Below are 56,908 nucleotides of genomic sequence, written 5' to 3' on the forward strand. Positions count from 1 at the left end.
CAGCCGGACGGGCGTAGGCCAACCGGCCCACGCCCACCCACAAGATCAACACATAGGCCAACCGGGTGCCGTACACCTAGATCGTGATAGTCCCGAATCGATCCCCTTGAGCGGTTCCTTCCGGGCCGCGTGGTCGATGGCAGCGGCACCGATGGGGGTCTCCGGTAGGACGGCGGGCAGTTTGGACAGGTTCTCCGTGGTGAGGCCCGCGAAGACGAGGGCTTCCAGAGCCCTGCACGCGGCGACGTCGGTGAGCTCGAACGCCTGCTTGACGCGCTTGGTCCACTCCTGCTGCCTGGCGTGGGTCTGGGCGAGCGCGAACAACTGCTTGATGGTGGCATCGGTGACCGGGGTGCCCCTGGGGTGCCCCCCGACCTTCTGGCCGACGCGGTCCATGTCGGTGGCGATCGCGTACTTCGGGTCGAAGTCTCCCTTCACCCCGTCGTACCGGTTGTTGTGCAGTGAGTCCATCAGCTGCTGGCCTTCCTGGGCTCCGCTGCCGAAGGTGACGCCGTCTTCCAGCTCGTCGTAGTGCTCGTGCACCTTCACGAAGGTGTTGGGTTCGGGGTAGTAGACCAGGGCGGGCTCCACCTGGGCCATGGCCCTGCGGACGGCGAGGTCCACCTGGCTCGCGTGCCAGATCAGCACGTCGTCGTCGGCGGTCCTTCGGTCCGCAGGGGAGGTGTAGCCGCCGCTGAACACGTCCAGCCTCCCGGTGTCCAGCTGCTCGGCGGCCGCGGAGAACAGCGGTCCCGCTTCGGTGGCGAACGATGCGGTGTCGGCGTCGCTGGTGTGCAGGTAGACGTGCTCCCGCCCGGCGGCCCGCAGCCCGGCGATCATGGCGGTCGTCTCGGGGGAGCGCATGATCCTGTCCCGGATCTCGCCGTAGGGGATGGTCCGCTGGTTGGTCTCCTGGGCCTTGGCCCCGTGGTTGGCCCAGGTGAATCCGATGACCGCGACCCGGAACCGGTCATTGCCCCAGGCGGTGCGGAAGGCGTTGACCTTCTGGGTGAACAGGGTCTGCGCGGTCGCAGCGTCCTGCGGGTTGCGGGTCCGGATGTTCACGCCGATGACCAGGGCGAAGCGGTCCGCCGGTGCGGTGCCTTCCTCGAAGCCGCTCTCGTACTGCTCGGCGATGTTCATGAGGTCGAGGGTTCGGCTGAGCACGGCGGGCACGATCGCGACGGTGCCCGCCCCCTGGGGTTCGGCGTCGGCGACGGCCTGCCCGAAGGCGCCGGCGTTCCCGCCCCCGGCGAGGTCGGCGAGCTCGGCCGCCCGCTGCACGGCCGGGGCCCGTCCCGCGGACGCGATCCGCGGTGCACCACGCCCCTCGGCCCGCTGGACCGGTGCGGCGCGGGTGGTGTCGTCCAGGGGACGGCGGGGCCCGCGCAGCACCGCTTGGACGGTGGAGCGCTGCACCTCGGGCGCCGCCTGCCCGGCCTGCGGGTGGCCGCAGTCGGCGGAGTGCCGGTGCTGCTCGCGGGCCCCGGGGTGGCCGGCCCGGCGCAGCATCTGGACCACGGCCGCGTTCCCGGCACCGGCCTGCAAGGCCATGAGGCCGACGCGCGACGCCCCGCCCGCCGCTGCGGGGGCGCGGGGCGTGGTGCGGGCACGTTCGTCCCGTGTGGACCGGTCGTTGTCTTGGGCACGCATGAGAAGGGGCCCTACCTAGGGAGAAGGGGCAACCCTTCCTGCATACGCGACGAACGATCACGAGGCCAGGGGCCGGAGGGCAGAAATCGGGCAGAGAAGGGTGGCCGACCGGACAGTGCGGATGCGCGACCTCAGCGGACGTACGCCCGTGCACGGGCAGTATGGGCCGACCGGAGCGACGTTTCGCCCGGAGCGGTGCACACCGGCCATCAGGATGTCCGGAACGACCCCGTGTCGCGGTATTCCTGGCCGGAATCGAGCGGACGGCGGCGCGAATTCGGTTCGTGCCCCAATGACACCGGTCGTACGTTCACATCCCTTCGGCTCCGTGCGCACACTTTCCTCACTTACCGTCAGGACGACACTCGGGTTGAATCAATTCCGTTGAACCGGACTTCGTGCGCGACCCGTTGGGCTTTGATGGGGATGCACGCCACCCGTCCGACGGCCATTCGAAGCCGGTCCGTCCGTTGCGGCGCCGCCGCACGGAAGTCACCAAAAATCACCTGGAGTTCGTCGCCATGACGCTTCATTCCTGCCTCCGTCACACCAACTGCCAGGTCAGACCGGAACTCGCCCCGTGCACTGACCACTTCTTAACCCTGGGGTTACTGTGACTTCAAAGCACGTCTCCATTGCCATCGTGGGCGGCGGCCCGCGCGGACTCAGCATTCTTGAGCGGATCTGCGGAATACCACAGATCTCCTGGGAAAGCCTGTCGATCCATCTGATCGACCCGAATCAGCCGGGTTCAGGGACTCATTACCCGAGCCAGGCCAACCATCTGCTGATGAACACCGTCGCCGGCCAGGTCACGGTCTTCCGCACCGGCGACTCGAACGCCTCCGGGCAACCGGCCTCCGGGCCCAGCCTCGCCGAATGGGCCGGCGTCCCCGGGAACACCTATCTGCCGCGCAGCGTCCTCGGCCGCTACCTGGCCCACTGCTACCGGCTCCTGCGCCGGCAGGCCCCCGACACGATCAGAGTCCACGAGCACCGGGCGACCGCGCACACGCTGCGGGCCCTGCGGGACCGGTCCTGGGTCCTCAACCTGTCGGACGGCGCGATCGTCGCCGCGGACTTCGTCTTCCTCACCACCGGCCACGGGACGAACCACCCGACGACCGACGACCAGGCGATCCAGCAGTTCGTCGCCGACCACCGCCGGGCCAACCCCCGGCTGCGCTACGTCCGCAACTGCTACCCGCTGCAGAAGCTCGACGCCATCGAGCCCGGCGCCCGGGTCGCGGTGCGCGGCATGGGGCTGTCCGCGATCGACGCGGTCGCCAGCCTGACCGTCGGCCGCGGCGGACGGTTCGTCACGGGCGCCGACGGGGAGCCGGTCTACCGCCCCAGCGGGGACGAGCCCCGGATCCACGTCTACTCGCGCAGCGGCCGGGTGTTCTCGCCCCGGGCCGTCAACCAGAAGACACCGGCGGACACCCACCGGCCCTCGGTCCTGACGCAGGAGGAGCTGGTGAGGCTCCGCCTGACGCACGGTCAGCTCGACTTCGAGAGCCAGGTGCTCCCCCTGCTGCGCGCCGAACTGCGCACGGCCGCCCAGGCGGCGGGCGGAGCGACCGGCGGAGCGGCGGACCTTCCGGATGTCGAATCGCTTCTGCGCCGCCCGGTGCCGGGCCCGCTCCGGACCCTCGACGAACAGCAGGCGGAACTCGTCGACTTCCTCGCGACGGACGAACGCCGCGCCGCCGAGGGGAACCTGGGGAACCCGGTCAAGGCCGCCGCCGACGCCCTGCGCGACCTGCGCGACGGGCTCCGGCTGGCCGTCGAGCACCGCGGCCTGACCCCGGCCTCGCACCAGCAGTTCTGCCAGGTGTACGCCCCGATGCTGAACGCCGTCGCGGCCGGGCCGCCCGCATCGCGGTCGCGCGAGTGGCGCGCCCTGTTCGCCGCCGGGACCCTGCACCTCGGCGCGGGCCCGGGGGCGACCGCCCGTCCCGACCCGGACGGCGCCGGGTTCGTCCTCGACGGCGCCCGGCAGTCCTCGCCGCCGACCCGCTTCGACGTGCTCGTCGGGGCGAGCATCGACCCGTTCCTGCCGGAGCACGACGCCTCGCCGCTGACCCGGTCGCTGCTGTCCGCCGGGCACGCCCGCCCGTTCGCCAACGGCTGGTTCCGGCCGGGCGGCTTCGACGTCGACACCGCCGGACGGCTGATCGACGCGGACGGCTCGGTCGTGCCGAACCTGTGCGCGCTCGGCCATCTCACCGAAGGCGCGCACTACTTCACCAACATGCTGCCGGCCCCCGGCGTCGACTCCCGGATCACCGCGGACGCGGCCGCGGCCGTCCAGGCCATGGTCGACCACCTGCGCGCACCGCAGCGCTCCCCGCAGCAGGCCTGACGGCCGGGACCCTCCCCGACTTCTTCCTTTTCTTCCTCGGAGACCGCCATGACCACCATGACCACCACGAGCACCACGAGCACCACGAGCACCACGAGCACCACCGGCCAACGCGCGCCCTGGATCGAGCCGTTCACGGCGAAGGGCGAGCACGTGACGCTGGTCCCGCTGGAACCCGGCCACGAGGCCGAACTCGTCGACGCCGTCGAGGACGGCAAGGTGTGGGACACCTGGTTCGCCGCGGTGCCCTCCCCCGACGGCATGCGGCAGGAGATCGAGTGGCGCCTCGGACTCGCCGACGAGGGGCGGATGGTGCCCTTCACCGTGCTCGACGGTCAGGGCCGGATCGCCGGCATGACCAGCTACATGAACGTCGACGCCGCCAACCGCCGCCTGGAGATCGGGCACACCTGGTACCGCCGCAGCGTGCAGCGCACCCCGCTCAACACCGAGGCCAAACTGCTGCTGCTCCAGCACGCGTTCGAGCAGCAGGACTGCATCGCGGTGAGCTTCCGGACCGCCTTCTTCAACCAGCCGAGCCGGCGCGCGATCGAACGGCTCGGGGCGAAGCTGGAGGGCGTCTGGCGCAACCACGTCATCCTGCCGGACGGAACCCTGCGCGACACCTGCTACTACAGCATCATCGCCGGCGAATGGCCCGCGGTGAAGCGGCACTTGGGCTGGCTGCTCAACCGCGCCGAGCAGGCCTCCGGGCCGACCTCCGGGCAGGCCGCCGAGCAGACCTCCGAGTCGCCGTCCAAGTCGGCGTAGTGCCCAACGGTCCCGACGCCGCCGGGCCGCTGTCACCGAGGGCCCGGACGGCCGTCTTCCTGCTCGGCCTGTGCGCACTGCTCAACATCTACTCCACCCAGCCGCTGCTGTCCGACCTCGCCCGGGACCTGCACGTGCCGGTCGAACGGGCCACCTGGACGATCACCGCGACGACGCTGGGCGTCGCCCTGCTGGCCCCCTTCGCCGGCTCGGTCTCGGACTTCCTGGGCCGCAAACGGGTGATGGTGGCGGCGATCGGTGCGTCGCTGGCCGCCACCCTCGCCTGCGCGCTCGCCCGGGACTTCACCACCATGCTGGTGTGCCGGTTCGCCCAGGGGCTGTTCATCCCGTTCGTCTTCGCGGTCGCCGTCGCATACGTCGCGGAGGAGTGCACCGGCCCGGCGGCACAGGGGGCGAACGCCCTCTACGTCTCCGGTACGGCGTTCGGCGGGTTCTGCGGACGGTTCCTCTCCGGCGCGGTGACCACGCAGTTCGGCTGGCGGTCGTCGTTCCTCGCCATGGCCCTCGTGCTGCTGGTGACGCTGGCGGTGACGGCGGCCTGGCTGCCCCGGGAACGGCGGTTCCGGCGCTCGGAGTCGCTGCTGGCCAGCCTCCGGGGCATCGGGCGGCACTTCGGCAACGCGCGGCTGCTCGGCACCTGCTTCATCGGGGCGGCGATCCTGTTCCTCCAGGTCGGCTCGTTCACCTACGCCGGGATGCTGCTCGAAGCCGCGCCGTTCGGGCTGAGCACCTTCGAGATCGGCGCGGTGTTCGCCGTCTTCCTGGTCGCCGTGGTCGTCACACCGCTCACCGGCCGCCTGATCGGCCGCATCGGCAGACGCAGGACGTTCGTCCTGGTCAGCGTCGTCTCGCTGGCCGGCCTCGCCCTCACCCTGGTCCCGTCCACCCCGGCCGTGATCCTCGGCCTGGCGGCCTCCTCCACTGGGGTGTTCTCCGGCCAGGCGTGCGCCATCGGTTACGCCGCCGAGGCCGGCGGACCCGCCCGATCCAGCGCGGTCGGACTGTACCTGACCTCCTACTACGCCGGCGGCAGCATCGGCGCCGTCGCACCCTCCCCGCTCTACACCGCCGCCGGCTGGGGCGCGACCGTCGGCCTGCTGGCCGCCGTGGTCGGCCTCAGCGTCCTGGTGGCGCTCGCCGCCTGGCCGGCCCCGGCCGCCCGATCCCTTCGAATCAAGGAACCCGCGCTGTGACCATCACAACCGACCTGACCGACCGGGACACCTTCTTCTGGCTCTGCCGGCTCGACAAGGCCTCGACGGTGATGACCGTCGAGGAGGGCATCGCCCCGCGCGAGGTCGGCGCCCGGACGGCGGCCGCGATCGCCAAGGTCGTCTCCGACGCCGAGGCGCCCGGAGCCGACCGGCCGACCGACTACCTGCAAGTCGAGCCCCTGGTAAGGGAGTTGGTGGGTCCGGACAGCTCCCGCATCCACTCCGGGCGCAGCCGCCAGGACATGCTGCCCACCGTCTACCGGCTGCTCCTGCGCGACCGTCTCGTCCTCGTCCACCGCGCGCTCGGCGAGCTGCGCACCGCCCTGCTCACCCTCGCCGAGCGGTACGGGTCGGCGATCGTGCCCGCCTACACCAACGGCGTCCAGGCCCAGCCGACCACCTTCGGCCACCTCCTGCTCGGCTACGAGGCGACCCTCCGGCGCTCGGCGCTCCGCCTGGCCGAGGCCTACCCGCGCGTCAACCGGTGCCCGCTCGGGGCGGCGGCGCTCGCGACGTCGAGCTTCCCGGTCAACCGGGTGCGGCTCGCCGAGCTGCTCGGCTTCGACGAGCCCGTGGAGAACTCCTTCGACGCGGCCCAACTCTCGCCGATCGACGTCGGGTTCGAGGTGGCGGCGGGCGCGATGGCGCTGGCCCTGTCCCTCGGGACCTTCGTCCAGGACGTGCACGCGCAGTACCACCACGCGCGGCCGTGGATCACCCTGGACAACACCGACCTGCTGAGCCCGAGCACCCTGATGCCCCAGAAGCGCAACCCGGTCGCGCTCAACCGGGCCCGGCTGCTGGCCAGCGAGGTGATCGGCGACGGCGTCTCGACGGCGCTCGCCGCGCACAACGTGTGCTCGGGCCTCACCGACTACAAGCGAGCCGAGGCGCAGCGGACCCTGGACCGCACCCTCGCCCTGCTCGGGGAGGTGACGGCGATCGTGGGCGGCATGCGGCTGGACGAGGGGGCCGCGCTCGACGAGGTGCGGTCCGACTACTCGACGACCTCGGAGCTCGCGAACGTCCTGCAGCGCGACTGCGACGTGCCGTTCCACGTCGGCCACAGCTTCGCCTCCGCCCTGGTCACGTACGGGCGCGGCGAGGGGCTGACGGTGGAGCGGCTGGACTTCGCCGAGGCCCGGCGGCTGTACCGCGGGATCGCGGGCGGATTCGACGGCGTGGACGTGGAACTCCCGTTGACCGAGCAGCAGTTCCGGGCCGCACTGGACCCGGTGGACATGGTCGCCTCCTACCGCGGCCTCGGCGGACCGCAGCCGGCCGAGTTCCGGCGGATGCTCGCGGCGGCGCGGGACGCGGTACGGGCCGACACGTCGTGGCTCGACACGACGGCGGCGCGGCTGACGGCGGCGGAGGCCGCGCTGGAGGCGAGCTTCGGCGAACTGGCCGGATAACCGGCCCCCGACCCGACGGGCCCGCCCGTCCGGGCCCGGCAGGAGTGGACGGTCACCGCTCCTGCCGGGCCCCGGCGTCATTCGCCGCCCCCTGCCCGTCACACGGCTACACGGCTACACGGCTACACGGCTACGCGGCTACGCGGCTACGCGGCTACGCGTACAGCGTTCCGCGGGCGACGACGACGGCGGACCCGGCGACCTGGACCGACTCGATCCGTCCCGGCGTGCCGAAGGCCCGGGCCCGCATCGTCGAGGGGCGGCCGATCTCGACGCCCTGGCGGATCTCGATCCACTCCCCGAAGGGGATCACGCCGTGCCGGGCCAGGTGCACCGCCAGCGCGCCGGCGGCCGAGCCGGTGGCCGCGTCCTCCACGACGCCGTAGGCGGGCGAGAACATCCGCAGCCGCCACTGCGAACCCGAGCCCGCGAAGCAGTTGGCGGCCATGTCGGGCAGCCGGGCGAGGACCCGCTGGTCCGGTTCGAGGGCGGAGAGCGAGGCCACGCCGTCCAGGCCGACGAACACGTGCCGAGGTCCGTTGCGGTAGACCTCGACCGGCAGCGTCCGGGCGGCCGGGGCCAGGCCGAGACCGGCGAGCAACTCGTCGGCGCGCTTGTACAGCTCCCAGGTCGGGACGGGCTGCCACATGCAGGCGGAGTCGGCCCGGCCGTCATCGGCCCGTTCGAGCTCGAACACCACGGTGCCCATGGCGGTCTCCATCCGGATCGTGTCCGCCCTGTCTGCCTTGTCCGTCTTGTCCGCCCGGCCGAGCACGATGGCCGTCCCCAGGGTCGGATGGCCCGCGAACGCCAGCTCGTTCACCGGGGTGAAGATCCGCACCCGCACGTCGCCGTCGCCCTCCGGGGGGAGGACGAAGACGGTCTCCGACAGGTGCATCTCCTGCGCGATCCGCTGCATGCGTTCGGGAGGGATCCCGGCGGCGTCCACGAAGACCGCGGTCGGGTTGCCCTCCAGCGGGACGTCGGTGAAGACGTCGGCCACCACGTACTCGTACGTACCCATGGGTTTCCGTTCTCGAAGTCCCCCGCACACCGCGCGGGCCGGGGGACGGATGCCGGGTCGGTGGGCGTCGAACAGGGCCTGGTACCGGGCGACGGCCCGCTCGGTGGCTGGGCGGGGGCTCCGTTACGGCTGCGACGAGGGGCGGGCCGCGGCGACCAACGCGGTGTTCTCCATGGGCAGTTCGGCGCTCCGGACGATGTCCAGGCCGGCCCGGTCGAGCAGCGAGGTGATCCGGTCGAGGCTGCGGTGCGCGCCGCCGGTCGTCATCAGGAGGTGCAGGTCCCACAGGGCGGGCAGCACGGTGGAGTCCTTGTCCGCGACGAAGCGGTCGAGGAGCAGCAGCCGTGCGGAGGGGTCCGTCATGGCGCGGCGGCAGTTCTCGAAGACGCCGACGACCGCGTCGTCGTCCCAGCCGGCCAGCACCCGACAGAGGATGTAGACGTCCCCGCCCTCCGGGACGCCCTCGAACATGTCTCCCCCGACCAGCCGGACGCGCTCCGGTCCGACCGCGGCGACCAGGTGCTCGCGGGCCTTGGGCATCATGTGCTCGCGGTCGAAGAGCACGCCCTCGGCGTCCGGCGTCGCGGCGAGGATCGCGGCGAGCAGCTGCCCGCCCCCTCCGCCCACGTCCACGACCGTCCGGCCGGAGAAGTCGAACACCTCCGGCACCTGGTGGAAGAACATGCTTCCGGCGTTCATGGTGTGCTGGAAGCGCCGGGTGAGCGCGGGGTCGTGGCCGAGGTGCTCGTAGAGCGGCCGGCCGTAGGCGGCCTCGAAGCCCGAGCTCACCGTGGAGACGGCGTGGTGGGCGTGGCCCCAGGCGGTGTAGAACTCCTCGCCGTAGAGCAGGCACAGGTCGTGCATGGACTGGGGCCCGGGGAGCAGGGCCGTGCTCAGCAGGGTGTTCCGGTAGCCGGTCGTCCCGTCGCCCTCGAACACGCCCATGGCCACCAGGAGGCGCATCAGCCGGTGCACGCCCCGTTCGTCCGCGCCGGTCGCCCGGGCGAGTTCGGGGTCGGTGTCCCGGCCGGCCTCGATGTGGTCCGGCAGGTCCAGTTTGACCGCGGTGTAGAGGGCCTGGGCCCGCCAGCCACCGGTGATGACCTCGATCACGTCCCGGGTGGCCTGTATGTCGACTGTCATGTGCGACTCCCCATTCCGGCCTCCCGGTCCGGTACCGGGAGGCCCACTGTTCGTACGGACGACATCGGACTAGGTGGGGATTCCCCCGCGCTTGATCTCCGGGACCTCCACGCCCAGCGCCCGCAGCTGCTGGAACGGGTTCATGAACTCGCGGTTCTGCTTGATCTTCCCGTCGGCCAGCACGAACGAGTGGATGAAGTGGTTCCGGTAGTGGCCCGGCGGGTAGTCCGGATAGAGGATCTGGCCCTCTCCGTCGCATTCCACCCAGAAGTGATTGGGGTCCTGGGTGTCGAAGATCCGGACGTTCTTCCATTCCCAGTCGGGGAACATCCGCAGGGACCACTCACCGTGCTGCCGGAGCTTCTCGTGGCCCTGCGAGACGACGGGTTCCCCGGTGTCGGTGGTGTAGAGGCCGGCGCTGCCGTCCTCGGCGAAGAGCAGGTACCGCGTCAGGCGGTTCTCGCCCTTCCGGCTCATGTAGTCCGCGACCACCTCACGGTGCCGGCGGCGGAGTTCGACGTCGTTTCCGACGTGCTCGGGCTGCGCATGGGTGTCTGTCATCTGGTGTCCCCTCGGCTTTCCTCGGTACCGGCGCCGTCAGTGCAGCCGGAGTTCGGGGCGGTAGACGTCCAGCCACGTGCTCAGATCGAGGACCCGATCCATGCCGTTGCGGACATCGAGGCTCATCGTGCCCGGGTCCTGCCGCGTGATCCGTTCGAGCCGGCCACGGTCGACCAGTTCGAACACCGGATCGTCGGTCGCGAGCAGTTCCCTGCTCTGTTCCAGCAGGGATGCGGCGTACTGCGGGGAGAGCGTGGCGGGATAGGGCGATTTGGTCCGCTCCAGTACCGACCGGGGCAGGAGATCGGCGGTCGCGGCGCGCAGCAGGCTCTTCTCCCGGCCGTCGAAGGTCTTCATGGACCACGGGGTGTTGTAGACGTACTCCACCAGCCGGTGGTCGCAGAAGGGAACCCGGACCTCCAGCCCGACGGCCATGCTGATCCGGTCCTTGCGCTCCAGCAGCATGCGGACGAACCGGGTCAGGTGCAGGTGGCACATCACCCGCATCCGCAGCTCGTGGTCGCTCTCGCCGTCGGCCCGCTCGACCTCGGCGACCCCCTCGGCGTAGCGCTCGCGGATGTAGGCCGGCAGGTCGAGGGCGGCGGTGATGTCGCGGTTGAACCGGTCGGACGCCTGGGCCTTCGCGCCGCTGACGAACACGGCCATCCACGGGAAGGTGTCCGCGGCCTGGACCTCCGGCTGGTGGAACCAGCGGTACCCGCCGAACACCTCGTCGGCGGACTCCCCGGACAGGGCGACCGTGGAGTGCTCGCGGATCGCCCGGAACAGCAGGTACAGCGAGGCGTCGATGTTGCCGAAGCTGAACGGGCTGTCCCGCGCGGTGATGACCCTGCGGCGGATCTCCGGATCGGCCATCGCCGCGTGGTCGAGCACGACGGTCCGGTGCTGCGTGCCGACGTGCGCCGCCACGTCGAGCGCGTACGGGCCGTCCGCGGTGGCGCGCAGCTCGTCGGGGACGAAGTCCTCCTCCCGTCCGACGAAGTCCACCGCGAAGCTGCGCACCTCCTTGCCGAGCCGGGCGGCGGCCAGGGCGGTGATCGCGCTGGAGTCGAGCCCGCCGGAGAGCAGCGTGCAGCGCGGCACGTCGGAGACCAGCTGACGGTCCACGATGTCCTCAAGCAACGTGCGCACGGTGTCGACGGTGGTCTGCCGGTCGTCGGTGTGGACCCGGGTCGGCAGGGTCCAGTAGCGGTGCTCGCGCAGGCCGCCGCGGTCGACGGTGGCCACGCCGCCCGGGAGCAGCTCGCGCATCCCGCACCAGACCGAGGCCCCCGGCGTGTGGGTGAAGCTGACCAGCTCCCGCAGGCCGGCGAGGTCGACCGCGCGCTCCGCCAGCGGGTGGGCGAGGATCGCCTTCGGCTCGGAGCCGAACAGCACCCCGTCCTCGGTGGCGTAGAAGTAGAGCGGCTTGACACCCATCCGGTCGCGGATCAGCACGAGCCGCTCGACCCGGGCGTCCCAGATCGCGAAGGCGTACATGCCGTTCAGCCGCTCGGCGACCGCCTCGCCCCACTCCAGGTAGCCGTGGAGCACCACCTCGGTGTCGCTGCGGGTCCGGAACCGGTGGCCCCGGCGGACCAGTTCACCCCTGAGCTCGGTGAAGTTGTAGACCTCGCCGCTGTAGGTGAGCGTCACCTCGCCGTCGTCGGTGCGCACCGACATCGGCTGGGTGCCGCCTTCGAGGTCGATGATCGACAGGCGCCGGTGGCCGAGCGCCGCGTGCCGGTCGAGCCAGGCGCCCTCGGCGTCCGGTCCCCGACAGGCCATGGTCAGGGTCATCGCGTCCAGGTCCGCGCGGTGCTGAGTCAGGTCCCGGTCGAAGGAGACCCAGCCCGATATTCCACACATCGACTTACCTTCTCCTGTTGGAGGACTTGGCGGGCACGGTCAGGGTTGGAGCCGGTCGGCGCGCCAGCCGGAGCCGTGGCGCTCGTAGCGGAGCCTTCGGTGCAGCCGGTCCGGGGCGGCCTGCCAGAACTCGACGGCCGCGGGCTCCAGCAGGTAGCCGAGCCAGCCGGCCGGGCGGGGCAGCGCCGTGCCGTCGCGGCCCAGCCGTTCGGCCTCCGCCCGCAGGGCGTGCTCGTCCGGCAGCGGTGCGCTCTGGTGCGAGGCCACCGACATCGGGTGCGCGGCGGCCGGCCGGGCGACCCACAGGGCGTCGCACTCCCCGTCGGGCAGCGGACGGGTCGGGCCGCTCACGATCGCCTGGCGGCCGGCCTCGCGCCAGTAGAGCACCCCGGACGCCCACGGCGTCCCGGCCAGGTCCCGGCCCTTGCGGCTGTCGGCGTGGCTGGCGAACACCAGGCCCGTGTCGCGGACCGCGAGCACCTGCACGATCCGGTTCGAGGCGTGGCCGCGGGCATCGGCGGAGGCCAGCGCCAGCGCGCCCGGCTCGCGGACGGCGTTCGCGACGGCGCTGTCGAACCAGGCCTGGAGCAGGCCCATCGGTTCGGCGGGCGGGGCGGCGAACTCGTCGGACGCCGGGGGCGGGGTCGACGCGCTCACGACGGCTCCTCGACGGGCTCGAAGGCGACGGGCTCGGACTCGACGGGCTCGGACTCGACAGGTTCGGACTCGACAGGTTCGAAGGCGACGGATTCGAAGGCGAGGCCCCGGTCGGGCGTCCCGCCGGAGCGGACGCCCTCCACGAGCGCCTCGACCTCGGTCGCCATCCGGAGGGTCGGCGGGTAGCCGATCAGTTCGGTGGCCCGGTTCGGCGGCATCGGCGCGGTCAGGTCGGCCGTGGACTCCCACAGCATCACCGCGCCCCAGCGGTTGGTCCGCCGGTCGGATATCCAGATCTTCAGACGGAGTCCGTCGATCCCGGCCCACGGCTCCACGCCCTCGTCCCGCAGGTAGACCCGCAGGGAGTCGATGGTCTGGTCGGACCCGGAGAGGTCCCACCAGGAGATGGTGGCTATCACGCGTTCAGCACCTCCTTGATTTCCGTCAACGGGGCCAGCAATGCGCCCAGGATCCGTACTCCGTCCCGGGTGAGCACCGATTCGAGGTGGAACTGCACCGAGCTGAAGTGCGGCCCGCGCAGGGCGTGCACCTCCCCGGTCTCGGCGTCCAGGCCGACCCGCACCTCGCCCACGCCGGGGCACTCCAGCTGCTCGGCCCGCGCGTAGGCCGCGTAGGAGTTGTAGAAGCCGACGTGCTCCCGCGAGCCGAACAGGTCAATCTCGCGCTGGGTCCCCTGGTTGGGGACCTGGCGGCGTCTCAGCGGCAGGCCGAGGTGCCGGCACAGCAGCTGATGGCTCAGGCACACGGCCAGGAAGGGGGTGCGCCGGGACAGCAGCTCCTCGATCGCCGAGGTGAGCCGGGCCATCCGGGGGTGGCCGGCCTCGCGCGGGTCGCCGGGGCCGGGGCCCAGGACGACGAGGTCGTGGTCGTCGAAGCGGTGCGGCGCGTCGAAGCCGGCCAGGTGCACCGTCAGCCCGACGGCGCGCAGCTGGTGGGCCAGCATCGCGCTGAAGGTGTCCTCGGCGTCGACGACCAGGGCCCGGCGGCCGGCCAGTACCGGGTGCGGCCGGGTCCGCGCCGCGGTGTCGCTGAGCCAGAACCGCGCGATCGTCCTGTTGCGCCGGCCCAGGGCCTCCCGGACCAGCGGGTGCGCGTCGAGCCGCTCGTCGGCGCCCAGTGCCGAGAGCAGGCCCGCGGCCTTGGTCCGGGTCTCGGCGACCTCGGCGGCGGGATCGGAGTGCCGGACCAGGGTCGCGCCCACCCCGACCTCGACCCGCCCCGCGCCGTCGGGGCCCGGGCCGCTGATGTCGGCGGTGCGGATCAGGATCGCGGAGTCCAGGGTGGGTGCGCCGTCGGCGCCGCGGCCGATGAGCGCGGCGACGCCTCCGTAGTAGCCGCGGCCGCGCGGTTCGTGCCGGGTGATCACCCGGCAGGCGTTCTCCAGCGGGCTGCCGGTCACCGTGGGGGCGAACAGGGTCTCCCGCAGGATGTCCCGGGGGTCGAGGTCGCTGCGCCCCTCGATGACGTACTCGGTGTGCGCGAGCCGGGCCATCTGCCGCAGGAACGGGCCCACCACCCGGCCGCCGCCGCGGCAGACGCGGGCCATCATCTTCAACTCCTCGTCCAGGACCATGTACAGCTCGTCGGTCTCCTTGCCGTCGGTCAGGAAGTCCATGACCTCGGACAGCACCGGTCCGCTCGCGGGGTAGCGGTAGGTCCCGCTGATCGGGGTCATCGCCGCGACGCCGTCCCGCAGGCTGACGTGGCGTTCCGGGGTGGCGCCGACGAAGGTGCGGGTGCCGGTGTGCACGAGGAACGTCCAGTAGGCGCCGGTCTCCCGGGTGAGCAGCCGGCGGAACAGGCTCAGCGCGCTGCGCGTGGAGTAGCCGGTGACGGTGGCGACGAACGAGCGCTTGATGACGAAGTTCGACCCCTCCCCGGTGCCGATCTCGCGGTCGAGCACCGCGCGCACCGTGTCGGCGTAGGCCTCGTCGTCGGTGTCGAAGCGTCCCCCGGCCAGGGCGATCGGCTCGTCCGGCAGGCGCCTGAGCACCTCGGAGGTGGCGATCCGGCCCTGGTCGGTCACCGTCATCGCGAGCAGCGGCGAGCCGTCCGGGACGGCGGCGAAGCCGCGCTCGGCGATCTGCTGGTGCGGTACCAGGACCAGCACGTCGTGCCGGTCCTCGCCGGGGGTCCGGGGCCCTTCGCCCAGCGGGACGTCGGCGAGCCGGGCCGGGGTGCCGATCCGGCCCAGCAGGACGTCCATCCGGTCCGGGCCCAGGCTCTCGGGGCGGTGCAGGAGGGCGAAGGCGCCCGGATCGGGGCCCAGGACGCGCCCGAGCAACTGCGACGGGTTCATCGGAAGACCTCCTCGGTGGTGGTGACCACCGAGCAGCGGGCGGCCGCGTAGTCGAGGGCCAGCCGGTGGTACTCGGCGGAGAAGTCCCCGACGGCGTCGGCGACCAGGAACGGCTGGATGTCGTTGGTGAACGCCTCAAGGGCCGTGGCCAGGACGCCGACGTGCGCGTACACCCCGCAGAGGATCAGCTGGTCGCGGCCCTGGTCCCGCATGCGGGTCAACAGGGCGGAGTTGAAGAACGCGCTGTAGCGCCACTTGGTGAACACGTCGTCCGTCGGCCGGGGCGTCAACTCCGGGACGACCAGGCGGTCCTCGGGGGCCACGCTCATTCCGGGGCCCCAGAAGTCCTTGAGCAGGCCGCGTTGCCGCTCCGTCATGCCGCCGGGCTGCGCGGTGTAGCACACCGGGACGTCGAGGGCGACACAACGCTCCCGCAGCGACGCGCAGTTGCGCACCAGCGGGTCGCGCACCGCCGGCGGGAACGGCGCGAGGAAGTAGCGCTGCATGTCGTGCACGAGCAGCACCGCCCGGCACGGATCGGGGGTCCAGCGCGCGGTGTTGACGGGCAGGTCGTCCGCCGCCGTCGGAAGCGGGTAGGCCGCGATCGGCGTCAGGCCCGACACGATCCCTCCCCGGCCCGGTGCGACTCCACGTCAGCCGCGGTGCGTACCGCCAGGCCTCCCCGGCGGGGCCGCCGCCGGGCGACCGGGTCTGTCGGAGCTACGAGCGAGGTGGCGTTCAAGGTTTCTCCAGAGCTCGAACATGTCGGCACTCGCTGTTCGTGGAATTCCCGATTTCGGGGAATACGGAAAGGGATTTGCTGTGCACCCGGCCGAGAAACCGGGCATTCCGCCACCGTGCGGCGGATATGGCGTGAGTAACTTTTGTTTGCCATCCCGACCCCGTGACGCCAGTCATACAACAGTCGGAAATAGGCTGCTGTCAAGGCGTGAATAAAGTGCTGTACGGAGTATTTCTTCGATCTTCCGGCCATGACTCCATGCGTCGCCACGGCGGCTGGAGTTCTTGATCGATTCCCCGTTCGCACTGGTCAGCGGAGCGGATTTCGCCGTCGGCGACCAACCTCGATCGTGCCGCAGCACTGCGGCACGTCCAGCCGGGACGTGCCGCCAGCTCATGACGACGCGCCCTGAACCACATTGATTCATCAGTACTTGAGCGGCCCTGAAGGCGACCCCTAGGAAGCATTCCGGCGTAGGTACCGGGGCAGCACGATCACCGCCCGCCGATGCCGCCCGCCAGGACCCGCTGGAACCCGACTCCGTCTCCGGTTGCCGAAGCGATCCCCGCATCAGGCTGCCCGTCACGCCTTGGGCGACTCGTAGACGGTGGCGGCCATCGCTCCCAGTTGCCTGTTGGCCTTGAGAGCGAGGTCGATGGCATCGCTCACCGAGCCACCGGGCACCGGAATGTTGTTCACGTACATCGCGAAGGCGTAGCGGTGGCCGTCCTTCGCGTCGATGTAGCCCGCGAGCGCCTTGGTGCCGAGAGCCAACTTGCCCTGGTAGGAGCTGACCAGGGTGCCGGTCTTCGCACGGATGTGTCCGGCGGCGGGATCGGTGCGGTCGATGACGTCGGCGAGCGAACCGTCGACGCCCATGCTCGGCATGGAGTCGTAGAAGACGTCGAAGTCGTCCTGTCGTGCCAGCTGCCGCAGCAGCGCCACCTGGGCGGTCGGCGTCGCCTTGTCGCCGGGGAGGCCCTGGGCGTCGACGAGGCTCACCGACTGCGGGTCCACACCCGAGCGGGCGAGGAAGTCCTTCTCGATCTTCATGCCGTCCGCGTAGGTCCGCTGCCCGTTGTGCACTGCCATCAGCGGCGGCAGAAGGTTCGCCCCGAGGTTGTGGCTGACCTTGTTGATCAGCTTGGCGTACTCCTTGAAGGGCGGCGAGGTGTAACTCGCCGACACGGGCAGCGAGTTCACCTCCGCCGACGGAGGGAGCCGGCTGTCCGGGTTCGCTCCCAGCGAGGGGGCGGATACGCTCACACCGTTCCTGGCGAGTGCCTCGATGAGGACGGTGCGGGCGAACGCCGCCGGGTCGGGAACCTGGTAGGTCGTCACGAAGGGGGCCTTCGCGTCCGCGGGTACGGAACCTCGCACGCGGATGTGACCGGGGCTCACGCTCTCGGTCGTCACCGTCGGCTTGCTGCCGGCGGGCGTGGTGGTCACCTGCGCGTCCACGCCGAAGGCGGCGGTCTTGGGGCGCCAGTCGACCTTGGCCGGCCCGCCGGGTGCGCCCGGCGTGATGAGCACATCGATCAGGTTGTCGTTGACGACGGTCGGAGTGACCGGCACCCCGCCGATCGACACCGGATCCCAGAGCCGGTTGTCGATCACCACGTCGCCGTCGACATGGCGGACGCCACTGGCCGCGACCTGTCGGGCCAGCTCGTCGACGCCCGCCAGCGGATCCTCGGCGGTGACGGTCGCCAGGCCGGGGACGGCGTTGGCGTCGTAGTGGTCGAAGTCGGGGACGTCCAGTCCGCCCGACGCGGTGGTCCGCCCGCCGAGTGCCAGGTCGCCGCTCCCGACCAGGATGAGGTCGCCGGAGAGCCGCCCGTCCGCGGAGACCGTACCGGAGTGCACCACGGGCGTACGGAAGCGATGGTCGCCGCCCAGGACGTCGAGCGCGGCACCGACCGCGAAGGTCTTGGCCGTCGAACCGGTCATGAACTGCGTATCGGCGCCCTTGGACTGGACGACCTTCCCGGTCTTCAGATCGGCGACCTGAAGGCCCCACTGGCCCGACGACCACGGTGCGGTACTCATGAGTTTCTGCAGGTCGGCGCTGACTCGCGTGGCACCCGGGGCCGGAGAGGCCGAGGTGTCCGCGGAGTCGTGGGAGCACGCCGTCATCGCCACGGCGGCCGCGATCGAAGCGGCGAGTGCCAGGGCTGCGCGCCGCCGCACCCGAGGTGCCCTGATTCCGGAGGGGGAATTGCTTGTCATTCGTTCTTTCCTGTTCGACATTCGGGCTCGATCGTCGACGAGCACGGTGATGTTGGTTGCCGCGTCCCGGTTCACGAGCGCAGGGCCCGGACCGCGACCGTGCGGGAGACCCGGGCGGCCTGTAGGACCAGCGCGAGGCAGGTGGTGGCCAGCGTCCCGGCGGCGAGCGCCCCGAGCGTGGCCCAGGGGAGGTCCGCCAGGACCCGGACGACGTCGGTCCGGGCGCCCAGGGCGATGGTGAGGCTCGACACGGCGAGGAAGAGCGCGCCGAAGACGATCGCCGTCCCCGCGTAGATCGCCCCCTCGTAGACCAGCGACCGGGTGACCACGCCCGGCCGCGCACCGGCCACCGTCACGACGGCGGAGTCACGGACGCGTTCCCGCCCGACGAGGGCGATCACGGCGAGGCCCCCGACCCAGGACACGACGAAGACCCAGCCCAGCACGACGAGGATGTTGTCCAGCCCGGTACTGCCGCCGGGCATGACGTTCCCCATCACCATGAAGAGGCCGACGAACGACAGGGAGAGCGCGAAGGGCAGCACCGTGGTGACGCTCCTCGCCGCGCGGGCCCGGCACGACCGCACGGCGAGGTGCCAGGCGACGCCGCGCGAGGGCACCAGCGCCGTCCAGAGCCTCATCAGCGGGGTGAGCACCCACGGCCCCATCAGCAGCAGCAGGCAGACGAGGAAGAGGTTCCCGGCGAACGCGAAGGCCGTCCGCTGGGCGAGCCCGCCCTTGAGTTCGAAGCCCAGGCCGGGGATCCACATCCCGACCACACCGGCGAGCAGGCACAGGGCGAGCACACCGCGGACGACGCCCGGCCGGGCCGGGGGATCGGAGTGGTCCCGGAAGGCGTGCATCTCCGGCGTCCTGGCGGCCCGCCGGGTGACGCCCCAGCCCCCGAGCAGGCACGGAACCAGTCCGAACAGCGCGCTCACGCCGACGTACCAGAACCGGAACCCGACCGAGGCCCCGTGCAGGTCGAGCCCCGCCCCCCTCCACTGCGCGAGGGCGACGCCCGCGACCAGCAGGGCGAGCGGTGCGGCCAGCACGCCGGCCACCGTGCCCAGCACCACCAGTTCCGTCCGCAGGATGCGCCTGACCCGGTGGCGCGGAATCCCGAGGATCACCCACAGGGCGTGCTCGCGCCGCTGGGTCGTCAACGTCAGACCGACCGCGGAGGCGACGATGCCCACGGCGGCGAGCACGGTGAAGAAGACGATGTTGCCGCCGAGGGCGGTCGACGCGGAGACCATCCGCGCGTCACCCGCCGCCCGCGCCGCCGAGAGGGCGGTGAACATCGCGATGGCCGAGCCCGCCGAGCACGCCGCGCCGACCGTGGCGCACAGGAGCGTCCACCACCACATCGAGGCCTGGAAGCGGATGTCCGACAGCACGAGGCGGATCACGACTCCTCCCCGCCGGCCTCGTCCGCCGACTGCGCCGAGAGGACGGCGTCGCCCACCGCGCGGGAGTCGCCACCGGGAATGACGGCGTGCAACCGCCCGGACCCCATCACCACGACCTGATCGGCCCGGGCGGCCGCGTGGGGGTCGTGGGTGACCATGAGCACCGTGCTCCCCTGCGCGGGCAGCGCCTGCAGCCAGTCGAGCACCACATGACCCGACTTGAGGTCGAGCGCACCCGTCGGCTCGTCGGCGAAGACGATCCGCGGCCGGTTCGCCACCACCCGGGCCACCGCGACGCGCTGGCGCTCGCCACCGGAGAGGCGGTCGGGGCGTCGCCGCGCGTGCTTGGCGATGCCGAGCCGCGCCATGGCGTCCTCGACCCTCGCCCTGGGCACCCGGCGACCGGCCAGCCGCGCCGGCAGGGCGATGTTGTCCTCGACCGTCAGCGAGCTGACGAGGTTGTACTCCTGGAAGACGAAGCCGATGTTCTCGCTGCGGAACGCGGCCTGCCTGCGGGGGCCGAGCGAGCGGAGGTCCGTCCCGAGGATCTCGACGGACCCCGCCGTCGCCTGCTCCAGGCCGGCCGTGCAGAGCAGGAGCGTCGACTTGCCCGAACCGGAGGGGCCGACGACGGCGGTCAGCCGGCCTTCGGGAATGTCCAGGTCGATGTCGTGCAGGACGCGCGTCGTCTCGCCCCGGCGGCCGGGAAGGGGGAATTCCGTCCGAAGGCCGCGCAAACGAATGCACGGCACGGGAGCGGCAGTGGAAAATGACATGACCCAAGGAAAGCCGCGACGGGCGGTGGAGCGCACGGGTGCCCGCACTGCTATTGGAAGTAGACCTGGGTCTACCGCTCGCCCGATCCGAACTGTGCGAAGATATTGATCATGGCGCAGATTCGTGTTGCCCGGAGGCTCCTGACCGAATTCGTCGCAGCGGCCGCCTTTCCGATCCTCCTGGTTTCCGTTCTCGCCGCACCGGTCTCGGTCCCGGTGGTGGCCGAGCTGGACCGCTCCAGGGCGCAGTGGTGCGGCGTCCAAACGGTGCCGCTGCGACCCGTCGACCGCAGCTGGGCGCGGTGGGTGGCCGGTCGGCTGCGGACCCGGTCGGTGTGGCGGACCGACCTCCCCGTGTTCGCCACCGCCACGCTCCTGTCCGCGCTCTCGCTGCTGGTGGGATTCCTCGGATTCTTCGGCGCCCTCGCGCTGGTCCTCTCCCCCGTCCTCTGGGGTTTCGGCATCGCCGCGAAAGTCGGCCCGTTCACCCCGGCCGCCCTGTGGGAGACCCTCGTGGCGGTGCCCTCGGGCATCGTCCTCGGCGCGCTCACCGGGGGTGTGCTGGCCAGCGTCTCCCTGCTCCGCGACCTGCTCCTGCGGGCCTTCTCGGGGCGCCGGAACCCCGACCTGCTCGCGAAACTGGAGGAACTCCGCGCCAGCCGGGCCTCGTTGACGGTGGCCTTCGAGAACGAGCGCCGACGCATCGAGCGTGACCTGCACGACGGCGCCCAGCAGGAACTCGTCGCCCTCGTCATGCGCCTGGGAATCCTGGAGGCCGCGGCCTCGGCCATCGACGAGGAGCGGATCGTCCAGCTGGCCCGCCAGGCCCAGGGCCAGGCGGAGCGCGCGCTCGAACGGCTGAGGGACACGGTGCGCGACATCCACCCCGGCGAACTGAGCGATCTCGGTCTCATCGCCGCCGTCCGGGAGCTGGTGGCCAGATCACCGTTGCGGGTCGAACTGACCAGCACCGGTACGGACGCCCGGCTCTCCTCGCCGATCGCCGCGGCCGTGTACTTCACGGTCTCCGAGGCCCTGACGAACATCGCCAAGCACGCAGGCGTCGACAGCGCCCGGATCGAGCTGCGGTGCTCCGACAGCGGGGTGCGCGTCCTGGTGCGGGACGACGGCGCCGGCGGCGCGCGGATCAGCACCGGTTCCGGGCTCTCCGGGCTGCGTGAGCGGATGCGAAGCGTCGGTGGGAACCTCGAAATCATCAGCCCGCCGGGCGGCGGGACGGAGGTCGTGGCATCCGCCCCGGCCGAACCCCCGTGGTGACGGAATTCGACCGGGAAAAGCGGGACGGGAAAAACGGGACAGGGAAAGCGATGGGACATCGATTGTGAGAATCATCCTGGCGGACGACAGTCTGCTGATTCGCGCCGGAATCCGGGAGATCCTGGTCTCCAGTGCCCACGACGTGATCCGCGAATGCGAGGACGCCGACGAACTGGTCGCGGCGGTCGACGAGCTCACCGCCGCCGGCGCCGCCCCCGATCTGGTGATCACGGATGTCCGCATGCCGCCCGGTAACACCGACGACGGACTCCGGGCCGCGATCGACATCCGGTCCCGGCACCAGGACCTGCCGGTACTGGTCCTCTCCGCCTACGTCACGGGCCCGTACGTGCGTGAACTCCTGAACGGCCCGGGCGCCGACGGGGCCGTCGGCTACCTGCTCAAGGAGAAGGTGGGCAGGGTGGCGGACTTCCTGCGGGCCGTCGAGACGGTCGCCGGCGGCGGAGTGGTGATCGACCCCGAGGTGGTCCGCCACGTCACCCGCGCCGACCCGCCCCGGGGCCCGCTCGCCCGGCTCACGGCCCGCGAACAGGAGGTGCTCGCCCTCATGGCCGAAGGCCGCTCCAACGCGGAGATCGCGGCGGAGCTGTTCCTCTCGGGCGCCGCCGTGGCCAAACACGTGGGGAACGTCTTCCTGAAACTCGGCATGCCTTCCGGCGAGGACAACCGCCGGGTGAAGGCCATCCTGACCTGGTTCGAATACAACTAGACGTGGGGCCCCTGGCCGTCGTCACACCCCGTCGGCGGTCGCCATCGGATCCGATGGGATGCGAGCCGCCGCGAACCCGGCGCGGGCGGTGAGGCGGTCCCAGTTGCGGTGGCCGATGTCGGCCTTCTGCCCGTCGGTGAAGGGCGAGTTCTCCAGGAAGCAGCGGGCCGCACCGTTGCTGGTGTGGGTCACGGCGTGGCCGAGGCCGCTCGGGACGTGTGCTGCCGGGCGTTGGTGACGATGAGTGAGACGTTCTGCCCACCGAAGCCGAAGGAGTTGCTCAGCACGGCCTCCTGGGGGGCGTCCCGTCGGTCCGCGACGACGTCGAGGTCGAGGTCGGGATCGACGCCGGCCGTGGTGAGGTTGCGGGTCGGCGGGATGACACCGTGCTCGACGCTGAGGACGGCGATGAGCGCCTCGATCGCGCCGGCGGCTCCGAAGAGGTGGCCGAGCGCCGCCTTGGGGGCCGTCACGGTGGCGCGGCCGAAGACCTCCCTGATGGCGTGTGCCTCGGCGGCGTCGCCGACCGGGGTTCCGGTGGCGTGGGCGTTGATGTGGCTGATCCGCTCGGGGGCCAGTCCGGCTTGCGCGAGGGCCTTGCGCATGGCCGAGATCTGGCCGGAGCCGTCGGCGGCGGGCGCCGTGATGTGATGGGCGTCGGCGGCGATGCCGGCGCCCGCGAGGACGGCGTGGACGCGCGCACCCCGGGCGGCGGCGTGTTCGGCGCTTTCGAGGACCACGACGGCCGCGCCCTCGCTGAGGACGAATCCGGTGCGGTCCGCGGCGAACGGCCGGGACGCCGAGGCGGGTTCGGCGGTGCACCGCGCCAGTGCCTGGGCCTGGACGAAGCCGGCGACGGTGATCGGGGTGATCGCGGCCTCGGTCCCGCCCGCGATGACCACGTCCGCCTCGCCGGCCCGGATGAGCCTGGCCCCGAGGGCGATCGCCTCGGCACCGGAGGAGCACGCCGAGACGGGCGTGTAGACCCCGGCCCGCGCGCCGTACTCGATGCTGATCAGCGCCGCCGCCGCGTTGGGCATGAGCATCGGGACGGTGCGGGGCGAGACCCGCCGCGCCCCGGCCGCCTCCAGGGCGTCGTCCTCCTTCAGCAGCGTCCGGACGCCGCCGATGCCCGTGCCGATCGCCGAGGCGAGCCGGTCCGGGTCCACCTCCGGGGTGCCGGCGTCGGCCCAGGCCTCGGCGGCCGCGACCAGGGCCGCCTGCTGCGAGCGGTCGAGCCGCCTGGCCTGGACCCGCGGCAGCAGTCCGGCGGGGTCGACCGCCATGGTGCCCGCGACGGTGTCGGGGAGGCCGGCGCCCTCGTGGCCGGGCAGGGCGCCGCCGCGGATGCCGGACTCGCCGGCCAGCAGGGCCTCCCAGGTGGAGGCCACGTCTCCGCCGAGTGGGGTGATCGCGCCGAGTCCGGTCACGACGACGTCAACTTCAGTCCGGTGCATGCCCCTGGGCCTTTCTTGTATGCGATACAAGTGAATGAGCCCTGTTGTATCACATACAATTAGCGGGTGGAGAAGAAGCGAACCGAAGCCCGACCGACACCCGCCCGGCCACGGGACCGCGGTCGCGCGACCAGGCGCCGGCTGATCGAGGAGACCGCGCGGCTGTGCAAGGAGCGACCCGGCGCCGAGGTGAGCGTCGCGGAGATCGCCAACGCCGCAGGCGTCTTCCCCAACCAGGTCACCTACCACTTCGGCTCGAAGGACTCCCTGCTCGTGCACGCCGCCTTCCTCGGCCTGCTGCACGACGCCCGCCGGATCGAACGCATCGGCCGCCAAGCCCCCGACGCGGCGGCCTTCCGACGCAACATCGCCCGCGCCGTCCTGGCCATGCCCTCGCTCCCGTCCGTCGCCCGGGCACTCGCCGCCGGCATCTCCAAGCCCGAACTCGCCCCCGTCGTCGACCAGCACCTCCAACTGCTGTTCCGGCAATCCGAGCGCTTCGTGGGCCAACTCCTCGACAGCCGCGGCTGGAAGACCCACCGCCCGCTCAGCACGGAGACCAGGACCTTCTGGAGCACCGCCCTCGGCGCCGTCCTGCTCGTCCGCGCCGGGGCGAACGGCACCGTCGCCGACCTCGACCTCGCCGGAGCACTGACCGTCCACGACTCACCCGAGCCCGGCCGGCCCACGGGCTGACCAGTCGCGGAGGTCCGTACGGTCGGTCCCACCAGCGCGTGAGTGGCACCTCCTCTACCGTGTCGCACCATGACCATCCTGATCATCGGCGGCAGCGGATTCCTGGGCACCGAGCTGGTCCGTCAGGCGGCAGCGGCGGGCCGTGCGACGGCTGCGACCTTCGCCACCCGGGCCGGCAGCGCTCCGGAGGTGTCGTGGCACGCCCTCGACCTGCGCGACCCTGACCGCATCGAGGCGGTCATGGCCGAGGTGAAGCCTCGCGTGGTCGTCAACGCGACGAGCGGCGGACCGGATTGGACGGTCACGGCCGAGGGACCGGTCCGCCTGGCGATGACCGCGGCGAAGCACGGCAGCCGCCTGGTCCACGTCTCCAGCGACGCCGTGTTCTCCGGCGCCCGCGTCCACTACGACGAATCCTGCCTCCCCGACCCGCTCACCCCCTACGGGGCCGCGAAGGCCGCGGCGGAGACCGGCGTCCGCCTCGTGGACCCGGGCGCCGTCGTCGCCCGAACCTCCCTGATCATCGGCGACCGGCGGTCGGAACACGTACGCGCGGTGCACGACCTCGCGGCCGGCACCCGTGCCGGTGTCCTGTTCACCGACGACGTCCGCTGCCCCGTACACGTCGCCGACCTGGCCGCCGCCCTGCTGGAACTCGCCTCCGGCGACCGGTCCGGCGTCCACCACCTGGCGGGAACCGATGCCGTGAGCCGCCACGAACTCGGCGCCCTCATCGCCCTGCGTGACGGGCTCGACGCCTCCCGGCTCCCCGCCGGCCTGCGGGCCGACAGCGCACTTCCCGGAGCACTCGACGTCCGCCTCGACAGCCGCGCCACCCAGGGCGGGCTCCGGACCAGGCTCCGCGGCGCCCGCCGGTTCCTCGCCCCGGGGGCGTGAACTCCTCTTCCGTCGCGATGCGATCGCGGATGCCGGGGCCCGCCGGTCAGACGGCGACGCGCAGCGTGACGTCGACGTTGCCGCGGATCGCCCGCGAGTACGGGCAGCGCCCGTGGGCGTCCCCGGCCAGCGACTCGGCGTCCGCCTGCGACAGCCCGGGCAGCAGCACGGAGAGTTCGACGTCGAGCAGGTACCCGGCGTCGTCCCGGGCGAGAGCCACCCGCGCGACGACCGTGTCGCCGGACAGGGTGACCTTGCGTTCCCGGGCGACCAGCCGTAGCGCGCTGTGGAGGCAGGCCGAGTAGCCCGCGCCGAACAACTGCTCGGGGTTGGTCGCCGTGCCGGAGCCGCCGGCTTCCCTGGGGAGCGCGAGCGCGGTGTCCAGCAGGCCGTCGCTGGAGCGGACCCTGCCGTTGCGGCCGTCGCCGCTGGAGGTCACCTCGGTGGTGTAGAGGGTCTGCATGGTCACTGTCCTTCCTGGACGGAGTGGGCGAACCAGTCGAGGGTCGTGGCGAGCGCTTCGCGCATCGGGGTGGCGCGGGCACCGAACGTGCTGGTGTAGAGCGAGTCGTCCATGACGAACGGCTCGGTGTGCCAGTAGAAGAGTTCGCGGTACTCGGCCATGAACTCCTCGTCGTACGGGCCGAACGGCTCCGCCTCGCGCTGCACCGTGAGCTGCGTCGGCTCGCCGGTCAGGTCGCCGATGATGCCGTGGATCTGCCGGGTCGTGTACGGGCCGTCGACGGGCAGGTGCCACAGCCTGCCGAGTGCGCGCTCGTCGGAGCCGAGCAGGGCGAGCCCGGCGGCGAGGTCGGGCACGTAGGTGTAGCTCCTCGGCAGGTCGATGTCGCCCAGCCCGAGCCTGGCGGTGCCGGCCAGCGCGGCCGGGAACACCGACACGCCCAGCGAGGACAGCAGCACGCGCGGGCCGAAGAAGTCGGCCGCCATGCCGAGCGCGACGCGGACGTCCCCACGCTGGTGCGCGGCCAGGTACCGCTCGGTGATCGCGGCGCGCGTCTTCCCCTTGGGGCCCGGCGCGGCGAGCGGCGTCCGCTCGGTCATCGGCACCCCGCCGGTCGGGCCGTACTGGTTGAGCGTCTCGACGGTGACCAGCTTCGCTCCGCTGCGGCCGACCACGTCGAGCAGCGCGTCCTGGATCACGGGCAGCACCTGCGGCTGCAGCTGGTACGGCACGTGCGTGCAGTTGTAGACGACGTCGGCGCCCTCGACGATCTCGGCGAGCGCGGCCCGGTCGGTCACGTCGGCGGCGACCCGCACCGAACCGGCGATCTGCTCCCCACCGCCGGACCGGTTCACCGTGCGCACCCGGTTGCCCTGGGCGACGAGCCGCTCGGCGAGGGTCAGGCCGACGGGTCCGGTGCCGAGGACGACGTGCAGTTCCTGGCTCATGACTTCTCCTTCAGAGATTGAGTGGTTAACCACTCACACTTTGGGTCAAAAGAAAGGCCGCATGACGCGGCCGTTCTCGCAGCGAAAACTCGGTCGGTGACGGAACTCAGTAGTGGCGCAGGCCCGCCGAGAGCGTGTTCGCCCACGGCGCGTCGACCTCGGTGGCGCCGATCGCCACCACCAGGTGGCACAACGCCCCCCTGGCCATGAAGTACTGGACCGCGTCGGCGTCCGCGCCGGAAACGCTGCGCACGTACTCGACGGTCCTGGCGTAGCCGCGCCGCACCACCTCGCGCACCGCGGGCTCGGACGCCGCGGCCGCCTGGGCGTGCACCTGGACCAGCAGCAGGTCCTGGTCGGCGATGAGCCGGGCGTACTCGTCGCCCATCGCCATCAGCACCTCGTGCGGCTCGCTGCCGCGCGCCTTGGCCGCCCCCCTGGCGAAGCTGTCCCGCACGAGGTCGAAACAGTGCTCGACGACCGCGAGGAACAACGCCTCCTTATTGGGGAACAGGCGGTAGACATAGGCCTGCGAGATGCCCGCCCGCTTCGCCACCTCGGTGGTGTTGGTGCCGTAGTAGCCACGGGCCGCGAAGCTGCTGACCGCGGTGCTGAGCACCACTTCCCTGCGTTCCTCCGCGGTGCTGAGCACCCGTCCCGTCGTCGCCATATGAGTAATAAACCACTCACACTTTCCCGCGTCAACCCCTTCCCCCGCTTCCCGCCGGGCCGGCCCGTCAGGTGGCCTCGACGATGAGGGCGATGCCGTCGAGGAGCGGCTTGAGGCCGAACTCGAACAGCGTGTCCAGGTCGAGGTCGTAGCCGTCCTTGCAGCTGTTGGCGATCCTGGTGAACACGGGATACCGGGCCGCCACGGTGATCGCCGCGAAGGCGGGGGCCTGCCGGTCCATCCACTGGTCCCCGGACAGGCCGGTGGCGGCCTCGGCCTGCGCTTCCCGTTCCAGGTGTACGGCGATCCCGTGGATGTAGCCGTAGAGCAGGACGTGCAGGTCGAGCATGGCCTCCGGTTCGAGGCCGTGGCCGTCGAGGGCGGCGAGCGCCCATTCCGCATGGGCCATCAGGGCCGGAAGCATCAGGGGGCGGGTGAGGGAGCCCACCTGGGAGAGCCAGGGATGCCTGCGGTGGATCCCCCACAGGGTCCGCGCCCCGAGCTCCAGGCGGGCCCGCCACCCTTCCGGCGGCTCGACCGGGTAGGTCTCCTCGCCGAACGCCGCGTCCGCCATCAGCAGGACCAGGTCGTCCTTGCTGTTGACGTACCGGTAGGGGGACATGGCGGCGACGCCGAGCCTGGCGGCGACGCTGCGCATCGACACCGCGCCCAGCCCCTCGCCGTCCGCGAGGTCCATCGCGGCGCGGACGATCCGCTCACGGCTCAGTTCGTGATCGGGCAGGAGCGCGGACGGGGACCTGCGCCTGGACGGGACGCGATCCTCCGCCGGCGCCGGGGCCGCCACCACGGTACCGACCCGGGGACGGGCCTCGACCAGGCCTTCCAGGCGGAGCGCGGTGAGGGCCTTCGTGGCCGTGGCGAGCGCGACTCCCCACTCACGGGCGATCTGACGTGTCGACGGCACGCGCTCGCCCGGGGCGAGCGCGCCCTCGGCGATGCGCCGGGCGATCTCGTCGGCGATGCGCCGGAACGGCGGGGCGGACTGCGAGGCCATGCTGTCGGCTCCTGGAGGGATTTCTTTCGGGACTCACCGGACCTGTACTAGTTCAGACCCTAGCAGCGGGGGTGGCCGGAATCGGCCTGCTGTCCTAGGACAGAAGGAGGAAAGGAGCAGTTGGCAGCGCTGTGCATACGCCGTACATTCAGAGCGCGTACAGCGTATGGAAGTGCTCGTACGGAAGTGCTCGTATGACGGAAGTGCTCGTATGAAGGAGCTTGCATGAAGACCGTGCTGATCTCCGGCGCCGGTGTCGCCGGGTCCGCGCTCGCCCACTGGCTGCACCGTCACGGCATCGCCGTGACGGTCGTGGAACGCGCACCGGGCCTGCGCCCCGGCGGCCAGGCAGTCGACATCCGTGGCGTCGCACTCGATGTCATCGAGCGGATGGGGCTGCTGGACCACGTCCGGGCCCACCGCACCAGGATGCGCGGCATGTCCGTACTGGACGGCGACGGCAAGGAGATCCACCGCTCCACCGAGACGACCTTCAGCAGCGGCCGGCTCGCCAACGACGACATCGAGCTACTGCGTGACGACCTGCTCCGCATCCTGCACCAACAGGCCTGCGCCGACGTCGAGTTCGTCTTCGGGGACCGGATCACCGCGCTCGACCAGGACGAGGACGCGGTCCGGGTCGCCTTCGAGCACGGCCGCCCCCGGACCTTCGACCTGGTCGTGGGAGCCGACGGCCTGCACTCGGCCGTACGACGGCTGGCCTTCGGGCCCGAGGAGCAGTTCACCCGCCACCTGGGCATGCATCTGGCGATCTTCAGCGCGGACAACTTCCTCGCCCTGGACGACTGGCAGCTGTGGCTCAGGGACGGCGAGGCCGGCTACGGCATCTACCCGGTGCGGGACAACAGGGAGTTGAGGATCACGTTCGGCTTCGCGGGCGAACCGCTGCCCGCCGGCCACCGTGACGCCGACCGGCACAAGCAGTTCGTCGCCGAGCGGATGGCGACACTGCGCTGGGAGACCCCGAAGCTGCTGAAGGCCCTGTGGGAGGCACCCGACTTCTACTTCGACGCGATGACGCAGGTCCACATGGACCGCTGGTCGAACGGCCGCACCGTCCTCCTCGGCGACGCGGGCTACTGCGCCTCCCCGCTGTCCGGCCAGGGAACCAGCCTCGCTCTCGTGGGAGCCCACGTACTGGCCGACGCCCTGCGCCGCGCGGACGGCGACCACCGCGCGGCGTTCGCCCGCTACGACGAGCGCATGCGCCCCTTCGTCGAGCTCAACCAGGCACTCGCCACCGAGAACCCCGGCGGACCGGCTGCCGAAGCCTCCGTCGAACACGCCAAGAACGCGATCGCACTCGACGGCTGACAGCGCGCGAGGAGCAGTCCCCGGCGCAGCCCGACCGCGAGGTGGCCAGCCCGTGCGGCCGCCGTCAGGTGGCTCAGTGCCTGCGGTCCTCGACCGCCCAGTCCTCCCCCAGGTCGCGGCGCAGCGCCTCCAGCGCTGCGTCGGCCTCGCGTCGGAACGATTCCTGCTGGTCCCGGGTCCAGGGCGAGGGACCGGCCGGGTGGTCCCAGTCGAGGGAGGACTGGTACAGGTCGGAGAGCCTCGTGAGCTCGTTCCGGGTGGCCGGGGTGATGGGCAGGGCCTCCAGGACGCATGGGTATCCGTAGGGGCTGTCGAGGTCGGGGGCGCCGGGAGGGCCTGGCCACAGCGGGGTGTCGACCCCGTACTCGAAGAAGAAGCGCAGGTGAGAGGGCATGCTCCAGCCTTTCACAGCACCGGGCACACGCCGAGCCCGGTCACCGGCCGGCAGGCGCCGGGCCGAGTGCGTCGTGCAGCAGTTGCACCACGTCGTCGGTGAGTTCGGTGCGGTGCCGCTCCGCCAGGGCGAGCAGTTCGGCGGCCTGGGCGGGGTCGGCGTCGAGGGGCGTGACCGGGCGGGTGCGCCAGCGGTGCGGGGCCAGGGCGCGGATCCGGGTGGTGGCGTCGGTCCTGCCGCGGGCCGCGAGTCGGGGGTGGGGGTCGCCGCTCACGAGGAGGGCGGCGCGCAGGGCGGTGGGGCGGTCGCGCCGGTTCAGCAGCCGGTAGCCGGCCCGGCGCACCGCGGGCCGCTGCGGGTCGGCGAGCATGTCCCACAGCAGGTCGGCGGGCAGCTGGGTGGCGCTGGGGGCGAGGGCGGCGGCGGCCTCCCTGACCACGGCGCCGGAGCCGTCCCCGAGCAGTGCCGTGACGCGGGGGACGGGCACCGCGTCCAGGCTCCGCAGGGCGCGCAGCGCCTGGACCCGGACCTGAGCGGACGGGTGGTCCAGGAGGGCGGTGAGCTGGGGGCCGTCGGCCCGGCCGCCGGTCTCGGCGAGCCCGGCGACGGCCCCGACCGGCGGCTCGGCGCTCTGGACCGCCGCGCGGTAGTACGCCCGCGCGTCGGTGCCGGTGCGGCGTGCCGCCTCCCGTGCCAGGGCCCGCACCAGTGCGGACGAGTCGTCGAGGAACGGCACCACCTCCTGGGGCGAGCCGGTGCGCATCAGCCCGGTGAGGGCGGTGATCCGCACCTCGGCGTGCCGGCTGCGGGCGAGGCGGCGCAGCAGCTCGGCCTGGTCGCTCCACACCGCCTGGCGGGCGGCGGCCTCGGCGGCCCGGGCCCTGACCTGCCGGTCGGGGTCGCTCTCGGCGAGGGCGGCGAGGTCACGCAGCCCGAGGCGGTGGGCGACGGTGTCGAGGACGAAGCGGCGCACCGCCGGCTCGGGGGCCGTCAGCAGCGCTCCGCGCAGGGCCGTGTCCGACGCGTCCAGCAGCGGCGAGATCAACTGGCCGTGGGCGAAGGCGCCGTGGCGGCGCCGGTTGACCAGCAGGGCCGTCCGCACGGTCGTGGGGGTGGTCAGCCGGGGGTTCTCGTGGAGCAGGACGGCCAGGCCCGCGCACGCCGCTCCCCGTACCTGCCGGACCCAGTCGCTGGTCCGCAGGACGAGGAACGGCATCAGCTCGGGGTGCGGCTCGTGCAGGATCCGCTGTACCGCGCGCTCCCGTGCGCGGCCGTTGCCGTGCGAGGCGGCCAGGGCGAGCGCGACCGGGTCGTCCTCGGTGGGCGAGGGGTCCGGGCGCCTCGCGTACCACGACTCCCGTCGTATGGAGGCGTCCAGGCGCAGCAGCAGCTCCGGATGCCGCGTCAGCGCACGCAGCGCTTCGAGCGAGTCCGCGAGCTGCCCGGCCGAGCCGACCTCCATCAGCGCGGCGGTCAGCTCTTCGAGCGCACCGCCGTCCCGGGCCCGTGCCCCGGCGACCGCCAGCCGGACGCGCTCCAGGGCGTCCGTGCTCGGGGAGGGCTGCGGGAGGGACGGGACGGCCGAGAGGGACGGGACGGCCGGGACGGGCTGGACGGGCTGGACGGGCTGGACGGGCTGCTGACGACGGGAGAAGAAGCTCACCGCGCCATCCTGCCTGATCAGACCGTCCTGCCGCCCCCCATATACGACGCCGACGGCCGACCACAGGTGGGCTGCTACAGGTGGGCCGTCACAGCCGGAGAAGCCGGCGGGCGTTGCCGGAGGCGATCCTGTCCTTGTCGGCGTCGGTCAGGCGGGTGCGTTCGAGTGCGGTGGCGGCCGCGGCCGTCTTCTGCCCTCGTCCAGCACGTACTGCGCCAGCGCTACGACGAACTCGCGGCCTGGTGGCCCGCCGGCCCGCCGCTGACGGCAGGCCGTCAGCGGCGGGTACGGCCGACCGTCAGCCGCGGGTCTCGATCCGCAGGCCGCCCGTGGTCACCTGGCGGATGGGCTCGCTGGTCAGCAGCTCGTGCGGCTGGCCGAGGGCGATCGCCCCCGCCGCGTCGAGCCGGGCCAGCTGGGCGTCCGTCAGCTCGACCGTCAGGGCGCCCAGGTTGTCCTCCAACTGGGCGGGGGTGCGGGCGCCGAGCAGCGTGCTCGTCACGCCCGGCTTCCGCAGCGTCCAGGCCAGCGCCACCTGGGCCGGCGTGTGCCCCAGCTCGGCGGCCACCTCCCGGACCACCCCGGCCACGCCGAGGCTGCGTTCGGTGAGGGTGCCCAGGGCGAGGTTGTGGCTCCGGCGGGTGCTGCCGTCGGGGCCGGCGCCCGTCGCGCCCACGTCCTCCCGGCCGTACTTGCCGCTGAGCACCCCGCCGCCGAGCGGCGAGTACGGGACCACGCCCAGGCCCATCTCCCGGGCCATCGGGATCAGGTCTCGCTCCGCGGTGCGTTCGATCAGGCTGTACTCGAGCTGCAGCGCGACCAGCGGGGCCCAGCCGCGCAGGTCGGCGATCGCCTGCATCCGGGACACCTGCCAGGCCGGGGTGTTGGAGATCGCCACGTACAGCACCTTGCCCTGCCGGACCAGGTCGTCCAGGCCGCGCAGCACCTCCTCCGCCGAGGTCCGGACGTCCCAGACGTGCAGGTACAGCAGGTCGAGGTAGTCGGTGCCGAGCCGCCGCAGGCTGCCCTCCACCGAGCCGAACAGCGCCTTGCGGTGCCCGCCCCCGGAGTTGGGGTCGCCGGGGCGGCGCAGCGTCGAGTACTTGGTCGCCAGCACCAGGCGTTCGCGCTCCTCCTGGGCGAACTCGCCCAGCAGGCGCTCGGAGCTGCCGTCGGTGTAGGTGTCGGCGGTGTCGAGGAAGTTGCCGCCGAGCCCGACGTAGCGGTCGAACAGCTTGCGGGCCTCGGCCCGTTCCGCGCCCCACCCCCATTCGGTGCCGAAGGTCGCGGTGCCCAGGGCCAGCGGTGAGACCCGCAGTCCCGAGCGGCCCAGCAGCCGGTAGTCGTCGAGGGCCAGTGCCATCAGGTACTCCTGTGCTCGTTTGTACTCGTATGTGCTCGTGTTCCGTTGCCGGAACCGAGTCTGCGGCGGCGCCGGTCCGGGGGTAAGGGACGGCTCTTCCTGGGAAGATCGCTCCCACCCTGGCGGTTGGACCGGTCATGACGACCCGAACCATGGACACCGCCCAGGAGCTGGCCGCCTTCCTGCGGAGCAGGCGCGAACGCCTCGACCCCGACCGGCTGGGCCTGCCGGTGACCCGGCGGCCCCGGCGGACGCCGGGGCTGCGCCGGGAGGAGGTCGCCGAACTGGCCGGGGTCAGCACCGACTACGTGGTCCGGCTGGAGCAGGGCCGCGGGCTGCGCCCGTCGGTGGAGGTGCTGGCGGCACTGGCCCGGGCCCTGCGCCTGGAACCGGGCGAACGCGACTACCTGTTCGATCTGGCCGGACACCGCCGCCCCGGCACCACCGGTGGGCCGGCCGCCGGTGCGGCACCGTCGCTGGCCCGCCTGGTCGGTGACCTCTCGCCGCTGCCGGCGATGCTGCTGGACCACCGCTACGACATCCTCGCCTGGAACCCCGAAATGGCCCGGCTGCTACCGGACTTCGAGGCCGTACCACCGGCCCGGCGCAACGCGATGTGGCTGTGCCTGCTGCACCCGGCGATGCGCGGCTTCTACGCCGACCGGGAGCAGGTGCTGCGGGACGGGATCGCCCACCTGCGCGCGGCCTGGGCCGCGCACCCGGAGGACCGGGAACTGTCCGGTCTCATCGCCGAATTCGCCACCCAGGACGAGGACTTCGCCCGCCTGTGGTCGGAGCGGGAGGTCGGCGTCAACGGACGCGGCCGCAAGGTGCTGCGGCACCCGGTCGCCGGTGCGATCACCGTCGACTTCGACATCCTGCTGCCGCTCCAGGACCCGGAGCTGCGCCTGCTGGTCTACCGCCCCGCGGACGACGGGAGCCGAGCGGCCCTGGACCGGCTGTGCGCGCGGTGACCGGGGCCGGCCGTGCGCGCGGCGACCGGGGCCGCAGAGGGTGACCGGGGCCGAGGAGGCTGACAGCCCACCGGGAGCCCGGTCGGATCAGTCCGTGACGGGCAGGCACTCGGCGAGCAGGGCGACGACGTCACGCCAGGCCCGCCGGGCGTGCCGTGGGTGGTAGCCGACGCCGGGAGGTGTGGCGTGGTCGACCGTCGGGTGGTGGAAGGCGTGCAGGGCGCCGCCGTAGACCGTGAGGCGCCAGTCGACGCCCGCGGCCTGCAGCTCGGCGGTGAACGCCTCCCGTTGCGCGGGCGGCATGATCGGGTCCTCCGACCCGACCCCGGCCCAGACCGGGCAGCGGATGCGTGCCGCCTCGCCCGGTCGGCCCGTGGTCAGTGCGTTGACCGTCCCGATCGCGCGCAGGTCGACGCCGTCGCGCCCGAGTTCCAGTGCGACCGCGCCGCCGGTGCCGTAGCCGACGGCGGCGGTCCGGTCGGGGTCCGCGCGTGGTTCGGCGCGCAGTACGTCGAGCGCGGCGTGGCCGATGCCCCGCATGCGGTCGGGGTCGGCGAGCAGCGGCAGGCAGCGGGCCAGCATCTCCTCCGGGTCCTCCAGATAGCGTCCGCCGTGGAGGTCGAAGGCCAGCGCCACGTACCCCAGTTCGGCGAGCGCATCGGCCCGGTGGCGCTCGACGTCGCTGAGCCCCATCCCCTCGGGTCCGATCAGGACCGCCGGCCGGCGCCCGGCACCGGCCGGGAGCGCGAGGTGTCCGATCATCGTCAGGTTGTCGGCCGGGTAGGCGACCGTACGGGTGGTGATCGTCGTCATGTGACCGGACGGTACCGACCGTTGCGCCCGCCCGGGGAGGTATTCGCCGATGGCAGACAGCAGCGTCGCGCAGCGGGCGGACCTGCGGGTCCGAGGGCTGCCGTCGGTTCGTGGACGGGTCCCCACTAAGCTGGGCCGGTCGGCCGGGTGGCCGCTCATACCGGGGGAGGGGTCGGAACGTGACCTTGCTGGAGAACGATCCGCGAGCGATCGGCGGGTACCTCCTCGAGGGCAGGCTCGGCGCGGGCGGGATGGGCGTGGTGTACCGCGCCCAGTCGGTGTCCGGGCGCCAGGTGGCGGTGAAGGTGATCCGGCCCGAACTGGCCGCGGACGCCGAGTTCCGGGCCCGGTTCCGGCAGGAGGTCACGGCCGCGCGCAAGGTCAGCGGGGCGTTCACCGCACCCGTGCTCGACGCGGACGCCGACGCGCCGGCGCCCTGGCTGGCGACGCTCTTCATCGCCGGTCCCTCGCTGGGCGAACGGGTCTCTGGCCAGGGCCCGTTGACCCCGCCCGAGGTGCACAGGCTGGCCGCCGGGCTGGCCGAGGCGCTGCGGGAGATCCACCGCGTCGGGCTGGTGCACCGCGACCTCAAGCCCGGCAACGTACTGCTCGCCGAGGACGGCCCGCGCGTCATCGACTTCGGCATCGCCAAGTCGGCCGGCGAGACCCAGCTGACCAGCACCGGAGTGGCCGTCGGCACCCCGCCGTTCATGGCGCCCGAGCAGTTCCGCAGCGGTACGGCGACGGCGGCCACGGACGTGTTCGCGCTGGGTTCGGTGCTCGCCTTCGCGGCCACCGGACGCGGGCCGTTCGGCGTGGACTCCTCGCACGCGGTGGGGTTCCGGGTGGTGTACGAGGAGCCGGACCTGACCGGACTCGCGGCGGAGCTGCGTCCGCTGGTCGTCGCCTGCCTGGCGAAGGAGCCGGAGCAACGGCCCACGGTGGAGCAGCTGTTGGGGCTTGCCGCGCGTGGCGAGCGGGACCGGACGGTTCAGTTCCGAACGGGGCCGGTGACGCCGACGGCCCCGGCGGCCTCAGGCCCGGCGACGGCAACGCCGACGCCGACGACCCCGGCAGCCTCAGGCCCGGCGACACCGACGCCGACGGCCCCGGCGGCTCCGCTTGCACCCGCGGCTCCGCTCGCACCCGTGACTCCCCCGGCCCGTGTGACCGCGACGCCGCCGACTCCGCCCGCTCCCCCCGCCGGGGCCGCGGCGCCCACGGACCCGACCCCGGTCCCGGTCCTCCCCTCGTACCTGGCGGCCCCCTCCGGCCCCCCGTCCCTCGCCGACGCCGCCCTGCGCCCGCGCCCGCGCAAGGGCCCGCGCAAGGGCCCGCGCAAGGGCCCGCGCAAGGGCGTGCTGATCGGCTCGGCACTGTCCGCGGTGGTCGTCGCCACGGCGGGCACCCTGGGCTTCATCGCCTGGCGGGACAACGTCCCCAACGAGCCGGTGTCCCACGGTCCGAAGTCCGGCCCGTCCTCCTCGGTGCCGGCGACGACCGTCGACTCCGCCTGCGGTCCCGACGGCAAGCAGGCGGTCGGCGCGGACGGGCTGCAGGTGGCCCTGGTCAAGCAGTGGCAGGCGGATTACGCCAAGGACTGCCCGGGTGCCGCGATCACCTTCAACGGCGCGTCGAGCGGCACCGTGATGGACCAGTACGCGACCTTCAAGTCCGACGGCGTCGCCCTGGACTCCCCGATGACGGACGATCAGCGGGCCGTCGTCGGCCACAGCTGCCCCACCGGCTACGCCTCCCAGATCCCGGCCATCGTGCTGCCGATCGCCGTGGTCTACAACGTGCCCGGGCTGAAGGGGCTGACGTTCGACGCCCCGACGCTCGCCAAGATCTTCACCGGCAAGATCACCAAGTGGAACGACCCGGCGATCAAGGCCCTCAACCCGGTCTGGAACCTGCCGGACTCGCCGATCGACGCGCGGGTCCCGAGCAACGAGTCGGCGTCCACCGCCATCTTCACCCAGTACCTCGCCAAGGCGGCGCCCGCCGACTTCCCGTACAAGCCGGGCCGGGCGTGGCCCGACAAGTCACGGTCCGCGTCCGGCACGAACGCGTCCGACCTCCCCGCCTACGTCGCCGGGGGCCAGTGGTCCATCTCCTTCGTGCCGCTCCCGGAGGCCGGCACCCTCCAGAAGGCCAAGGTGAGCTCCGGCGGCGACCAGGCGGTGGAGCTCACCCCCCAGTCCGCCAGCCTGATGGCCGCCGGAGGCTCGGTGCAGGGCACGGGCACCAACCTGACGGTCACGATCGACTACGCGAAGCCCCACTCGCTCAGCTACCCCATCGTCGACGTCGGCTACATCGACTTCTGCGACCACGGCGGGGCCGACCGCGCCTTCGCCGGCACCGCCGTCCTGACGAACTTCCTGGCCCACGGGCTGAGCCGGGAGGGCCAGGCCGCCGGCCAGAACCTCATGTACGCCCCGCTGCCGGACGCCTTGGCGCAGCGCGTGCTGACCTCCCTGGCCCCGCTGCGGGTGAAGCCCCAGTAGTCGATCGAGGAGGCGGTCCCCTGGCAGGCGGATGGGCACACAGCGGCCGAACCGAACGTCGGGCCGCACTGTCCACCAGGACCTTGTCGACCGCCCGGGTCGCGCCCCGCCCGTCGAGCGAGGCCCCCCGGGGCCACCGACGGGGGTCCGACGACGGCCGATAGGCTGCTGCACGCCCGGTTCCTCACTGCTTTTCCGTCTTCTGACGACCCGCGACGATTGCCGAGGTCATCGCCTTGCCCCCCGCCCCGAACGGCTCCCCCGCCACCCCGGCAACAGCGCCCCCGCGGCGCCGTGACGCCGCCCGCAACCGGCAGTTGCTGGTGGACACCGCCCGCGACCTCTTCGCGCGGGAGGGCCTGGGCGTGCCGCTGGACCGCATCGCCAAGGCCGCGGGCATCGGCAACGCGACCCTCTACCGGCACTTCCCCACCCGCGAGGCCCTGATCGAGGAGATCTTCGCCGACACCCGCACGGTGTTCGCCGAGGCCGCCGCCGGCGCGCTGGCGGATCCGGACGGCTGGCGGGCGCTGTGCGGCTACTTCGAGCGGATCTTCACCCTGGTCGCCGGCGACCGCGGCCTCAACGACCTGGTCACCGCCACCGCCCGCGACTCCCGGTTCCTCGCCGAGCTCTCCGAGCGCAACGCCGCGACGGTCGCCGCCCTGGTCGTCCGCGCCCAGGAGCAGCACTCCCTGCGCACCGATGTGACCACGATGGACCTGCTCATCCTGATGGGCCCGCTGGTGCGCGCGATGCCCGCCCTGACGGAGCAGCAGCCGAACGGCTGGCGCCGGCCCCTCGCCCTCCTGCTCGACGCGTTCCGCCCCACCGACGGGACGCACCCGCTGCCCGGTGCGCCGCTCGGTCCCGAGCGCCTGGAGGAGGCCTTCCTCAACCTGTGGGAGGCGTGAGGGCGGCTCGACCGTCGACCGTCGACCGTCGACCGCTGTGAACGGGATCACCACGGACTAGAAACAGGGACCACTCCCCGGTTAACCTGACCCCGACATGGGGCGGGGAGCTGTCCCCGTTTCACTTTGGACTGGGGTGTGGGGATATGACCCGGAATCAGGACCGAGGGCGCGGGCGACGGGCGGCCGACTGGGCGGACGGGCGGCTGGGGATCTACACCCTGGCCAGGGCGAACCTGCGGAAGATCTTCCCGGACCACTGGTCCTTCATGCTGGGCGAGATCTGCCTCTACACGTTCGTCGTCATCATCCTGACCGGCGTCTGGCTCACCCTCTTCTTCAAGCCCTCGATGGCCGAGGTCGTCTACAACGGCTCGTACGTCCCGCTCAAGGGCGTGCCCATGTCCCAGGCGTACGCCTCGACGGTGGACATCGGCTTCGAGGTCCGCGGCGGCCTGCTGATCCGCCAGATCCACCACTGGGCGGCCGTGGTCTTCATCGCGGCCATGTTCGTGCACATGATGCGGGTGTTCTTCACCGGCGCGTTCCGCAAGCCGCGCGAGATCAACTGGCTCTTCGGCTTCCTGCTGCTCTTCCTCGGCATGCTGGACGGCTTCTTCGGCTACTCCCTCCCCGACGACCTGCTGTCCGGCACCGGCATCCGGTTCATCGAGGGCGTGCTCCTGGCCGTGCCGCTGGTGGGCACGTACCTCCAGATGTTCCTGTTCGGCGGGGAGTTCCCCGGCCACGACATCGTGCCGCGGTTCTTCACCATCCACGTGCTGCTGATCCCCGGGATCATGCTCGGCCTGCTGGTGGCGCACCTGATCCTGGTCTTCCACCACAAGCACACCCAGTGGGCCGGCCCCGGCAGGACCGAGAAGAACGTCGTCGGCATGCCGCTGATGCCGGTCTACGCGGCCAAGGCCGGCGGGTTCTTCTTCCTGGTCTTCGGCATCATCGCGCTGATGTCGGCGGTCGCCACCATCAACCCGATCTGGGCGTACGGCCCGTACCGCCCGGACCAGGTGTCCACCGACGCCCAGCCCGACTGGTACATGGGCTTCGCCGAGGGCCTGATCCGCGTCATGCCGGGCTGGGAGATCGGGCTCTGGGGCCACACCCTCAACCTCGGCGTGCTCATCCCCTTCACCCTGTTCCCGGTCGTCCTCGGCGCGATCGCCGGCTACCCGTTCATCGAGGGCTGGGTGACCAACGACCGGCGCGAACACCACCTGCTCAACCGGCCGCGCAACGCGCCCGTCCGCACCGCCCTCGGCGCCGCCTGGATCAGCGTCTACCTGGTGATGCTCGCCGGCGGCGGCAACGACCTGTTCGCCACCCACCTGCACCTGTCCCTCAACACCATCACCTACGCGGTGCGGGCCGGCTTCTTCGTCCTCCCGGTCGTCACCTTCGTCGTCACCAAGCGCTGGTGCCTCGGCCTCCAGCGCCGCGACCGGGAGAAGGTGCTGCACGGCCGCGAGACCGGCGTCATCAAGCGCCTGCCGCACGGCGAGTTCGTCGAGGTGCACGCCGGGCTCGACCCCGCCGAACTGCACCGGCTCACCGCCCACGAGCAGCACCGGCCCATCCCGCTACCGGCCCGGACGGACGGGAACGGCGTGACCCGCAAGGCCGGCGCCCTCGCCCGCACCCGGGCCAGGCTCTCCCGCGGCTTCTACGGCGAGGGCAGCCAGCTCCCCAAGCCCACCTGTCCCGTCTCATTTGATCTTGCCGGTAGCCGAAGCTGTGACCAGCGGTGATGCAAGGTCGGGTGAGACGGATCTTCGGCGGAGTCTCAGTTGACGTTGCCTCTCGGCAGCACTTTGGTGAGGTTGTCTCAGTTAATGTTGCCGGTCAGCGGTCGTAGAGCGCTGACCGGCGGCGGTGATCGGCCTGCTTGCAGCGCCCCGAGCAGAAGATGGCGTCGGAACGACGCTCCAACCCCGCCAGCCAAGTGACCCCACAGACTGGGCACTCCCTCGTTTGCATCCGGGAGGCGGTGTCACGGAGCGCGCGGTCATTCTGCTGCCGGCGCCAGTTGCGCGATCGGCATACGTCTGAGCAGAACAGCTTGTTCGACCTGGGAACCTTCAACTTGGTTCCGCAGCTGGCGCAACTACCTCGGTCATCGGCGTCAGGGGCGAGGAGATCGTTGAGTCGGCGGGTGAGCTGGTCCAGCGGCTCCGGGTTGTGGGTTCGGGGCTCGTTCGGCATCGGGAATGGGTGGTTGGGCAGGGTGCGGTAGTAGCGCTCTTCCTCGATCCAGCGGACGAGCGGGTCTGCGACGCCGGCGCCTTCGTATCGGTAGCCAGGTGCGGCGCGGGCGCGGACTTCGCGGATGAAGCGGTCGAAGTCCTGGGGGCTGCCGGTGAAGGGGAGGCTGCGGAGCTCGGGCGAGGCCAGGAGGCCGCCGAGGGCCACGATGTCGGGGTAGGCGCTGGCGATGAGGCGGGGGTCCTCGCGGTAGGTGCCGGCGCCCGGCGGGATGAAGTGCCGCAGTCTGCGGTCACGCTGCTTCCGGAACCTGCGGCTGTCCCACCAACGCCAGCACCAGCCGTCGGCTTGCCGCATGGCGACCACGGCGGTCTGCCAGCCGTGTTTGCGGGCCAGGCGGTGATGGTCGTGCTGGGCCTGGATGATCTCCGGGAGCGGCCGGATGTCGAACTGGTCGTGGTAGGTGTCCGTCCAGCGGCCGTGGCGGAGACAGAGCCGGGTGCTGGTGCGGACCCAGTGCCGGGCTCGAATGAAGACCCCCTTGGCGGCCAGGCAGAGCGTGCACGCGGCCTGGACCCGCCAGCCGTGGTCCAGGAGATGACAGGCCGGGGGAAGGCCCTGGGCCAGGGTCGAAGTCCGCAGGTCGGGCAGGGCTTTCAGGAGCCGGTCGCGAGGGTGACCGGACAGGTCGCTGATGGCGTCGACCAGTGCCAGCGGGTCGGGGTGGAGCCGATGACGATTGTCGACGTGCTCGTGAAGTTCGAGATGGGAGATCCGGTTCGCCGCAGCGAGCCGGTAGACGTAGGAGCCCCAGGTCTCGTGGTGGAGAGGAGACAGGGTGCGCGGGAGTCTCCGCAGCCGGGGCGGCGGCAGGCGCCGGTTCAAGCGGCTTCTCCGGCGTCGTCCTCTTCGGTGGCCGTGCTGGGGCTGTCGGACTGGGTGTTGTGGTCGACCGGGATGGACTCCAGCAGCCGTCGGGTGATGCGCTCGCTGTCGTCGGCGATCGCGCTGATGGCCGCCGCGCGGATGAGGTGGGACAGGCTGCTGATGCTGCCGCCGGTGCGGGCGTGGAGGTACTTCGCCAGGCGGACCAGGCTGCCGGGGTCGTGGTGGTGCAGCCGCAGCGCGTCCTCCATCAGCGCGATCATCGAGCGCCATTCGGCCTGGTAGGGGAAGTTCCCGGTGTACTTCATCACGCACCGGGCCGCGATCTGCTTGCCGCGGACGCCGGTGAACAGGCCCTCGCGTTCGACGTTGATGCCGGCGTAGACGAAGGTGGCGGGGATGTGCTCCGCGAAGTACTTCAGATGGTCCGACAGGTCCTTTCCGGTCGAGGTGGCCATGTTGATGTTGTGGATCTCGTCGACCAGCACCAGGTCGCAGTGGGCGTCGGTGAGGATCTCGCAGACGGCGTCGGCGATGTCCATCTCGTTGTGCCGGGCCTTCATCGGCAGGCCCAGGAAGTGCGCGAAGCGGGTGGCGAGTTTGCGCGGGGACCCGTTCGGCGGTGCGGAGACGTAGACGACCGGGATGCGGTCGTGTCCGGGGAAGCGCTGGCGTACTCGCAGTTCGTGGGCCCGTCCCAGCTGCTTGATGGCGGTGGACTTGCCCGTTGCCCAGGGCCCGGAGACGATCAGCCCTCGGCGAGCGCTGATCTCCCTGCGGTTGACCAGGGTCAGCAGCCGGCCTTGGTGGAGGACGTCCCGGACGGTCGGGGTCTCCACGATGACCAGCTCGGAGTGGTAGTTGACCCGGGCTTCGTCGTACTCGTCCCGGGGGCGCGAGTCGAGGCTCTTCCACTCGTCCTCGGGCAGCAGGTCGAAGGCGATCGGGTCCTCGTCGACGAAGCGCCGCCAGCCTTCCAGCGTAGTCGTGGGCATCCGCCGGTCCTCGGACTGCCCGAACTCCCGGGTGGTCACCACCATTTCTTGGCCTCCTTGCGTGCGTCGAACACTTTCAACGGGACGACGTCGGCGAGCACCTCGTCGGCCTCGGCCTCCTCGTCGTCCCCGGTCGGGGCAGCCGGCTCGGGCGGAGGAGCCGGCGGGTGCTCGGGCCGTGGCCATGCGGGCTCGCCGGTGGCCTGGGTGCGGGCGGCGACCTTGCGCTCCCGGCGGGTCTTGCGGTCGCGTGCGGGCTTGGACGGCGCCGGGACGGTTTCGGGGCCGGCGACCACCCGCTCCATCAAGTTGTCGACGGCCTTGGCGATAGCGCCCTCAGCGATGTGTTCGCCCTGTTCGCGCAGGTTGCGGGCCTCGTGGTCCCAGGCCAGTTCACCGAACGGGGTCGGTGCGGTGGACAGCAGCCGCCAGGGAACGGTGATCCACTTTCCGCCGTCGCGGTTGTTGCGGAGCCAGACGAGCCGGATGTCGTAGGGGTCGTGGCGGACTTCCCAGAGGTTCTTCCGCTCGGTGATCCCGGACTTCTCCCGCCGGAGCCCGTCCAGTTCCTCGCAGTTGTAGATCCGGTGTTTGATCTTGATGCCGTAGGAGTTGACGGCCTGCCAGCGGGCGGGCAGCAGTTCCAGGTAGTCCTCGGCCGTCAGCGGCAGCGGGAGATAGCCAGCCGTCTCGACCAGCGCGGCGTACCTCTCGTTCGGGGAGAAGGTCCGCTGGGGGGCGAGCGGGTCCCGCAGGGAGTCATGGGGCCTGTTCTGCCACGACGCGCTGATCCACTGTTCCAGCAGTTCCTGGAGTTGGTGCAGCGAGAACAGCGGCTCCTCCTCGACCTTGCGTCCGCGGTACTCGGTGGAGCGTCCGGTGTAGCCGGGCAGGAACTGGGCGAACAGCGAGGCCGCCGATCCAAGTGTCCGTTCGATGTGGGGCTTGTGGGTCGGGGTGCGGGGCGGTGCGTGGATCACCTCGATGCCGAGCGCGTTGCAGGCGGTGTGGAAGTTCTTCGACAAGAACGCCTTCCCGCCGTCGATGACGACAGTCTCCGGGATGATCGGCGGAACCGCTGCAGCATGCCGCAGTCGTTCGTCCACCGAGAGCAGTCGCTCGTAGGGCAGCACCGAGTGCTCCATCCGCAGAGCCTCCGGCCAACCCGGCCGCATCGGTGCCGGGGTGACCGAGCGGGCCAGCAGCAGTGCCGCGTCCACGGACTTCGTGGTCGGCCGTAGCACCGCCGCGGTGATCGACCTGGTGGCGACGTCGACCATGCCGACCAGCTCGCACCGGTCCACGACCCCGTTGTCGAGTCTGACCAGCACGTCGAAGGGCGTGGAGTCGATCTCCATCAGCTCGCCCGGGCGGCAGACGGTCACCTGGTCGAAGACTCCGTCGGGCTGGTTGGCCAGCGAGCGGCGGGTGCGGGCCGAGCCGGTGGTGTGCCGGCCGGCCTCCAGCCGCTCGAACAGGCGGTAGAAGGTGGCCCGTGACGGCATCGCCACCGGCGGGCCTTCCAGCTTCCTGGCCTCCTGGCCGACGCGGGTGAAGTAGTAGCTGACGGTGCGGGTCGAGCCGTCTCGGGCTTGGCCCATCAGGGTCCGCAGGATCTCCACCACTCGCGCATCCACCTGGCCCTGGACGGGGCGTCGCGGGGCCTGGCGGCCGTCCGCCATGCCCAGCACCCCGCGGCTCTGGTAGCGGCGCCGCCGCGAGCGGATCGTGTGCCAGCTGACCGGTCGGCCCGTCTCCGCGGTCAACTCGGCCGCCTTGGCCTCCTCCCGCTGAGTCAGCGTCCGCACTGCCGGGTCGTACTCGGGCCTCGGCATCGCCCCCGCCGGAGCATCCGGCGCCAGACCGGTGAGCACCTCGCTCATGTGCCGGTGCCACCACAAGGCCCGCTCGGCCTCGGCGGGGGCCAGCCCGTCCAGCAGCCCCGGCGGCAGCCGCCGGGCGGACGCTGAGCCGATCACCTCGAAGCCGGGCGACACCATCAGCGTCGGCAGGTGCATCGCACTGCCCTGACCGTGCTCGTCGGCCAAGCGCACCAGGACACCCGACAGCCCGACCACGGTATGGACCCGGTTCTCGAACCGGACCCGGTCGCCCGGCCGAACCACCAGCGGACGCCTCACCGCACCGTCACCGCCTGCCGGACCACACTGTGCGGTCCGAGCGCCCCCGTGGCCAGGTCCACCTCCAGGACCCGGTGCCAGAGCAGGTGGTAGAGGACCGGCAGCACCACCAGTCGGTCACCGACACGCTCAGCCCCGGCCATCAGCGGCATCGGCTCGGCGAATACCTCCTTCAGCTCCATTGCCACTTCATCCCGTTGATTGCGCGGATGCCTGTAGCCGGCAAGCCACTTCACGTTCGCCAGCAGCACCGGATCGATCAGCCCCACCCGGCGGAACGACCAGCCTGCCAACTCGCAGGCCCGGGCCGTGGCCACGAACGCCTCCGCATCGTCCGGCTCGATCTGCCCGTCCGGGCGAACATCGACAACCAGACCGCCCCCGTCGCCCAGTCGCGCGAAGAAGTCCGGCACGTGCCCGCGTCCGCCTCGCCGGCCCGGCCAGAACAGCCGGAACGGCTGCCCCACCAGACCACTCACCTGGGGATCGAAGTCCATCAGCATCGCGTGGTGCCGCTCCAGATGCGACTCGCACGACACCGTCCCGCCGGTCGTCGCCATCCAGTAGTCGCGGGTCACCGACCTCTGCCCCGGGTACGACCTGACCGTACGCACCGGTGGCAGCCGCTCGAACCGCAACGTCCAGCAGCCCGCCAACGCCCCACGTCGACGCACACGGTCCTCGTCCACGTACGCAACCTCAAAGTCAGCCTGCCCCAGCTCCTCGACACTCACCGATCCTCCCGAAGCGAGCTCGTGCTGATCCGAGCAAGCCACACTCGACGGCCGCCACCAGGCTGAATGCCCGTAAACCGCTCGTGGGAGGGAAATTCTGCTGAGACTCGGCAAGATCAGAAGCAGGGCCTGTCGAGACGAACAGATCCGACCAGCAACATCGACTGAGACACGAGACCGCCAGCCTGCCCTTCACCGGCAGCATCGCCCGAGACCAGGCCCGAATCCGCCAAGATCCAGTGAGACAACGGCAACGTCACGCGAGACAGGACACCACCGCCGGGGAACACCACGAGCTCACCAGCGGCCACGGCCACGGCCACTGACCGCCGGGCGACCGCCCGCTATCGCACCTCACTGATCGACAAGTACGGCCTGACGGCCCTGATCGCGCTCGCCCGCAGCCGGATCAGGGTCGGCCTGGGCGGGACGATCGGCATCCGGATCACGCTCGACGACCTGGAACAGCGGCTGGTCGGGCCGGACCGGCAGCCACCGCGCTGGTACTGCCCGAACTGACCCGTCCCGGCCCGGCCCCCGGCGGCGGGGCGCGGCCGTCAGGACAGCGGGCCGGCCAGCACCTCGGCGGCCAGGTCCCGCAGTTCGGCCACCAGTTCCTCCGTCAGACCGGCGCCGTGTTCCTGCTGATCGTCCGCCCGGTACAGCCATGCGCGGAACGGCCGCAGCGGCGAATCGGGGTCGTCGTAGGGGCACAGCTCGAAGCCGACCCGTTCGGCCGCCGCCAACGGATCGAGGCGGCCGTCCAGCAGGTCCCGCAGGCAGTACCGGGCCAGCGCCCGGTCGCGGCCCTCGATCGTGGCGGGCAGCCGCAGCACCGGCCAGAGTTCCTGCTCCACCTCGGCCAGCAGCCGGTGGGACTCCAGAACCTCCCCGTCGGACAGCACGCCCAGCTCCCACAGACCCGGGGTGTCCACCCCGCCCGCCAGCGCCGCCCGGGCAGCCTCCACCTCCTCAGAGGCTGTTGTTTGAACCTTGTGCCCTGGTCAGTGCGGGTGTGCTGCGCTTGATAGGGGTGAGGCGTTCGTTTCGCCGTCACAGTGACGGAGAAACGAACGCCTCGACACCCTTGATGATGCGGCTGGGTAACCCGGTAGTTGTCCTGCCGTGCCCGCTGGGGGTTGGGCCTCGCCGCAGGAGACCTGATGCCGATGCGACGTGTGCGTTGCCCAACTCGCACGGGCCTTCCGCGGTGAGACGATCGACTAAGGAAGGGGCGTTTCGGTGGCCTGCGGGCGGGGGTTGCGGTCAAAGGCATAGGCGGCGCCCATCAGGAACAGTTGGGTGCCGACCCGGTCGAGGCGGCACTGCTTCCAGGCGGTGGCGAGCAGGCCCCGATGTGCGGCGACGTGCATGACGAGGTTGTCGTGGCCGATGTTGTGGGCGCGTCCGAAGTGGCGGTAGGCCGAGCGGAAGTCGCGGGCACTCAGGGCTTCGCGCCCGGCTTGCATCTCGGACTCGTACGCGGCGGTGAGGGTGCCTTCGGCCTGGGGCATGGTTGTGTTGCCTCCTGGATGGGTGTGGATCGGTAGTGCCGATCGGCTCTAGAGTCCCTTGATGAGCAGGTCGAAGGCTTCGTCGATCAGCTCGTCGAGGGGGCGCGGGTTCGTCCGGCGGTGGTTCTCGGCAGCCTGGAGCGCCGCGAAGGCGGCGCCCACCAGGAGCGTGGGGTATAGGTCTGTTCCTACGGCACCGCCGCCGAGCCGGACGGCGATTTCGTCAGCGAGCGCGGCCATGGTGCGGTCGACCTGGTCCATGCGCAGGCGCAGGAAAAGTTCCGGGTGACGGCGGTAGAGCTCCTGGAGAAGCTCCCACTCCTCGGCGAAGTCGTCGAAGCCCGCAGCGCTTGCCATGGCCTTGACGACTTCGCGGACCGCGACGGCCGTGGGTTCGTCGGCGGGGCGTGTGCGCAGTTCAGCCACGATCTCCTCGGCCGTCCACTGGTGCGGCTCCAGGGAGAAGGCGGCGTCCTTGGTCGGGAAGTAGTTGAAGAAGGTCCGTGGGGAGATGTCAGCCGCTTGGCTGATCTGCTCGACCGTCACCTCGTCGGGCCCGCCGTGCTCCAGAGCCAGCCGGACGGCTGCGCCGCGGATCTGCACCCGGCGGGCGATCTGGCGTCGTTGGCGTCTGGCCTCTGCGGAATCCACTTTTGCAGTCTATGCAGTCATTGCAGACTCTGCAAGAAGTGCAGTGGGTGCAGTTTTGGAAGATCCTGCGACGTGCGGAGCGCGCATGCAGGCTGCTGTGGGATAGGAGAGGCGGGGAGGATCTCTGGGGGTTCGGGTCATGCCCGTGTGGTTCCGTAGCGGTGGCCGGTCTACGGAGTTGCTAAAGGAAGCTGGGAGCCTTCGTCATGCTGCGAGTGCGACCCCGGGGTGTGCGGTGGTTGTAGCTTCACGACTGAGACGTCGGAGCATGAGGGTGATGGCGCTCCACCTGAGGTGGGCTTCGGCGTGGGCTGGGAGGCGTTCGTAGTCGCGGCAGTTGCGGCGAGCGCGCATGAACCACGCCGGCGATCTCTCCACGACCCATCTGCGGGGTAGGACGACGAAGCCCTGGGCGTCGTGCGGTCGTTTGAGGATCCTGACTGCGATGCGGAGATGTTTCTCGGCCCAGTCGACGAGTTCGCCGGCATAGGCGGAGTCGGCCCAGACGATGGTGATCTCGGGGTGGGCGGCGTGCCACCACAGCGGCCCGGATCGCGGCCACCTTGACACGCGAGCGACGCACCGATCTCCAATGCGCCGACCTGCACCGCGCCGAACAGAACACCGCCTCCGCCCGAGCCCCAGTCCTCAACCGGTTGCCGCACGCCGGGCAAGACCGCTCCAGATCACCGGCCCATCCAGTCAGCGTAGAACGACCAGCACCCAGGGGGCTTGTCGTGCCTGGCTCAGACACAGGGTCTCATCTTGTGATTTATCCGGTGCGGCGTGGTTTGGTGCCAACCTTGTGGTGGGTCGGTCGGCGGTAGGGCTCGCCGGTCGCCAAGACCAGGCCAACGTCGTAGCGGTTCGCCGGCCGTCGGTTCTTCGAGCCGGGTGGGCGTCCGGGGCCGGGCCGGGAATGTTTCGGCACTGCGGCTGGCGTCGGTGTCTTCGCGCGCAGGTGCCGGAACCCACGGCGGACTCGGGCGGGGGTTAGCTTGTTCGGTGCCAGCGGTCGTTCCCAGGGGTGTCGCAGGTCGGCGGTCAGAGGGCGGGCGAGGCGGAGCTGGGTGTGGGCTGCAACCATCAGCCATGTCCAGCGGTCAGCGGCCTCGGCGTCTCGCAACCTCGGTGCGGTCCAGCCGAGCGTCTGCTTGATCATTCTGAAGAAGTGCTCGATGTCGAATCGTCGCAGGAAGGTCTGCCAGGCAAGGTCGGTCTCCGTCGGGCCAGCCGCCGGGCGTGACCACCAGAGCCACAGGGGCTTGGGGTCGCCGCCGCTTGGCAGGCGGTCAACCTGGAGGCGAATGACGGTGCCCTCGATGACCGGGAGTTTGCCGGGGTGGTCCCGCCAGGCGGCGCGCTGCTGGAGTTCCGGGTGGAGCCGGTCCCAGCTCTGGGCGTGGGCGGTGCCGTAACGGGTGGTCTCGGCCTTCGTCTCCGCGTCCGGGACGCCCCAGGTCCTGGCGTCCTTGAAGATGAACTCGCTGCCGTGTTTGGGTGGCCGGCCCCCGGCCGGGTTGGCCAGGGCGAACTCCGCGCGGGTCGGTGCCGGGCGGCGCATCACCCGGTCCGAGCGAAGGCGCCCAATGATCTCCACGGGCAGGTCGCGTAGGAGGTAGGACAGGCGCATCACGTCGTAGCCCGCGTCGGCCACGATCCACACTTGCAGGATCGCCCTGCCTCCACTGGCCTGCGGCGATCAACCGCTCGACCAGGTCCCGAAGCTGCGAGGCGGTCACCGCGGCGAGGTCGTCGCCGGGCCGCAGCCGAACGGCATCCAGCGGCGCGACCCACGAGGTTCGGCCCGATTCCAGGGCCACGACCCAGGAGTAGGGCCAGCCCGGGATCATCTGGTGCTTCGCGTCGCCACGGCCGTAGGTGTGACAGAACGAGCGGGCGTCGCTCGTGGCGGCGTCGGGCCGCAGCCATGGGGAGACGTCCACCGCGAGCACCAGGCGTCCATCGGCGGCCCGCGGCAGCGGCATGCCAGCCACTGCGGCCCGCAGCCGATCGACGTCCGAGCGACCCCTGTTGAGCGCGCCGTACAGGGCACCGTGTCCGCGCCGGTGCTCAGGCGCGAGGGCCAGGCCCACCAGGGTCTTCACCGGACCGTCGGCGCACAGCACCGCGTCGGCCAGCTCGAACAGCGCGTCGCGCCGACCTGTCAGGCAGTCGTAGAAGACCCCCCGGAAGCGTGACAGTTCCGCGAACGGATCGCTCTGGACAGTCTGTTGCAGCACACTCACCACCTGCGGCCTTCGCACCGATTCGTGTATCTCGTAGCAGAGTTCAGGATCACGCGGAGGCCGCCCCGCCGTCCCAGGAATCACCGTGTGGGTGACAGGGCGCCGGGGATGCCGCTGCGGTCAGAAACCCTCGGGAAAACGGCTCGGTGCTCCAGTGGCCGGGTCGAGGCCGGCGTTCAACCGGTCCTCCTGCACCTGCCAGTGCACGAAGTTCGGCGCCGGGTTCATCAGGAGCGGGCGTCCGATGCTGAGCGGCCATCGATCCCAAGGCGGCGAGTCCTCACGCAGCAGTCGGCAGAGGAACTCGGCCATACCGAACGGGTGTACCGCGAACATTGGTCTCGTATGACGGCCGATAACCAGCACCGGCCATCGGTCGGGATCGTCATCTGTAGTCAACCAGCACAACCAGTCGGGACCAGAGGTCACACCCCACGCCAGGATGTGGCTCGGGTCGACGTCGAGGACCGCCTTACCGCCCTCGAACGCCCAGGCGGCGCGGGCGTCACGTGTCACGCCTTCCATCGACGCGACCACAGTCCCGACGGGCGCCGGAGCGAGGACATCAACCTCGTCGCTGATTGAACCGCTGCCATACACCGCCATGAAGGCTCGATAGTCTTCGGGGAAGGTGACACCCCAGCTCGCCTTGGCGACAGCCCAGGCGACCCGCTCATCGGCGCCATACTCCGGCGACATGGCCTGCGTGAGCCCTTCGATACCGGCGTGCACACCGTTGCCCTTCGTCTCGTTTCGCCGACAACATAGCGGAGACCAAGGACACCGATCCGCTCATACGGACCTCGGGCCGAGGTTAAACGTCAAGCTCATCCTGTTCCATCGCGCGAGCGTAACCACCCACGCCCGCCCGGCGCGACGCGTTTTGACCCGCTCGCGGACCGCCCGGCGGCCGTGACCAGCCCTCGCCGCCCTTGCCAGGACGTGTATCGGAAGTGAGCCGTGCGCATAGGGTGTCGGCATGTCGCTGAGTTACATAGCCCTCTCGTCTGGTCGTTCGATCGAGCTCACTGAGCTGCGGATGTCTTCGACCTATGGGGGATTCCTGGAGGGCTATCCGTGCAAGCCCGTCAACGACATGATCGTAAGCGGCCTCCAACGGGAGGCCGGACGCGCGTTTTCCGCGCCGGTCCATCTCGTTCCGCCCTGCCGCGAGTATCCGGACCAGACCGCCGGCGCCTTCGGCCCTGTTGAGGTGCTGCCTGACGTGGCTTGCACAGGCCTCTTCCGCTCGGCAGCGGTCGCTCCTGAGCTCAACCCGGTGCTGCACCGCTCCGCTCTCACCGTGGTCTGGTTCCAGCCTGTCCTGGATGTCCCGTCAGGTGAGAATGCTGGTCTTGAGCTTCGTAGCATTCGCTGGGAGGAACTGGCCCAGGACTACGAGCTCTGACGACGCGTAGTGATCACAGCCACTCGTTGATGGCTGCGATGAGGACGGTTGCTTCGTAGCAGACCGCGAGCTTGTCGTATCGCGTGGCAACGGCACGGTGCCTCTTGAGGCGGTTGATCCCGCATTCAACCGCGTGGCGCTCGCGGTAGTCGGCCGGGTCGAAGCGCGGTGGCCTGCCGCCCCGGGAGCCGAGTTTCCCAGACCGTGATCATCAGGCTCGGTGAAGACACCGCCCGGTGGCTCCTTCTGCAGACCACCCTGCTTCCGAGCCCCGGCCGCATGCTGATGAGCGCGGCACACAGTCGAGTCGACGCTCAGGTCCCACGTGATCGCGCCCGTCGCGTCAGCCAGGGACTGGAGCCGAGCGAGGACCCGGTGCCACGTACCGTCCCGCTGCCATCGGCGGAACAGGTCGTGGATCCGACCCCACGGCCCGTACTCGATAGGCACGTCCCGCCATGGAACACCGGTGCGGACCTGAAACCGTATGCCGTCGATCAGCTGCCGCCGAGGCCAGACATGCCGCCGTCCCGCCTTCGTTCCCCTCGGCAACAACGGCTCCAACACTGCCCACTGTTCATCAGTGAGATCTCCCCGCGCCATGGATCACGATCATCCAACGCTCAAGATCCACTTTCGATAGACGGCCTAGGTGTATTGACCCGCAGGGTTGTTCACGCGGCTGATCGGGGGTTGGCCTCCGAGTGCGGTGTGGCAGCGATGGTAGTTGTACTGGTGCAGGAAGTCGGCCAGCGCGGCGGTGCGCTCGTCGTTGCTGGTGTAGGCGCGCTGGTAGGCCCATTCGTCGAGCAGGGTGCGGTTGAAGCGTTCGACCTTGCCGTTGGTCTGCGGCCGGTAGGGGCGTATGCGCTTGTGGGCGACGCCGGCATCGGTCAGGGTCCGGCTGAAGAGCCTGGACTTGTAGCAGGAGCCGTTGTCGGTCAGGACGCGTTCGACGGTGACGCCGTGGCCGGTGAAGAAGGCGTGTGCGCGCCGCCAGAACGCGGCCGCGGTCTCCTGGCGCTCGTCGGCGAGGACCTCGCTGTAGGCGAGGCGGGTGTGGTCGTCGACAGCGGAATGGACGTAGCTGTAGCCGATCACCGGCTTGCAGCTGCTGCGTTCGGTGGTGGTGGCCTGGCGGTTGCGGTCGCCGGCCTCTCGGCCGACCGTGCGCCATCCGCCTCCGTCGGGGATGTTACCGAGCTTCTTGATGTCGACGTGGACGAGTTCGCCCGGACGTTCGCGTTCGTAGCGGCGTATCGGTTCGCCGCTGGGCCGGTCGAGCCAGGCGAGGCGGTTGAGGCCGTGGCGGCCCAGGATCCGGTGCACCGTCGAGGCCGGGATGCCGAGGATCGGGCCGATCCGGGCCGGGCCGAGCTTTCGTTCCCGTCTGAGCTCGCAGACCCGGGCCTCGACGGCGGCGGGTGTGCGGTGCGGGGTGGTACGGGGCCTGCTGGAGCGGTCCAGCAGGCCTTCCTCGCCCTCGGCCCGCCAGCGCCGCACCCACTTGTGGGCGGTGGCCCGGGAGATGCCCATCTCGGCCGCGACGTGCGCGACCGGCCGGCCTGAGCGGACACGATCGACCAGGAGCCGCCTGCCATGCACGGTCAAGCGGGCATTACGGTGGGACACGAAGACCTCCGTGTGTGGTGTGGAGCCTAGACACCTCCACCACACCGGAGGTCTTCGCCATGATCAAGCCCGACCACCGTCAACAACGCTCGTGGTCAATACACCTAGGACGTCGTGCCGTGCGGGGCCCAACCCGTCTCGGCGGCCCAGGAGTTGGCGACGGTGATGACGAGGTCGACGACCGGGTCCTTGATGTCGGCGTAAACGCCGATGTCACCGACCGCACCCGCGAGGAGGGTCTTGAACTGTGCGTAGGCGGGCACCGCCTCGGGATGGGCACGGAACCAGTCGCGGAAGAGAAGAGCGAGGCGCTCGTTGGGAGAGCCGAGGAGGCGGACATGGAGGTTGCAGTCTGCGCCGGCGTGGCTGCGACGTGACCACAGGCGCTTGGTCCACCGTTCGGGGTCGTCGTCGAGTCCGGCTGGGACGTGGTCGTGCTGGTACGGGGAGCGCCGGAATCCCATGGCGGCCAGGGGCTGGTCGAAGGCACGCTCGGCCTCCGCCAGATCGGTGACGGTGATCTGGAGATCGAAGACCGGTTTCGCGGCCATGCCGGGGATCGCGGTGCTGCCGATGTGCTCGATGTGCACCGGCAGCGGCGCGAGTTCCGAACGCAACTCGGCTGCGAGGGCGAGTCCCCCTGCTTGCCAGGCGGGGTCGTGGGCGACGACGACGATGTGTTGGGTGTCAGCGGCCATTCGCACAAGTCTAGTGCTCGCAGTCCTGAACGGCTCCTGGCGGCCGCGCTCGGGGCCGCCGAGCGGCAGGTCGACGGCCTGGGGAGCCGGGGACGGCGGGTGGTCCGGCTTCCTGTCCCGGAGGGGCGGTTCGGGACCGGCGGGCGGTGGCCGAGCCGGTGTCAGGGCACGCCCATGGCCCGCCGGATCGCCGACGCCCGGGCCGTCGGAAGGCCTCGCCCTCGCCGACGCGGGCCAGCAGACCAGGATCCCGGCGGCGGCGCCCGGTTCGCCGCCGCCGGGGCTGAAGGCGCCCGCGCGCTCGCGCGTTCCCGTGCTGCCACGGGGTCGGCCGCTCCACCACCGGGTGCCCGGAGTGGCGGTTACTGGTCGGCGCCCTTGCTGTTGGGCTGGGTCTTCTGGTTGTAGATCTCCTTGCCGTCCGCGTCGAAGGCGTGGACGTAGGGGTTCGGGGAGCCGGAGCTCCCGTTGGGGCCGGTGGAGGTGGCCGCGGCGTAGACGAACGCGCCGCCCGCCATGACCGCCGGGTACTGCGTGGGGTCGTCGCCGTAGCTGATGGTGACCTTGGCGACCTCGGGGGTGTAGTGCCCGGTGCCCAGGGTGAGGAACTTCCCGGCGCCGGCCGACGTGGTGGAGGTGTCGAAGAACTCGACCAGGTGACCGGTGCCCCACAGGCGGTCGTTGATGAACGTCGCGGGGACGGAGGAGCTCCTGCCCTTGGCGCCCTTCGACTCGCACTGCACGTACTGCTTCGCGGAGTTGACCGCGATCACCACCCCGTCGGTGTCCGCGGACGCGACGGGCGTGCGGACCGCGATCACCGCGTCGAACTTCGACGCCTCCGCACCCAGGCAGGAGGCCAGGATCGCGGAGACGGTCCCGGCGTCGATCGGGGACGTCGCCGTGCTGATGACGGTGGGAGCAGCCGACGGCCGGGGGGAGGCCGACACGGAGGAGGCGTCCGTGGTGGCCGCTCCCCGCTGGGGGCCCAGTGGTTGCTGCGGTCCCGATGAGGGCAGCACGGACGGGAGGGCCAGGCACAGGGCTGCCGCCGCGGCGCAGGCCGCGGTCGCGCCCAGGGCGCGCCGTCGGTGGCGGCGCCGGTCGGCGCGGCGGCGGATCTCCGCGGCGGGCAGGGCCGGTGCGGGCAGCTGCTCGCCGAGCAGCCGCAGCCGGTCGGCCAGGGTGTCGTGGTGGGGGTCAGACACGGAGCTTTCCTTCCTCGCTGGTCGGGGCCTGGTCGGCGTCGGCGAGTACGGCCGCGAGCGCGGTCCGGCCGCGGGAGAGGCGGCTCTTGACGGCGCTGACGCTGGCGCCGGTCTCGGCCGCGACCTGCTCGACGGAGAGGTCGCACATGTGGTGCAGGACCAGGGCGCCCCGCTGGGCCTCGGGCAGGTCGCGGAGCGCGTTGACCAGCATCAGGTGCTCCTCGGTGGGCGGCTCGACGGTGGGTGGTTCCTGGCGGTGGTGGCGTCCGGCCAGGTGCAGGCCCCGGGCGAGGCGCCGCCAGCGGGAGTGGGCCAGCCGCCTGGCCGTGGTCCGGATCCACGCCTCCGGGGCGTCGTCCGGGTCGAAGGTGCTCCTGCGGTCCCACGCGCGGATGAAGGCCTCCTGGACCACGTCCTGTGCTTCGGACCAGTTGCCGGTCAGCGCGTAGAGCTGCCCGGTCAGGCGGGAGAAGGACGCCGCGTAGAACGCGTCGAACTCCTGTGGCGTCATCAAGGGCCTCTCCTCCGGGGCTGTCCGTCGGCTCACGGGACAACCGGTGCGCGCGGGAGCACTCCTCGGCCGCGGCGGTGGAGCCGTGCCTTCTGGACGGAGCGTCCCGCCCTGTACGCACGAGCACCGTCCCAGGGTCGCACCGGCGGCCTATGACGTGGATCACGTGTGCGGGGTGCGACCCGCCGGGCGCCACGGGGCGTACAGGGGTGCTGGCATCAACCGGACGCCCGCAGGAAAGGACAACGGATTCATGCGTATCCGCCCGATCATGCTCATCGCCGCCACCGCCACCGCCGCGGCCCTCGCGACCGCAGGGGGAATGGCCACCGCCGCCACCGGCACCGCCACCCCCGCCCCCGCGGCCGCCGCCAAGCCCTCCGCCGCGCCCACCGCCACGCCCACCCCCCAGGCCCCCAACGCCGCCGAAGCCGGCCCGGCCGGCACCGCGGCGGTCCCCGGCAAGGGCCCGTCCGCCGGCCCCGTGACCGTCACCCCGAGCGCCTTCAAGGTCACCAGCACGGCGACGTCCCCGATCGACGCCGCGACCACCGCCAAGATCCTGGCCTCCTGCCTGGGCTCGGAGGCGTCGCAGTACCACTCGGTGATCGCGGTCCGCACGCCCACCGCCACCGCGGACACCGACGGCGTCGTCGTCGCCGTCAACTCCGCCAAGCAGTACGTGCAGTGCGAGTCGAAGGGCGCCAAGGGCACGAGCTCCTCCGTCCCCGCGACGTTCATCAACGACCGCCTGTGGGGCGTCGGTCACCTGGTCGAGTTCTTCGACGACTCCACCGCGCCCGTCGGTGGCGGGAAGTTCCTCACCCTGGGCGCCGGGCACTACACCCCCGACGTCGCCAAGGTCACCATCAGCTACGGCGACGACCCGACGCAGTACCCGGCCGTCATGGCGGACGGCGCGTTCGTCTACACCGCCGCCATCTCCACCGGCAAGGACTCGGTCTCCTCCACCCCGAACCCCTACGTCCACGCCTTCAACGCGGCCGGCAAGGAGATCTACAACCAGAAGACCCAGCCCAACATCAAGGGCGCCCACCAGTAACCGCCACCCCGAACGGCCGACCCCGCAGCAGACACGGCCGGTGAGGCAGCGCTAGGTGTGGAAGGCCTCGACGATCCCCGTCGAGGCCTTTCGCACCGTCGCCGCCGGTGTCACCGCCGGGACGGGGTCTTCCCTTTGCCAGCCGGGAGCCGCACTGTGGTGGACGCGGAACTGTCGGACGGGGTGGGTGGATTGGGCGATCAGCGCGACACCAGGAACGAGATCAGCCACAGCACCATCCACGGCAACGTCTTCATGGGCGGCATCGTCTCACTGCTGGCCGGGAGGCTGCGCCCGCGCCCGCGTCTCCTGGTGGCCGTGGTGTGCGCGCTCGCCCTGCTGGGGTCGGGCACGGCGTACTGGGCGTTGCACGGGGCGGACGGGGACGCCGGGCCGGTGTTCAGCGCCCGCTACGACCCCGAGCACGGTGACGCCGACACGACTGCGGTCGTACCGAAGGTCCTCACGTCGACCGAGCTTCCCGCCGTCTCCGACTGCGGCGCGGCCCGGACCTGGTCGCACACCCATGGCGGCACGGACGTGGGAGCGTCCCCGCTCTCGGTCTCGCTGGTCGGCAACGGGCACACGGTGGCGATCGAGCAGGTGCGGGCGACCGTGGTCGGGGAGCCTCACGACCCGCTGCCCGGCACGGTCGTGGACTGCACCGGCCAGGGCGAGGGCAAGAAGATCGACATGGGCGTCGACCTG

The 56,908-nt window shown here is 71.4% G+C and carries 50 protein-coding genes and 3 pseudogenes (1 of these 53 cut by a window edge); 16 read left to right on the forward strand and 37 right to left on the reverse strand.

The annotated features are described in order from the left end of the window. Nucleotides 1–45: 45 nt before the first annotated feature. Nucleotides 46–1,554 carry a hypothetical protein gene (locus tag ABTZ03_RS19520; protein WP_350514254.1) on the reverse strand — a complete coding sequence of 503 codons (1,509 nt, stop codon included), beginning with the start codon at nt 1,552–1,554 and terminating at the stop codon, nt 46–48. A 742-nt stretch (nt 1,555–2,296) separates the two neighbouring features. Between ABTZ03_RS19520 and ABTZ03_RS19525 the strand changes: the two genes are divergently transcribed. Genes ABTZ03_RS19525 through ABTZ03_RS19540 form a run of 4 tightly spaced genes read left to right on the forward strand, consistent with a single transcriptional unit; the run spans nt 2,297 to nt 7,439 of the window. Further along, complete coding sequence (locus tag ABTZ03_RS19525) at nt 2,297–4,018, forward strand: FAD/NAD(P)-binding protein (protein WP_350514373.1); 1,722 nt, start codon at nt 2,297–2,299, stop codon at nt 4,016–4,018. Between the two features lie 48 nt (nt 4,019–4,066). After that, nucleotides 4,067–4,789 carry a GNAT family N-acetyltransferase gene (locus ABTZ03_RS19530; protein WP_350514255.1) on the forward strand — a complete coding sequence of 241 codons (723 nt, stop codon included), beginning with the start codon at nt 4,067–4,069 and terminating at the stop codon, nt 4,787–4,789. Next, on the forward strand, nt 4,789–6,003 hold the full coding sequence (locus tag ABTZ03_RS19535; RefSeq protein ID WP_350514256.1) for an MFS transporter: 1,215 nt from the start codon (nt 4,789–4,791) through the stop codon (nt 6,001–6,003). The genes ABTZ03_RS19530 and ABTZ03_RS19535 overlap by 1 nt, the downstream gene beginning before the upstream one ends. Beyond that, a complete protein-coding gene (locus tag ABTZ03_RS19540; protein WP_350514257.1) occupies nt 6,000–7,439 on the forward strand; it encodes a lyase family protein in 1,440 nt (479 codons plus the stop codon). Before ABTZ03_RS19535 ends, ABTZ03_RS19540 begins: the two co-directional genes overlap by 4 nt. 154 nt (nt 7,440–7,593) lie before the next feature. Here the strand turns inward: ABTZ03_RS19540 and ABTZ03_RS19545 are convergent, their stop codons facing one another. The 11 genes from ABTZ03_RS19545 to ABTZ03_RS19595 all read right to left on the reverse strand — a co-directional run bounded on the left by ABTZ03_RS19545 (nt 7,594) and on the right by ABTZ03_RS19595 (nt 20,133). After that, on the reverse strand, nt 7,594–8,463 hold the full coding sequence (locus ABTZ03_RS19545; RefSeq protein WP_350514258.1) for a PhzF family phenazine biosynthesis protein: 870 nt from the start codon (nt 8,461–8,463) through the stop codon (nt 7,594–7,596). A 123-nt stretch (nt 8,464–8,586) separates the two neighbouring features. Then, nucleotides 8,587–9,606: a methyltransferase gene (locus ABTZ03_RS19550; RefSeq protein WP_350514259.1), complete on the reverse strand. Its 1,020-nt coding sequence runs from the start codon at nt 9,604–9,606 to the stop codon at nt 8,587–8,589. A gap of 69 nt (nt 9,607–9,675) precedes the next feature. Further along, a complete protein-coding gene (locus tag ABTZ03_RS19555; protein ID WP_350514260.1) occupies nt 9,676–10,167 on the reverse strand; it encodes a PhzA/PhzB family protein in 492 nt (163 codons plus the stop codon). A 36-nt stretch (nt 10,168–10,203) separates the two neighbouring features. Next, nucleotides 10,204–12,036 (reverse strand): asparagine synthase (glutamine-hydrolyzing), encoded by a 1,833-nt coding sequence (gene asnB / locus ABTZ03_RS19560; RefSeq protein ID WP_350514261.1) that lies wholly within the window; start codon nt 12,034–12,036, stop codon nt 10,204–10,206. Nucleotides 12,037–12,075: 39 nt separating this feature from the next. Then, nucleotides 12,076–12,693 carry a phenazine biosynthesis FMN-dependent oxidase PhzG gene (phzG, locus tag ABTZ03_RS19565; RefSeq protein WP_350514262.1) on the reverse strand — a complete coding sequence of 206 codons (618 nt, stop codon included), beginning with the start codon at nt 12,691–12,693 and terminating at the stop codon, nt 12,076–12,078. Further along, a complete protein-coding gene (locus ABTZ03_RS19570; protein ID WP_350514263.1) occupies nt 12,690–13,112 on the reverse strand; it encodes a hypothetical protein in 423 nt (140 codons plus the stop codon). The genes phzG and ABTZ03_RS19570 overlap by 4 nt, the downstream gene beginning before the upstream one ends. Further along, nucleotides 13,109–15,013: an anthranilate synthase family protein gene (locus ABTZ03_RS19575; protein WP_350514264.1), complete on the reverse strand. Its 1,905-nt coding sequence runs from the start codon at nt 15,011–15,013 to the stop codon at nt 13,109–13,111. Before ABTZ03_RS19575 ends, ABTZ03_RS19570 begins: the two co-directional genes overlap by 4 nt. Beyond that, nucleotides 15,010–15,636, reverse strand: a complete 627-nt coding sequence (locus tag ABTZ03_RS19580) for an isochorismatase family protein (RefSeq protein WP_350514265.1) — start codon at nt 15,634–15,636, stop codon at nt 15,010–15,012. Before ABTZ03_RS19580 ends, ABTZ03_RS19575 begins: the two co-directional genes overlap by 4 nt. A 701-nt stretch (nt 15,637–16,337) precedes the next feature. Further along, complete coding sequence (gene dacB / locus ABTZ03_RS19585; RefSeq protein WP_350514266.1) at nt 16,338–18,005, reverse strand: D-alanyl-D-alanine carboxypeptidase/D-alanyl-D-alanine endopeptidase; 1,668 nt, start codon at nt 18,003–18,005, stop codon at nt 16,338–16,340. Nucleotides 18,006–18,055: 50 nt separating this feature from the next. Next, nucleotides 18,056–19,396: an FtsX-like permease family protein gene (locus ABTZ03_RS19590; protein WP_350514267.1), complete on the reverse strand. Its 1,341-nt coding sequence runs from the start codon at nt 19,394–19,396 to the stop codon at nt 18,056–18,058. Continuing rightward, nucleotides 19,393–20,133: an ABC transporter ATP-binding protein gene (locus ABTZ03_RS19595; protein ID WP_350514268.1), complete on the reverse strand. Its 741-nt coding sequence runs from the start codon at nt 20,131–20,133 to the stop codon at nt 19,393–19,395. Before ABTZ03_RS19595 ends, ABTZ03_RS19590 begins: the two co-directional genes overlap by 4 nt. A 150-nt stretch (nt 20,134–20,283) precedes the next feature. Here ABTZ03_RS19595 and ABTZ03_RS19600 point away from each other — a divergent pair, with 150 nt between their 5' ends. Together ABTZ03_RS19600 and ABTZ03_RS19605 are read left to right on the forward strand one after the other, a co-directional pair. Then, nucleotides 20,284–21,450 (forward strand): sensor histidine kinase, encoded by a 1,167-nt coding sequence (locus ABTZ03_RS19600; RefSeq protein WP_350514269.1) that lies wholly within the window; start codon nt 20,284–20,286, stop codon nt 21,448–21,450. 61 nt (nt 21,451–21,511) lie between these two features. After that, the gene (locus ABTZ03_RS19605; RefSeq protein ID WP_350514374.1) at nt 21,512–22,180 is read left to right on the forward strand and encodes a response regulator transcription factor; all 669 of its coding nucleotides are present in this window, start codon (nt 21,512–21,514) and stop codon (nt 22,178–22,180) included. Between the two features lie 21 nt (nt 22,181–22,201). Here ABTZ03_RS19605 and ABTZ03_RS19610 read toward each other — a convergent pair whose 3' ends face one another. Both ABTZ03_RS19610 and ABTZ03_RS19615 read right to left on the reverse strand, forming a co-directional pair. Beyond that, nucleotides 22,202–22,372: a hypothetical protein gene (locus ABTZ03_RS19610; RefSeq protein ID WP_350514270.1), complete on the reverse strand. Its 171-nt coding sequence runs from the start codon at nt 22,370–22,372 to the stop codon at nt 22,202–22,204. Continuing rightward, a complete protein-coding gene (locus ABTZ03_RS19615; protein WP_350514271.1) occupies nt 22,369–23,637 on the reverse strand; it encodes a beta-ketoacyl-[acyl-carrier-protein] synthase family protein in 1,269 nt (422 codons plus the stop codon). The genes ABTZ03_RS19610 and ABTZ03_RS19615 overlap by 4 nt, the downstream gene beginning before the upstream one ends. 66 nt (nt 23,638–23,703) lie before the next feature. Between ABTZ03_RS19615 and ABTZ03_RS19620 the strand changes: the two genes are divergently transcribed. Beyond that, complete coding sequence (locus ABTZ03_RS19620; protein ID WP_350514272.1) at nt 23,704–24,333, forward strand: TetR/AcrR family transcriptional regulator; 630 nt, start codon at nt 23,704–23,706, stop codon at nt 24,331–24,333. Nucleotides 24,334–24,402: 69 nt separating this feature from the next. Then, complete coding sequence (locus ABTZ03_RS19625) at nt 24,403–25,230, forward strand: SDR family oxidoreductase (protein ID WP_350514273.1); 828 nt, start codon at nt 24,403–24,405, stop codon at nt 25,228–25,230. Nucleotides 25,231–25,276: 46 nt separating this feature from the next. Here the strand turns inward: ABTZ03_RS19625 and ABTZ03_RS19630 are convergent, their stop codons facing one another. The 4 genes from ABTZ03_RS19630 to ABTZ03_RS19645 form a co-directional block, all read right to left on the reverse strand. Further along, entirely contained in the window at nt 25,277–25,693 is a 417-nt protein-coding gene (locus ABTZ03_RS19630) for an organic hydroperoxide resistance protein (protein ID WP_350514375.1), read from the reverse strand. A gap of 2 nt (nt 25,694–25,695) precedes the next feature. Next, a complete protein-coding gene (locus ABTZ03_RS19635) occupies nt 25,696–26,640 on the reverse strand; it encodes an NAD-dependent epimerase/dehydratase family protein (protein ID WP_350514274.1) in 945 nt (314 codons plus the stop codon). A 106-nt stretch (nt 26,641–26,746) separates the two neighbouring features. Then, nucleotides 26,747–27,310, reverse strand: coding sequence for a TetR/AcrR family transcriptional regulator (locus ABTZ03_RS19640; protein WP_350514275.1), 564 nt, complete (start codon nt 27,308–27,310; stop codon nt 26,747–26,749). A gap of 67 nt (nt 27,311–27,377) precedes the next feature. Then, on the reverse strand, nt 27,378–28,325 hold the full coding sequence (locus ABTZ03_RS19645; RefSeq protein ID WP_350514276.1) for a TetR/AcrR family transcriptional regulator C-terminal domain-containing protein: 948 nt from the start codon (nt 28,323–28,325) through the stop codon (nt 27,378–27,380). 225 nt (nt 28,326–28,550) lie between these two features. On the opposite strand from ABTZ03_RS19645, the gene ABTZ03_RS19650 reads away from it, so the two are divergent. After that, on the forward strand, nt 28,551–29,660 hold the full coding sequence (locus ABTZ03_RS19650; protein WP_350514277.1) for an FAD-dependent monooxygenase: 1,110 nt from the start codon (nt 28,551–28,553) through the stop codon (nt 29,658–29,660). A gap of 73 nt (nt 29,661–29,733) precedes the next feature. Here ABTZ03_RS19650 and ABTZ03_RS19655 read toward each other — a convergent pair whose 3' ends face one another. From ABTZ03_RS19655 to ABTZ03_RS19665, 3 genes are all read right to left on the reverse strand, one after another. Further along, entirely contained in the window at nt 29,734–30,054 is a 321-nt protein-coding gene (locus ABTZ03_RS19655) for an immunity protein CdiI family protein (RefSeq protein WP_350514278.1), read from the reverse strand. A 40-nt stretch (nt 30,055–30,094) separates the two neighbouring features. Then, nucleotides 30,095–31,717, reverse strand: a complete 1,623-nt coding sequence (locus tag ABTZ03_RS19660; protein ID WP_350514279.1) for a HEAT repeat domain-containing protein — start codon at nt 31,715–31,717, stop codon at nt 30,095–30,097. Nucleotides 31,718–32,015: 298 nt separating this feature from the next. Further along, nucleotides 32,016–33,080 (reverse strand): aldo/keto reductase, encoded by a 1,065-nt coding sequence (locus ABTZ03_RS19665; protein ID WP_350514280.1) that lies wholly within the window; start codon nt 33,078–33,080, stop codon nt 32,016–32,018. Nucleotides 33,081–33,217: 137 nt separating this feature from the next. Here ABTZ03_RS19665 and ABTZ03_RS19670 point away from each other — a divergent pair, with 137 nt between their 5' ends. After that, nucleotides 33,218–34,054 carry a helix-turn-helix domain-containing protein gene (locus ABTZ03_RS19670; RefSeq protein WP_350514281.1) on the forward strand — a complete coding sequence of 279 codons (837 nt, stop codon included), beginning with the start codon at nt 33,218–33,220 and terminating at the stop codon, nt 34,052–34,054. 87 nt (nt 34,055–34,141) lie between these two features. Here the strand turns inward: ABTZ03_RS19670 and ABTZ03_RS19675 are convergent, their stop codons facing one another. Then, entirely contained in the window at nt 34,142–34,867 is a 726-nt protein-coding gene (locus ABTZ03_RS19675; protein WP_350514282.1) for a dienelactone hydrolase family protein, read from the reverse strand. A 179-nt stretch (nt 34,868–35,046) separates the two neighbouring features. Between ABTZ03_RS19675 and ABTZ03_RS19680 the strand changes: the two genes are divergently transcribed. From ABTZ03_RS19680 to qcrB, 3 genes are all read left to right on the forward strand, one after another. Then, the gene (locus ABTZ03_RS19680; protein WP_350514283.1) at nt 35,047–37,377 is read left to right on the forward strand and encodes a serine/threonine-protein kinase; all 2,331 of its coding nucleotides are present in this window, start codon (nt 35,047–35,049) and stop codon (nt 37,375–37,377) included. Between the two features lie 236 nt (nt 37,378–37,613). Then, the gene (locus tag ABTZ03_RS19685) at nt 37,614–38,291 is read left to right on the forward strand and encodes a TetR/AcrR family transcriptional regulator (protein WP_350514284.1); all 678 of its coding nucleotides are present in this window, start codon (nt 37,614–37,616) and stop codon (nt 38,289–38,291) included. 146 nt (nt 38,292–38,437) lie between these two features. After that, entirely contained in the window at nt 38,438–40,057 is a 1,620-nt protein-coding gene (gene qcrB, locus ABTZ03_RS19690) for a cytochrome bc1 complex cytochrome b subunit (protein ID WP_350514285.1), read from the forward strand. A gap of 94 nt (nt 40,058–40,151) precedes the next feature. Here qcrB and ABTZ03_RS19695 read toward each other — a convergent pair whose 3' ends face one another. From ABTZ03_RS19695 to ABTZ03_RS19740, 10 genes and pseudogenes are all read right to left on the reverse strand, one after another. After that, nucleotides 40,152–41,396 (reverse strand): TniQ family protein, encoded by a 1,245-nt coding sequence (locus ABTZ03_RS19695; protein WP_350514286.1) that lies wholly within the window; start codon nt 41,394–41,396, stop codon nt 40,152–40,154. Then, entirely contained in the window at nt 41,393–42,436 is a 1,044-nt protein-coding gene (locus tag ABTZ03_RS19700; protein WP_350514287.1) for an ATP-binding protein, read from the reverse strand. The genes ABTZ03_RS19695 and ABTZ03_RS19700 overlap by 4 nt, the downstream gene beginning before the upstream one ends. Next, nucleotides 42,427–44,445, reverse strand: coding sequence for a TnsB C-terminal domain-containing protein (locus ABTZ03_RS19705; RefSeq protein ID WP_350514288.1), 2,019 nt, complete (start codon nt 44,443–44,445; stop codon nt 42,427–42,429). Before ABTZ03_RS19705 ends, ABTZ03_RS19700 begins: the two co-directional genes overlap by 10 nt. An 83-nt stretch (nt 44,446–44,528) precedes the next feature. Next, nucleotides 44,529–45,266: a TnsA-like heteromeric transposase endonuclease subunit gene (locus tag ABTZ03_RS19710; RefSeq protein ID WP_350514289.1), complete on the reverse strand. Its 738-nt coding sequence runs from the start codon at nt 45,264–45,266 to the stop codon at nt 44,529–44,531. Nucleotides 45,267–45,823: 557 nt separating this feature from the next. After that, nucleotides 45,824–46,234 carry a hypothetical protein gene (locus tag ABTZ03_RS19715; protein ID WP_350514290.1) on the reverse strand — a complete coding sequence of 137 codons (411 nt, stop codon included), beginning with the start codon at nt 46,232–46,234 and terminating at the stop codon, nt 45,824–45,826. Between the two features lie 255 nt (nt 46,235–46,489). Next, a complete protein-coding gene (locus ABTZ03_RS19720; RefSeq protein ID WP_350514291.1) occupies nt 46,490–46,780 on the reverse strand; it encodes a DUF3703 domain-containing protein in 291 nt (96 codons plus the stop codon). Nucleotides 46,781–46,828: 48 nt separating this feature from the next. Further along, the gene (locus tag ABTZ03_RS19725) at nt 46,829–47,431 is read right to left on the reverse strand and encodes an acyl-CoA-like ligand-binding transcription factor (RefSeq protein ID WP_350514292.1); all 603 of its coding nucleotides are present in this window, start codon (nt 47,429–47,431) and stop codon (nt 46,829–46,831) included. Between the two features lie 207 nt (nt 47,432–47,638). After that, a pseudogene (locus ABTZ03_RS19730) lies at nt 47,639–47,956 on the reverse strand (transposase); the annotation flags it as partial. Nucleotides 47,957–48,203: 247 nt separating this feature from the next. Beyond that, a pseudogene (locus ABTZ03_RS19735) lies at nt 48,204–49,680 on the reverse strand (NF041680 family putative transposase). Nucleotides 49,681–49,800: 120 nt separating this feature from the next. Continuing rightward, nucleotides 49,801–50,412 carry an SMI1/KNR4 family protein gene (locus ABTZ03_RS19740; RefSeq protein WP_350514293.1) on the reverse strand — a complete coding sequence of 204 codons (612 nt, stop codon included), beginning with the start codon at nt 50,410–50,412 and terminating at the stop codon, nt 49,801–49,803. A 247-nt stretch (nt 50,413–50,659) separates the two neighbouring features. On the opposite strand from ABTZ03_RS19740, the gene ABTZ03_RS19745 reads away from it, so the two are divergent. After that, nucleotides 50,660–51,088, forward strand: coding sequence for a hypothetical protein (locus tag ABTZ03_RS19745; RefSeq protein WP_350514294.1), 429 nt, complete (start codon nt 50,660–50,662; stop codon nt 51,086–51,088). A 13-nt stretch (nt 51,089–51,101) separates the two neighbouring features. Here ABTZ03_RS19745 and ABTZ03_RS19750 read toward each other — a convergent pair. The 5 genes and pseudogenes from ABTZ03_RS19750 to ABTZ03_RS19770 form a co-directional block, all read right to left on the reverse strand. Continuing rightward, a pseudogene (locus ABTZ03_RS19750) lies at nt 51,102–51,691 on the reverse strand (IS5 family transposase). A gap of 45 nt (nt 51,692–51,736) precedes the next feature. Continuing rightward, nucleotides 51,737–52,720, reverse strand: a complete 984-nt coding sequence (locus tag ABTZ03_RS19755; RefSeq protein ID WP_350514295.1) for an IS481 family transposase — start codon at nt 52,718–52,720, stop codon at nt 51,737–51,739. Between the two features lie 104 nt (nt 52,721–52,824). After that, nucleotides 52,825–53,418, reverse strand: coding sequence for a GrpB family protein (locus tag ABTZ03_RS19760; protein WP_350514296.1), 594 nt, complete (start codon nt 53,416–53,418; stop codon nt 52,825–52,827). 362 nt (nt 53,419–53,780) lie between these two features. Then, nucleotides 53,781–54,626 carry a hypothetical protein gene (locus ABTZ03_RS19765; protein WP_350514297.1) on the reverse strand — a complete coding sequence of 282 codons (846 nt, stop codon included), beginning with the start codon at nt 54,624–54,626 and terminating at the stop codon, nt 53,781–53,783. Then, nucleotides 54,619–55,137 (reverse strand): SigE family RNA polymerase sigma factor, encoded by a 519-nt coding sequence (locus ABTZ03_RS19770; protein ID WP_350514298.1) that lies wholly within the window; start codon nt 55,135–55,137, stop codon nt 54,619–54,621. The genes ABTZ03_RS19765 and ABTZ03_RS19770 overlap by 8 nt, the downstream gene beginning before the upstream one ends. Nucleotides 55,138–55,390: 253 nt before the next feature. Between ABTZ03_RS19770 and ABTZ03_RS19775 the strand changes: the two genes are divergently transcribed. Then, the gene (locus ABTZ03_RS19775) at nt 55,391–56,200 is read left to right on the forward strand and encodes a hypothetical protein (RefSeq protein WP_350514299.1); all 810 of its coding nucleotides are present in this window, start codon (nt 55,391–55,393) and stop codon (nt 56,198–56,200) included. A 192-nt stretch (nt 56,201–56,392) separates the two neighbouring features. Next, nucleotides 56,393–56,908: the 5' end (the start) of a hypothetical protein gene (locus tag ABTZ03_RS19780; protein ID WP_350514300.1), read on the forward strand. Its footprint extends 945 nt past the window's final position; the window shows 516 of its 1,461 coding nt (coding positions 1–516); the start codon lies at nt 56,393–56,395; the stop codon falls past the right edge of the window.

Origin of the sequence: Kitasatospora sp. NPDC096077, assembly GCF_040303245.1 — a bacterium.
Taxonomy (GTDB): domain Bacteria; phylum Actinomycetota; class Actinomycetes; order Streptomycetales; family Streptomycetaceae; genus Kitasatospora.

What these genes read in the sequence shown, in the direction of transcription:
- ABTZ03_RS19520 (WP_350514254.1), bottom strand. Translation starts at nt 1,554, where the DNA reads ATGGCCTTGCAGGCCGGTGCCGGGAACGCGGCCGTGGTCCAGATGCTG.
- ABTZ03_RS19530 (WP_350514255.1), top strand. Translation starts at nt 4,067, where the DNA reads ATGACCACCATGACCACCACGAGCACCACGAGCACCACGAGCACCACG.
- ABTZ03_RS19545 (WP_350514258.1), bottom strand. Translation starts at nt 8,463, where the DNA reads ATGGGTACGTACGAGTACGTGGTGGCCGACGTCTTCACCGACGTCCCG.
- ABTZ03_RS19550 (WP_350514259.1), bottom strand. Translation starts at nt 9,606, where the DNA reads ATGACAGTCGACATACAGGCCACCCGGGACGTGATCGAGGTCATCACC.
- ABTZ03_RS19555 (WP_350514260.1), bottom strand. Translation starts at nt 10,167, where the DNA reads ATGACAGACACCCATGCGCAGCCCGAGCACGTCGGAAACGACGTCGAA.
- asnB (WP_350514261.1), bottom strand. Translation starts at nt 12,036, where the DNA reads ATGTGTGGAATATCGGGCTGGGTCTCCTTCGACCGGGACCTGACTCAG.
- ABTZ03_RS19575 (WP_350514264.1), bottom strand. Translation starts at nt 15,013, where the DNA reads ATGAACCCGTCGCAGTTGCTCGGGCGCGTCCTGGGCCCCGATCCGGGC.
- dacB (WP_350514266.1), bottom strand. Translation starts at nt 18,005, where the DNA reads ATGTCGAACAGGAAAGAACGAATGACAAGCAATTCCCCCTCCGGAATC.
- ABTZ03_RS19600 (WP_350514269.1), top strand. Translation starts at nt 20,284, where the DNA reads ATGGCGCAGATTCGTGTTGCCCGGAGGCTCCTGACCGAATTCGTCGCA.
- ABTZ03_RS19615 (WP_350514271.1), bottom strand. Translation starts at nt 23,637, where the DNA reads ATGCACCGGACTGAAGTTGACGTCGTCGTGACCGGACTCGGCGCGATC.
- ABTZ03_RS19625 (WP_350514273.1), top strand. Translation starts at nt 24,403, where the DNA reads ATGACCATCCTGATCATCGGCGGCAGCGGATTCCTGGGCACCGAGCTG.
- ABTZ03_RS19630 (WP_350514375.1), bottom strand. Translation starts at nt 25,693, where the DNA reads ATGCAGACCCTCTACACCACCGAGGTGACCTCCAGCGGCGACGGCCGC.
- ABTZ03_RS19635 (WP_350514274.1), bottom strand. Translation starts at nt 26,640, where the DNA reads ATGAGCCAGGAACTGCACGTCGTCCTCGGCACCGGACCCGTCGGCCTG.
- ABTZ03_RS19640 (WP_350514275.1), bottom strand. Translation starts at nt 27,310, where the DNA reads ATGGCGACGACGGGACGGGTGCTCAGCACCGCGGAGGAACGCAGGGAA.
- ABTZ03_RS19645 (WP_350514276.1), bottom strand. Translation starts at nt 28,325, where the DNA reads ATGGCCTCGCAGTCCGCCCCGCCGTTCCGGCGCATCGCCGACGAGATC.
- ABTZ03_RS19650 (WP_350514277.1), top strand. Translation starts at nt 28,551, where the DNA reads ATGAAGACCGTGCTGATCTCCGGCGCCGGTGTCGCCGGGTCCGCGCTC.
- ABTZ03_RS19655 (WP_350514278.1), bottom strand. Translation starts at nt 30,054, where the DNA reads ATGCCCTCTCACCTGCGCTTCTTCTTCGAGTACGGGGTCGACACCCCG.
- ABTZ03_RS19665 (WP_350514280.1), bottom strand. Translation starts at nt 33,080, where the DNA reads ATGGCACTGGCCCTCGACGACTACCGGCTGCTGGGCCGCTCGGGACTG.
- ABTZ03_RS19670 (WP_350514281.1), top strand. Translation starts at nt 33,218, where the DNA reads ATGACGACCCGAACCATGGACACCGCCCAGGAGCTGGCCGCCTTCCTG.
- ABTZ03_RS19675 (WP_350514282.1), bottom strand. Translation starts at nt 34,867, where the DNA reads ATGACGACGATCACCACCCGTACGGTCGCCTACCCGGCCGACAACCTG.
- qcrB (WP_350514285.1), top strand. Translation starts at nt 38,438, where the DNA reads ATGACCCGGAATCAGGACCGAGGGCGCGGGCGACGGGCGGCCGACTGG.
- ABTZ03_RS19700 (WP_350514287.1), bottom strand. Translation starts at nt 42,436, where the DNA reads ATGGTGGTGACCACCCGGGAGTTCGGGCAGTCCGAGGACCGGCGGATG.
- ABTZ03_RS19720 (WP_350514291.1), bottom strand. Translation starts at nt 46,780, where the DNA reads ATGCCCCAGGCCGAAGGCACCCTCACCGCCGCGTACGAGTCCGAGATG.
- ABTZ03_RS19745 (WP_350514294.1), top strand. Translation starts at nt 50,660, where the DNA reads ATGTCGCTGAGTTACATAGCCCTCTCGTCTGGTCGTTCGATCGAGCTC.
- ABTZ03_RS19760 (WP_350514296.1), bottom strand. Translation starts at nt 53,418, where the DNA reads ATGGCCGCTGACACCCAACACATCGTCGTCGTCGCCCACGACCCCGCC.
- ABTZ03_RS19770 (WP_350514298.1), bottom strand. Translation starts at nt 55,137, where the DNA reads ATGACGCCACAGGAGTTCGACGCGTTCTACGCGGCGTCCTTCTCCCGC.
- ABTZ03_RS19775 (WP_350514299.1), top strand. Translation starts at nt 55,391, where the DNA reads ATGCGTATCCGCCCGATCATGCTCATCGCCGCCACCGCCACCGCCGCG.